The sequence below is a fragment of the Prosthecobacter sp. genome, assembly GCF_044378005.1.
Taxonomy (GTDB): domain Bacteria; phylum Verrucomicrobiota; class Verrucomicrobiia; order Verrucomicrobiales; family Verrucomicrobiaceae; genus Prosthecobacter.
This window is the reverse complement of the sequence record NZ_JBILYB010000027.1, coordinates 1-51,781: the sequence shown is the minus strand read 5'-3', so window position 1 is coordinate 51,781 and position 51,781 is coordinate 1. Positions and strand designations below refer to the sequence as shown.

36 protein-coding genes and 2 tRNA genes are annotated in these 51,781 nt (G+C 60.6%); 25 read left to right on the top strand and 13 right to left on the bottom strand.

Translation table 11 applies throughout. The annotated features are described in order from the left end of the window. A partial coding sequence (locus AC6FTP_RS08075; RefSeq protein ID WP_497206396.1) for a DUF6538 domain-containing protein occupies positions 1 to 193 on the bottom strand: 193 nt, incomplete at its 3' end. A 99-nt stretch (positions 194 to 292) separates the two neighbouring features. Then, positions 293 to 382: transfer RNA gene (locus AC6FTP_RS08070), tRNA-Ser, on the bottom strand. A gap of 165 nt (positions 383 to 547) precedes the next feature. Here AC6FTP_RS08070 and AC6FTP_RS08065 point away from each other — a divergent pair. From AC6FTP_RS08065 to AC6FTP_RS08055, 3 genes are read left to right on the top strand one after another with little or no spacing between them, the layout of a single operon-like run. After that, entirely contained in the window at positions 548 to 1,141 is a 594-nt protein-coding gene (locus tag AC6FTP_RS08065; protein ID WP_497206395.1) for a lysophospholipid acyltransferase family protein, read from the top strand. Between the two features lie 6 nt (positions 1,142 to 1,147). Then, positions 1,148 to 2,134: a phosphatidate cytidylyltransferase gene (locus tag AC6FTP_RS08060; RefSeq protein ID WP_497206394.1), complete on the top strand. Its 987-nt coding sequence runs from the start codon at positions 1,148 to 1,150 to the stop codon at positions 2,132 to 2,134. A 51-nt stretch (positions 2,135 to 2,185) separates the two neighbouring features. Then, positions 2,186 to 2,662, top strand: a complete 477-nt coding sequence (locus AC6FTP_RS08055; RefSeq protein ID WP_497206393.1) for an ACT domain-containing protein — start codon at positions 2,186 to 2,188, stop codon at positions 2,660 to 2,662. Between the two features lie 7 nt (positions 2,663 to 2,669). On the opposite strand, the gene AC6FTP_RS08050 is transcribed toward AC6FTP_RS08055, so the two are convergent. Beyond that, a complete protein-coding gene (locus AC6FTP_RS08050; RefSeq protein WP_497206392.1) occupies positions 2,670 to 3,626 on the bottom strand; it encodes a class I SAM-dependent methyltransferase in 957 nt (318 codons plus the stop codon). A gap of 208 nt (positions 3,627 to 3,834) precedes the next feature. Further along, on the bottom strand, positions 3,835 to 4,233 hold the full coding sequence (locus tag AC6FTP_RS08045; protein ID WP_497201829.1) for a peptide chain release factor-like protein: 399 nt from the start codon (positions 4,231 to 4,233) through the stop codon (positions 3,835 to 3,837). A 95-nt stretch (positions 4,234 to 4,328) separates the two neighbouring features. On the opposite strand from AC6FTP_RS08045, the gene AC6FTP_RS08040 reads away from it, so the two are divergent. After that, positions 4,329 to 5,198 carry an RluA family pseudouridine synthase gene (locus tag AC6FTP_RS08040; protein WP_497206391.1) on the top strand — a complete coding sequence of 290 codons (870 nt, stop codon included), beginning with the start codon at positions 4,329 to 4,331 and terminating at the stop codon, positions 5,196 to 5,198. 6 nt (positions 5,199 to 5,204) lie between these two features. On the opposite strand, the gene ruvB is transcribed toward AC6FTP_RS08040, so the two are convergent. Further along, positions 5,205 to 6,209, bottom strand: coding sequence for a Holliday junction branch migration DNA helicase RuvB (gene ruvB / locus AC6FTP_RS08035; protein ID WP_497206390.1), 1,005 nt, complete (start codon positions 6,207 to 6,209; stop codon positions 5,205 to 5,207). 203 nt (positions 6,210 to 6,412) lie between these two features. Between ruvB and AC6FTP_RS08030 the strand changes: the two genes are divergently transcribed. After that, positions 6,413 to 6,943, top strand: coding sequence for a DUF5069 domain-containing protein (locus AC6FTP_RS08030; RefSeq protein ID WP_497206389.1), 531 nt, complete (start codon positions 6,413 to 6,415; stop codon positions 6,941 to 6,943). Positions 6,944 to 6,966: 23 nt separating this feature from the next. Here AC6FTP_RS08030 and AC6FTP_RS08025 read toward each other — a convergent pair. Next, positions 6,967 to 7,042, bottom strand: a tRNA-Ala gene (locus AC6FTP_RS08025). Positions 7,043 to 7,159: 117 nt separating this feature from the next. On the opposite strand from AC6FTP_RS08025, the gene AC6FTP_RS08020 reads away from it, so the two are divergent. Beyond that, the gene (locus tag AC6FTP_RS08020) at positions 7,160 to 8,761 is read left to right on the top strand and encodes a lipase maturation factor family protein (protein ID WP_497206388.1); all 1,602 of its coding nucleotides are present in this window, start codon (positions 7,160 to 7,162) and stop codon (positions 8,759 to 8,761) included. 6 nt (positions 8,762 to 8,767) lie between these two features. Here the strand turns inward: AC6FTP_RS08020 and AC6FTP_RS08015 are convergent, their stop codons facing one another. Then, positions 8,768 to 9,808: a 3-deoxy-7-phosphoheptulonate synthase gene (locus tag AC6FTP_RS08015; RefSeq protein ID WP_497206387.1), complete on the bottom strand. Its 1,041-nt coding sequence runs from the start codon at positions 9,806 to 9,808 to the stop codon at positions 8,768 to 8,770. A gap of 123 nt (positions 9,809 to 9,931) precedes the next feature. Between AC6FTP_RS08015 and AC6FTP_RS08010 the strand changes: the two genes are divergently transcribed. Further along, positions 9,932 to 11,377 (top strand): protein kinase domain-containing protein, encoded by a 1,446-nt coding sequence (locus AC6FTP_RS08010; protein WP_497206386.1) that lies wholly within the window; start codon positions 9,932 to 9,934, stop codon positions 11,375 to 11,377. A gap of 6 nt (positions 11,378 to 11,383) precedes the next feature. Then, positions 11,384 to 12,679, top strand: coding sequence for a PQQ-like beta-propeller repeat protein (locus tag AC6FTP_RS08005; protein WP_497206385.1), 1,296 nt, complete (start codon positions 11,384 to 11,386; stop codon positions 12,677 to 12,679). Between the two features lie 195 nt (positions 12,680 to 12,874). On the opposite strand, the gene AC6FTP_RS08000 is transcribed toward AC6FTP_RS08005, so the two are convergent. Further along, on the bottom strand, positions 12,875 to 13,570 hold the full coding sequence (locus AC6FTP_RS08000; RefSeq protein WP_497206384.1) for a hypothetical protein: 696 nt from the start codon (positions 13,568 to 13,570) through the stop codon (positions 12,875 to 12,877). A 91-nt stretch (positions 13,571 to 13,661) separates the two neighbouring features. Then, positions 13,662 to 16,487, bottom strand: a complete 2,826-nt coding sequence (locus tag AC6FTP_RS07995; protein WP_497206383.1) for an FtsK/SpoIIIE family DNA translocase — start codon at positions 16,485 to 16,487, stop codon at positions 13,662 to 13,664. A 206-nt stretch (positions 16,488 to 16,693) separates the two neighbouring features. Between AC6FTP_RS07995 and AC6FTP_RS07990 the strand changes: the two genes are divergently transcribed. From AC6FTP_RS07990 to AC6FTP_RS07940, 11 genes are all read left to right on the top strand, one after another. After that, the gene (locus AC6FTP_RS07990; RefSeq protein ID WP_497206382.1) at positions 16,694 to 16,960 is read left to right on the top strand and encodes a hypothetical protein; all 267 of its coding nucleotides are present in this window, start codon (positions 16,694 to 16,696) and stop codon (positions 16,958 to 16,960) included. Positions 16,961 to 17,026: 66 nt separating this feature from the next. Further along, entirely contained in the window at positions 17,027 to 22,891 is a 5,865-nt protein-coding gene (locus AC6FTP_RS07985; protein ID WP_497206381.1) for a hypothetical protein, read from the top strand. 336 nt (positions 22,892 to 23,227) lie between these two features. Then, complete coding sequence (locus AC6FTP_RS07980) at positions 23,228 to 23,725, top strand: low molecular weight protein arginine phosphatase (RefSeq protein ID WP_497206380.1); 498 nt, start codon at positions 23,228 to 23,230, stop codon at positions 23,723 to 23,725. Between the two features lie 87 nt (positions 23,726 to 23,812). Further along, entirely contained in the window at positions 23,813 to 25,498 is a 1,686-nt protein-coding gene (rpiB, locus tag AC6FTP_RS07975) for a ribose 5-phosphate isomerase B (RefSeq protein WP_497206379.1), read from the top strand. A 135-nt stretch (positions 25,499 to 25,633) separates the two neighbouring features. Further along, complete coding sequence (locus AC6FTP_RS07970) at positions 25,634 to 26,611, top strand: Gfo/Idh/MocA family protein (RefSeq protein WP_497206378.1); 978 nt, start codon at positions 25,634 to 25,636, stop codon at positions 26,609 to 26,611. 148 nt (positions 26,612 to 26,759) lie between these two features. Further along, complete coding sequence (locus AC6FTP_RS07965; RefSeq protein ID WP_497206377.1) at positions 26,760 to 28,397, top strand: Do family serine endopeptidase; 1,638 nt, start codon at positions 26,760 to 26,762, stop codon at positions 28,395 to 28,397. A 134-nt stretch (positions 28,398 to 28,531) separates the two neighbouring features. After that, positions 28,532 to 29,284, top strand: a complete 753-nt coding sequence (locus AC6FTP_RS07960) for a hypothetical protein (protein ID WP_497206376.1) — start codon at positions 28,532 to 28,534, stop codon at positions 29,282 to 29,284. Between the two features lie 70 nt (positions 29,285 to 29,354). Next, complete coding sequence (locus tag AC6FTP_RS07955) at positions 29,355 to 32,465, top strand: c-type cytochrome (protein WP_497206375.1); 3,111 nt, start codon at positions 29,355 to 29,357, stop codon at positions 32,463 to 32,465. 200 nt (positions 32,466 to 32,665) lie between these two features. Then, positions 32,666 to 32,830, top strand: a complete 165-nt coding sequence (locus tag AC6FTP_RS07950; protein ID WP_497206374.1) for a hypothetical protein — start codon at positions 32,666 to 32,668, stop codon at positions 32,828 to 32,830. A 30-nt stretch (positions 32,831 to 32,860) separates the two neighbouring features. After that, the gene (locus AC6FTP_RS07945; RefSeq protein WP_497206373.1) at positions 32,861 to 34,219 is read left to right on the top strand and encodes a tetratricopeptide repeat protein; all 1,359 of its coding nucleotides are present in this window, start codon (positions 32,861 to 32,863) and stop codon (positions 34,217 to 34,219) included. A 156-nt stretch (positions 34,220 to 34,375) separates the two neighbouring features. Continuing rightward, the gene (locus tag AC6FTP_RS07940) at positions 34,376 to 34,753 is read left to right on the top strand and encodes a group I truncated hemoglobin (protein ID WP_497206372.1); all 378 of its coding nucleotides are present in this window, start codon (positions 34,376 to 34,378) and stop codon (positions 34,751 to 34,753) included. A gap of 785 nt (positions 34,754 to 35,538) precedes the next feature. On the opposite strand, the gene AC6FTP_RS07935 is transcribed toward AC6FTP_RS07940, so the two are convergent. Continuing rightward, the gene (locus tag AC6FTP_RS07935) at positions 35,539 to 36,666 is read right to left on the bottom strand and encodes a sugar ABC transporter permease (protein ID WP_497206371.1); all 1,128 of its coding nucleotides are present in this window, start codon (positions 36,664 to 36,666) and stop codon (positions 35,539 to 35,541) included. A 525-nt stretch (positions 36,667 to 37,191) separates the two neighbouring features. On the opposite strand from AC6FTP_RS07935, the gene AC6FTP_RS07930 reads away from it, so the two are divergent. The 6 genes from AC6FTP_RS07930 to AC6FTP_RS07905 all read left to right on the top strand — a co-directional run bounded on the left by AC6FTP_RS07930 (position 37,192) and on the right by AC6FTP_RS07905 (position 45,407). Next, positions 37,192 to 37,770, top strand: coding sequence for an RNA-binding protein (locus AC6FTP_RS07930; protein WP_497206370.1), 579 nt, complete (start codon positions 37,192 to 37,194; stop codon positions 37,768 to 37,770). Next, positions 37,767 to 39,917: a glucans biosynthesis glucosyltransferase MdoH gene (mdoH, locus tag AC6FTP_RS07925; RefSeq protein ID WP_497206369.1), complete on the top strand. Its 2,151-nt coding sequence runs from the start codon at positions 37,767 to 37,769 to the stop codon at positions 39,915 to 39,917. Before AC6FTP_RS07930 ends, mdoH begins: the two co-directional genes overlap by 4 nt. 159 nt (positions 39,918 to 40,076) lie before the next feature. After that, positions 40,077 to 40,985, top strand: coding sequence for an AAA family ATPase (locus AC6FTP_RS07920; RefSeq protein WP_497206397.1), 909 nt, complete (start codon positions 40,077 to 40,079; stop codon positions 40,983 to 40,985). Positions 40,986 to 41,000: 15 nt separating this feature from the next. Further along, the gene (locus AC6FTP_RS07915) at positions 41,001 to 43,967 is read left to right on the top strand and encodes a transglutaminaseTgpA domain-containing protein (protein ID WP_497206368.1); all 2,967 of its coding nucleotides are present in this window, start codon (positions 41,001 to 41,003) and stop codon (positions 43,965 to 43,967) included. Between the two features lie 217 nt (positions 43,968 to 44,184). Further along, a complete protein-coding gene (locus AC6FTP_RS07910) occupies positions 44,185 to 44,613 on the top strand; it encodes a YlbF/YmcA family competence regulator (RefSeq protein WP_497201997.1) in 429 nt (142 codons plus the stop codon). A gap of 14 nt (positions 44,614 to 44,627) precedes the next feature. After that, positions 44,628 to 45,407: an ABC transporter ATP-binding protein gene (locus AC6FTP_RS07905; protein ID WP_497206367.1), complete on the top strand. Its 780-nt coding sequence runs from the start codon at positions 44,628 to 44,630 to the stop codon at positions 45,405 to 45,407. A gap of 3 nt (positions 45,408 to 45,410) precedes the next feature. Here AC6FTP_RS07905 and AC6FTP_RS07900 read toward each other — a convergent pair whose 3' ends face one another. The 3 genes from AC6FTP_RS07900 to AC6FTP_RS07890 form a co-directional block, all read right to left on the bottom strand. Then, positions 45,411 to 48,395 carry a PSD1 and planctomycete cytochrome C domain-containing protein gene (locus AC6FTP_RS07900; RefSeq protein WP_497206366.1) on the bottom strand — a complete coding sequence of 995 codons (2,985 nt, stop codon included), beginning with the start codon at positions 48,393 to 48,395 and terminating at the stop codon, positions 45,411 to 45,413. A 78-nt stretch (positions 48,396 to 48,473) separates the two neighbouring features. Then, entirely contained in the window at positions 48,474 to 51,077 is a 2,604-nt protein-coding gene (locus AC6FTP_RS07895) for a serine/threonine protein kinase (RefSeq protein ID WP_497206365.1), read from the bottom strand. Positions 51,078 to 51,079: 2 nt separating this feature from the next. Next, positions 51,080 to 51,697 carry an RNA polymerase sigma factor gene (locus AC6FTP_RS07890; protein WP_497206364.1) on the bottom strand — a complete coding sequence of 206 codons (618 nt, stop codon included), beginning with the start codon at positions 51,695 to 51,697 and terminating at the stop codon, positions 51,080 to 51,082. Between the last annotated feature and the right edge of the window lie 84 nt (positions 51,698 to 51,781).

Below are 51,781 nucleotides of genomic sequence, written 5' to 3'. Positions count from 1 at the left end.
AGATGGCTGTGTGAGTTGCAACCAAGCCGCACGCGGCTCGATAGTCGCTGGTGTCGAGGCTGAACTTGACCGCGTGCTTTTGAGGCTTGCCATTGACCATTACCACCGCGCCCGCTCGACGCAGTTCGCGGGGGAAGGTCATCCTGAAATAATAAACGCTTCCGCGTTTCAACAGGTGTTCCTTGGCAGGCATGGATTCTAGAAGTGCTGTATCAGTTTGCTGTAGCACTCGGCCCATAAGTCCTCCAATCTTGCCCGGGTAACGTTGATTTTCAAGCCTTAACGTGAAGGCTGGCGGACAGAGAGGGATTCGAACCCTCGGAACGTATTACCGTTCATACGCTTTCCAGGCGTACCCGATCGACCACTCTGGCATCTGTCCTCACTGATAGCTGCTGCCGGTCGGGGCAGCGGGGCGCGATAGTGCTGTCTCCCCCACATCCTCGCAAGCTGATTTTCAGAAGACTTCGCAGGCATTCACGAAGCCCGCCGCCCATGCATAGATTGTGCTTGCCGCTAAGTGGAGCGACACACCAACATGCCCGCCATGATCACAAGCCGCGCCATCGCTGCTGCCACACGCCTTTTCACAGGCGTCAGGCGACTCACCGCTGCACCCCATGGCAATGGACCAGCGATCTACTACGCGAACCATACGAGTCATCTCGACACCCTCGTCATCTGGTCTGCCCTGCCCTGTGAGATGCGTGTGCAGACCTCACCCGCTGCCGCAGAGGATTACTGGAACGCCTCCACCATGCGCCGATGGGTGGCGAAGGAAGTGTTTCAGGCGGTGCTCATCCCGCGCGAAGGCATCACACGGGATAACAATCCGCTCGACCGTCTCGCCACCTGTCTGGAAAGCGGACGTTCCATCCTCATCTTTCCCGAAGGCACGCGCCGCAGCGATGGGCAGGTCGGTGTTTTTAAATCCGGCCTCTACCATCTCGCGCGACGTTTCCCGCAGCTTCCTCTCGTGCCGGTGTATCTGGACAACCTCGCCCGCGTGCTGCCGAAGGGCACGCTTCTGCCCGTGCCGATCATTGCCCAGGCGCACTTCCGCGAGCCGATCCGCTTTGATGAAAGCGAAGCCAAGCAGGCCTTCCTCGAACGCGCTCGTGAAGCGATGCTCCACCATTGATTTCCCATGGACTCCGAAACCAAACTCCTGTTCGCCATCGTCGGCGGCATTCTCGTCGTGGCATCCATCCTCGGGGCCATTCTGGCAAAGACAGCCAGGAGCGAGGGAGCGAAGAAGACCATCGCGAATATGAACGCCCGCACGCGTTCGTGGTGGGTGATGGTGGCTGTTTTTTCCGCGACCCTTCTGATGGGGCCGAACTTCACCACCGTGCTCTTTGCCAGCATCTCCTTCCTGGCAATGCGAGAGTTCATCACGCTGAACAAAACAGACCGCGCCGACCATGCGGTGCTGTTCTGGGCCTTCTTCATCATCCTACCGCTGCACTACTTCCTCGTCGGCATCCGCTGGTATGGGCTCTTCACCATTTTCATTCCTGTTTATGCCTTCGTCTTCATTCCTTTCCGCCGCGTGCTGACGGGCGAGACCCGTGACTTCTTGATCAGCACCTCGAAGATTCAATGGGCGCTGCTGGTCTGCGTTTATGCCGTGAGTCACATGCCCATGCTGCTTTCGCTCCCGCTCAAAGACTATGCCGATGAGAATGCGAAGCTGCTCTTCTTCTTCGTGCTTACCGTGCAGCTCAGTGATGTGATGCAGTATGTGTGGGGGAAGACCTGCGGGAAGCGCCCCGTGGCTCCGCATGTGAGCCCAAACAAGACGCTCGAAGGTACGCTCGGCGGCATTGGCACCACGGTGGCAGTCAGCACCTGCCTATGGTGGGCCACGCCCTTCGCTCCCTGGCAGGCGGCATTGATGGCGCTGCTGATCTGCCTCGCGGGTTTCTTTGGAGGACTCGTCATGTCCGCCATCAAACGCGACCTCGGCGCAAAGGACTGGGGGGCCTCCATCGCCGGTCATGGTGGGTTCATGGACCGCATCGACTCCCTCTGCTTCGCCGCGCCTCTGTTCTTCCACCTGTGCCGCTTCTTCTTCGGGACGGGCACGGATGCGCCGCCGCCTGAGTGGGTACTGCGCTGGCTTGGACGCTGAGACTCTGCCCCCAGCTTGCGGAATCAGCTCCCATGAGGCAAAGTAGCCGCCATGGAGAACTCAGCACTTCAAGAAGCACCTGTCCGCGCCCCTGAAGGCACGGCGATCCGGCAACTTTCGGTCTTCCTTCAGAACCGCGTCGGCTCCCTTATGGCGCTGACGAAGCTGCTTCAGGACAACAGCATCGAGATCCTCGGCATCTCCATGCAAGACACCACGGAGATGACGCTCGTCCGCCTCATCCTGAGTGACCCCGAAGGCGCCGGGATGCTTTTCATCGAGCGCGGCATTCCCTTTGCCGAGTGCAAAATCGTCGTCGTGGAGATGAATGAAGCCCGTCAGCGTCTCACCGATTGTCTTTCCACCCTGCTGGCGGCTGAGCTAAACATCGAGTTCTGTTATTCGCTCATCGTACGCCCAAAGACCTTCCCGCTCCTCGCCATCCACTGCGATGATACCGACATCGCCTCCGACGTGCTGAATCGCGCGGGCTTCCGCGTGCTTTGCCAGGGCGATCTGAGCCGCTGATGGCTGCTTACCTGCGGATGTGCAGAAAGTAGTTCACCCCTTCCGGTTCCCATAAAATTTGCACCTGATCCTGCGTGGCTCCTGCCTCGACAGCCAGCGCCAGCAGCGTCTCTCGGCTGCGATGACGCAGGCTCCAGTGGCCAAAGTATTCCATGTAATCGCGGCTTGGATTGAAGTCCGAGAAGTTCCCCACCACCACCTCGCCACCGGGGCGCGTCACCTTCATCAACGAGCGCAGCAGATGCACAAAGAGACGGTCCGTCAGATAATCAAACAACCCAGCCGACCACACGAGATCATAAGGCCTCGCAGGCACATGCTTCAGGACGTTCCGATGATGATAGGTGATCCGGTCCAACCACGGCGCGCATAGACCTTTGCCGTAGTCGATCGCCCGTGCGTCCATGTCCACACAGTCCACCGTCACAGGCGCGTCGGGTTGATCGAGGAAAAACTCCCGCAGATCCCGGCACGGACCGCAGGCCACGTTCAGCACATCCATCGCAGCGCCAGAGCGAGAAGTGAGATGATCGCGCATGAGTTGCTGAAAGTAAGCCTTCCGATTCCGCACCGCCACGGGTGCAGCCTGTGAGTGGAAGTAGAGATCCCACAGCCGCTTCTGCGGATCAGCACTGGTGTGCCGGGTGTAGATATGATCGATGATCTCGAAGTCGCCGCTGTAGCCATATTTCCGCTCCAGCGCCTCCGACTGCATCGTCCCGGAGAGATAGCGCCGCGTCACGTCCTGCACATAAGCCAGCACTTCCCCTGAGGAGATCGCACCTCCACGCACAGCATCCGCCAAATGCCGAATCGCTCGGTTCAAAACCACATACTCGGGAGGCAGCGGGCCACCTTTCACGATGAAGTCCTGGAGCAGGTCATCGAACTGGCTGAGCAGATGAGACTCCCGCCGGAAGAGAACCGGTGCATCGGCCAGAGTCATGGAAGCGAGGGCGGACACGAAGTGGAAAGCTTTTAAAATATCACCACCCACGAACAGTTAGTGCAGGTGATTTATTAAAATAAGCAAACCTTCAAGGAAGAACAACCCCCGAAGCGACTCACAACGAAGAGTTTATTTATAGAAATTCGACTCCCTCCGGTCATTCCCATTTTCGCCGATCCATCCAAGCCTGCTTCCCCTCCAGATTCGGACTCGCCTACCCTTTTCAGTCCTCCTTCACCTTGCCGCGGCCCCGTTTGACCTCTCCTCGCTCCCGCTTTGTCTTCAAAATCTTGCGCTTCAGCCCACGAGGTTTGGGGCGGTTTTGGCGGCGAACCTTCTCCTTTTCATTCTGCACCGCCAGCCGGGCATCACTCAGTGCCTTCTCCAGACGTTCGCACAACTCCACGCGTGCCCAGTGGCGATTCATCACCTGCGAGCGCTCCTTCTGGCAGCGCACCTCCAGCCCAGTCGGGATGTGCCGAAGCACCACCGTCGATGACGTTTTGTTCACCTTTTGCCCGCCCGGACCACTGCCACGGATGAAGTCTTCCTCCAGGTCATCCTCTCGGATGCCGAGTTTCTTCAGGCGTCGGGTGAGCGCATCTTCGTCTGGCAAGGGCATGGCTGCGAGTCTAGCACGACTCTTCGCGACTGGCACGAACGGTTTGACGAGCCCGAAGCAGCGCACTACGAGCGGGAATGATTCCCGCCCAAACCGTGTCCGAGCCCCAGGCTCTCCAGCCGTTCCTTTTCACGGCCTGGCCTGAAGTGAAGCGCACGAAGGTCAAGCAATGGCTCAAATACGGTGCCGTGCATGTGAACGACAAAGTCGTCACCAAGCACGACCACGCCCTCGCCGCCGGAGACCGCGTCTCCATCCTCCCCACCAAAGCCCCGCCTCCGCCTACCGATGACCTCCCCGAGGGCGTCGCCGTGCTTTACGAGGACGACGCCATCATCGTCATCCACAAGCCGCCCCACCTTCTCACCATGGCCACGGACAGTGAGAAGGAGCGCACCGCCTACTCCTTCCTGAACACCTACCTCCGAGACAGCGCTCACAGCGGTCGCGCCCGCGTCTGGATCGTCCATCGTCTCGACCGCGAGACCTCCGGCGTCCTCCTCTTCGCCAAGACCGAGGAGGCCAAAGAATTCCTCCAGACCCACTGGCAGGACTTTGAGAAACGCTACCTCGCCCTCGTCGAAGGAGCCCCACCGGCCAACTCCGGCACCCTCCGCAGCCACATTGATGAAAGCCAGCCCCACCGCGTCTTCGTGCGCAATGGGCCCGGCCCCGGCGCACGTGAAGCCATCACCCATTACCGAGTCCTGCGTCATGGCATGGGCCGCACCCTCGTCGAACTCACTTTGGAAACTGGCCGCCGTCATCAGATCCGGCTCCAGCTTGCCGAGATCGGCTGCCCCGTCGTTGGCGACACCAAATATGAGGCCAAATCCAACCCCGTCCGTCGGCTCGCCCTTCATTCCGCCCACCTCCGCATTGATCACCCCGAGACGGGCAAGTCCATGACCTTCGAGTCACCGCTCCCGCCCGAGCTGGCAAAGCTGTTGCCAAGCGAGGTCTAACCTTCCTCAAAACAACTCCGACTGCCCGCTCAGTGGCGTCACCAGACCGAGCTTCCGGTAGGCCGAAGGCATGGCCACACGACCGCGCGACGTCCGCTTCACAAAGCCCTGCATCACCAGATAAGGCTCATGCACATCCTCCAAAGTCGAAGCATCCTCCCCCACCGCCACCGCGATGCTCCCCAGCCCCACCGGGCCGCCGTCAAACTTATGGATCAGCGCCTCCAGGAAGCGCTTGTCCATCTCGTCCAGACCCGTCTCATCGATGTCGCGCATCGTCAGCGCCAGGACGGCCACCTCCCGAGTGATCTCACTCTGCGCCTTCACCTGCGCATAGTCGCGCACCCAGCGCAGCAGATGGTTCGCGATGCGCGGCGTCCCGCGTGACCGCTGCGCGATCTCCCGCGCGCCACTTTCCTCGATGGGCACCGTCATCAGCCGCCCCGAGCGCATGATGATGTGCTGCAGCTCATCCACCGTGTAGTAGTCCAGCCGATTCGGAATGCCAAAGCGGCTCCGCATCGGTGCCGTCAGCATCCCCGCTCGCGTCGTCGCCCCCACCAAAGTGAAGGCTGGCAGATCGATGCGGATCGTCCGCGCCTTCGGCCCCTGGTCGATGATGATGTCCAGGCGGAAGTCCTCGATCGCCGGATACAGATACTCCTCGATGCTCGGGTGCAGGCGATGGATCTCATCGATGAAAAGAATGTCCCGCTCCTGCAAATTGGTCAGGATTCCCGCCAGGTCCCCTGCCCTCTCAATCTGCGGCCCGCTCGTCGTGTGCAGTCGCGAACCCACCGCACTCGCGATCAAATTCGCCAGCGTCGTCTTCCCCAGGCCCGGAGGCCCGCAGAGCAGCGCATGATCCAGCGGCTCACCGCGCATCTTCGCCGCCTCCACCATCACGAGCAGTTGCTCCTTCACCTTCGTCTGCCCATGGAAGTCCTCAAAATTCGCCGGGCGCAGGGCGAGATCAAAGGGCGAGTCGGCTTCGTTCAGGGTAGGAGTCACAAGTGCGCAGTCTTTAAACCGTGTTCGCCTGACCGCAACCCATCAGCGCAGCACGTTTGGCGCTGACAAGCCGATGTATGGTTGCATGGCCTGCCTTCGTGATTGAACTAGCCCCAAACAGGCAAGTGCATGGCCCGGCGGGTTTTGTTTGGACAGCCCACGAACCGGGTTTACTGAGCCAGCGAATCATTTTTCCACACCTCATGACCAAGCACTACATCTGGGACGCCTACTTCGCTGAACTCTTCGACTCCTGCGTGCAGGAGTATGACGAAGGTAACAAGGACTACACAGGCTGGTTCACGGAAGAGGATGAGGAGTTCCTCAGCGCCATCGGCTGCCGCGACCGCGAGATCTTCGACTTCATCGAGGACCACTGCGTCTCCGATGGCCAGGACCCGACGGCCACCACGGCCCTGCTCGTCTCGGCGGTGCGGCGTGACTACTTCCTGACCATTCAGAAAGGCATCCCGAGCACGAACATCGTGGGCCCTTCCGAGCTGCCAGCGAAGACGGCGGAAGTCGAAGGCATCGTCTGGCTGCCGCGCATCATCGTGAAAGCCCGTGCCAAGCTGCGCGGCGAGATGGACCCGGACACCATGTATTGCTGCGGCGGCGACCGCGCCTTCCTGGCAAAGCACGACATCCATCCCGCCGACTTCCTCCGCGTGGTCTGGGCCGCCGGTGACGATGACTCAAAGATCATCGCTTATGTGAAATCACGCGCTGCGTGATTCATCACCGCTTTCATGAGCAGTGGTGGAGCTAAGGGGATTCGAACCCCTGACCTTCTCATTGCGAACGAGACGCTCTACCAACTGAGCTATAGCCCCAAAAACTCTGCGCCGAACCTACTAGGCGGAGTTTGGGGATTGTCCAATGTGGATTTGGTGCCGGGTCTTTCACCCTGGGATGCTCCTGTCTTGACGCGGGCGGCGTGAGTTCTCACCATGGGCGACATGTCATCCGAGAGTGTCCTGCCCGCCGCTGAAATCCCCATGCCCGTTGAGTCGCGTCTGCGGCGCACGCTTCGGTGGCTGGAGAATGCGGGGGAGAACTACCGGCTGACGCGCTTCGTTCTTCTTCGCTTTCTAGGGCTGGTCTGGTTCGTGGCGTTTCTTTCGGCGGCACAGCAATTCATCCCGCTGGTGGGGCATGACGGACTGCTGCCGGCGGACCTCTTTGTTGAGCGGGTGGTATCGCGCTTTGGGTCACCGTGGGCGGTGTTCTGGGAGGCTCCCTCACTCTTCTGGTTCCGCTGCGATGACGCCATGATCCTGGCGGTGACGTGGACGGGCGTGATGATCTCGGCGCTGGTGATGTGCGGCTTTGCCAACAGCCTCATGCTGCTCGTGCTCTGGGCACTCTACTTCTCGCTGCTGCCCATCGGCCAGGAGTGGTTTCAGTATGGCTGGGACATTCAGATTCTGGAAACCGGCTTCCTCGGGGTGATGCTCTGCCCGCTGCTCGATCCACGCCCCTTTCCCCGCCGGGCTCCACCGATCCTGATCGTGTGGCTTTATCGTTGGTTGATCTGGCGCATCATGATGGGCGCGGGCTTGATCAAGCTGCGCAGTGACTCCTGCTGGACGGATCTGACCGCGCTCTACTACCACTACGAGACACAGCCGATCCCGAATCCTCTGGCCCGCTGGCTGCACTTCGCGCCAAAGTGGTTTCATCAGGCGGGCGTGCTGACAAATCACTTCGTGGAGCTGGTGGTGCCCTGGTTCGGCTTTTACGGGCGCTGGGCGCGGCACATCTCCGGCGTGCTGATGGTGGGTTTCATGGGCGTGCTGATCATCACGGGAAATCTCTCCTTCCTAAACTGGCTCACCATCATCCCGGCCCTGGCCTGCTTTGACGACAGCTTCTGGCGCAAGGTGCTGCCACGCAAGTGGTTGGGCTGCGCCGATGCCTCCGCCGCGGAGCACGTCGGCTGTTCGCGGGTGCACTTGATCGTGACGCTGCTCTTCTCAGGCATTGTGCTCTGGCTGAGCATCGCGCCGGTGAAGAACCTCTTCTTCACCGATCAGCAGGCGATGAACGGCTCCTTTGACAAACTTCATCTCGTGAACACCTACGGGGCCTTTGGCAGCATCGACCGCGAGCGCTTCGAGCTCGTCTTCGAAGGCACGCAGGACAGCATTCCCGAGATGCTCGCCGACTGGCGCGAGTATGAGTTCAAAGCCAAGCCCACTGACCCGATGCGGCGTCCCGTGGTTATCACGCCCTATCATTACCGGCTCGACTGGGCGGCGTGGTTCCCATGGTCAAAGGTGCCTGGGCGCAATGACTGGCTGCCACACTTTCTCTGGAAACTGCTGCACAATGATCCCGGTACGCTGAGCCTGCTCGCGGGCAATCCCTTCCCCGACGCACCACCGAAATGGCTGCGCGTGAGCGTGTATCGCTACAAGTTCGCGCCCCCCGGCCAGGCTGATGGAGCGTGGTGGACTCGCGAGCATGTCGGCACGCATGTGCGTCCGGTTTCGCTGGAGTCGGCGAATCTGCGCCAGCTTATCGAAAACGCTGGCTGGCTGCGTGAGTGAGCTTGATCACAAAGCCGCATGTGCCTCGCGCAGCACGGCCTCAGTCGTCTCCCAGTCCATGCAGGCATCAGTGATGGACTGCCCCCGCGTGAGCCTTTCCTTCGGCTGCGGGAACTTCTGACTGCCGCCGACGAGGTAGCTCTCCAGCATCGCACCGATGATCGCCTTTTGTCCGGCGCTACGCTGGCGGACGATCTCGCGGAAGACCTCGGGCATTCGGCAGTGATCTTTCGCGCAGTTGCCATGGCTCGCATCGATCATGATCGCGGGCTGAAGTTTCGCAGCTTCGAGAGCAGCGATGGTCTCCTGCACGTTGTCCGCCCCATAGTTAGGCCCGCCTTCACCGCCGCGCAGGATGAGGTGGCAGTCGGGATTGCCATTCGTCCGCACGGCGGAGGCCACGCCATCCTCGCTCACGCCGAGGAAGGTCTGCGGCTGCATGGCGGCTTTGATGGCATTGATGGCAGGGGAGACGTGCCCAAAGGTGCCGTTCTTGAATCCGAGCGGCATGGAAAGGCCCGAGGCCATCTGGCGATGCGTTTGCGACTCCGTCGTCCGCGCTCCGATGGCGCTCCAACTGATCAGGTCGGCGATGTATTGCGGCGTGATGGGATCCAGCAGCTCCGTCGCGGTCGGCATCCCCAGATCCAGCACCTCCAGCAGCGTCTTGCGCGCCAGCCTCAGCCCGGCAGGGATGTCGCAGGTCCCGTCGAGATGCGGGTCCATGATCAGCCCCTTCCAGCCCACCGTCGTGCGCGGCTTCTCAAAATACACGCGCATCACCAGATACAGCTTGTCCTGGAGCTCCTGCGCCAGCGCCGTCAGCCGCCGCGCGTAGTCCAGTCCAGCTTCCGGATCATGGATCGAGCACGGCCCGACCACCACGAGGAAGCGCTCATCTTTGCCGCGCAAAATGTCCCGGATCACCGCACGCGACGAGGCGATGAGTTCCGTGTGCTTGGGCAAAGGCGCGATCTCCGCGACCAGGCTGCGCGGAGGCGGCAGCGGCAGGTTGGAGGCGATGTGGAGGTTGGCGGTCTGACTCATGAGATGATCCCTTGGCACTTTCACTGCTGGCTTTCACCTGCCAATCCCATGAAAAAAGCCCCACGCCCTTAGAGCTTGCCAAGCGCCGCCTTTCCCGCGAAAAAAGGTCGCCCCTCTCCCACCATGTCCGACGACCTCCCGCCAGATGCCTTCCCCTCCGCCGCTGAACTCGGCTCGGCTCTGCCGCAGTATGACATCGAGGAGCGCATCAGCGTGGCGCAGGAGAGCGCCATCTACCGCGCACGCCAGCCCGCGCTGGATCGCAACGTCATGATCCGCCTCATCGCCGAGCCCACGCCCCAGGCCGCCGCGCGGCTCATGGATCGCCTCCGCGCCCGTGCCCGTCTCGTCCATCCGCGCATCGTCGCCGTCTATGACTTCGGCCGCACCCAGGCCGGCCTCCTCTACCTCGTCACCGAGCATGTCGATGGCCGCTTGCTCTCGGACCTCATCGTCGAGCGCCAGGTCCCGCCAAAGCTCGCCTACAGCCTCGCCCTCCAGCTTTGTGACACCCTCGCCCTGCTCCATGGCCAGGGTTCAAAACATGGCGCGCTGAACACCCGCACCCTGCTCGTGGACAGCGAAGGCCAGATCAAAGTCACCGGCATCGGCATGACCCTCATGCCCAGCGGCGAGATCTCCTGGCTGCATGAGAAAGAGGGCACGCTGGCCGATGACCTGTATGCCGTCGGTGCCGTGCTGCATGAGATGTTTGGCAAAGAGCCCCTCCCTGAGGATGGCCGCGTCTCCCGCAATCTCCCGCCCGCCTTCGGCGCGGTCATCCGCCGCTGCGTCCACACCGATCCCGCACGCCGCTTCACCAGCGCCACCGAGATCAAAGACGCCCTCGTCCTTGCCCTGCGCACCCAGCAGCAGAGCGCCGCCGCCAAAGGTGCCGCCGCAGCCCCCGCCGTCCCCACACCCACGCCCGTCACTTCCAGACCCGCCGCAGCCCCGGCGGCTTCTCCCGCCCCCGCACCGGCTCAGGCACCGGCGGCAGCGGCACACCATCCCACCGCACCGCCGCCGCCCATGTATGGTCGGGGCCGCCCGCCGCCGCCCATGGTCCGCGCGCAGCCCAGCTTCATGAAGAAGCTCGACGACTTCCTCTGGTCCTGCCTCAGCGCCGGCCTCCACTTCGGCGTCTTCTTCGTCACCGCCTCCATCCTTCTCGTCTTCTACATCATGAAGGACAAAATCGTCATCAACCCCGACGACGACCCCAAGTCCCACCGCGAAGAAGCCGCCATCCCCGGCGAAATGCTCGGCAAACTCCCCGCCGCCCCGCTTCTCCCCGAAGCTCCCACCGCTCCGATCTCCAAGCCCATCACCCTGCCCGCCCCCGATCCCTACGCCGGCATCAATGCCGAGTACCGCACCGCCGTACAAAACGAGGCCACCGCCGCGCTCGATAAAGTCCGCCTCGACGAGCTCACCTACATCCGCAAAGAGCTCGACCGCATCCAGACCGGCCAGCCCGTCCCCGACACCGACGAGCCCGATCTCCCCGCCTCCCTCAAGCGCCTCCGCGACGATTACCGACAGAAGCGCGCCGCCCTCGCGAAATAGATCTTCATGAAGTCCCACCTCCTCTCCGCCCTCCTCCTCACCAGCTTCGCCAACGCCGCCGACTGGCCCGAATGGAGAGGCGACGGCGGCCAGGGCCAGAGCAGCGCCACCGGCCTCCCCGCCACCTGGAGCGAGACCAGCAGCATCGTCTGGAAGGCTCCCCTCCCAGGCCGCGGCCACTCCACCCCCGTGCTTGTTGGCGGCCAGATCTGGCTCACCACCGCCATCGAAAAGCCTGCCACCGAGGCCGAAGCCAAGGCACGCCTAACCACCAACACCGGAGACCAGCCCCTCACCGTCCTCGCCTCCGTCAGCATCCGCGCCCTCTGCCTGGACCCCGCCTCCGGCAAAGTCCTCCACGACATCGAGCTGCTGAACGTCAAAGACCCCCAGTGGGCCCATCAATTAAACAGCTACGCCTCCCCCTCCCCCATCCTCCGTGACGGCAGACTCTACGCCAGCCACGGCAGCTTCGGCACTGTCTGCCTCGACACCGCCACCCAGAAGATCCTCTGGAAGAACGAAGACCTCCACGTCATGCACGAAAACGGCCCAGGCTCCTCCCCCGTCCTGCATGGCGACCGCCTCATCGCCCACTTCGATGGCAGCGACGCCCAGTTCATCGCCGCCTTCGACACCGCCACCGGCAAAGTCGCCTGGAAGACCGACCGCAGCGGCCAGATGGACCCCCGCCCCCCGCAAAAGAAAGCCTACGGCACCCCGCTCATCGTCACCATCGGCGGCCAGCCCACCGTCGTCAGCCCCGCCGCCGACTGGGTTTATGGTTACGCACCCGCCACCGGCAAAGAACTCTGGAAGCTCCCCTATGAAGGCCTCGGCTTCTCCATGAGCGTCCGCCCCGTCGCCGACTCCGAGCGCATTTACTTCAGCACCAGCTTCGGCAAGTCCCAGGTCATCGCCCTGAACTACGCCGGAAAGACCACCCCCGACATCGCCTGGCGTAACAACAAAAACGCCCCCAAAATGTGCTCCCCCGTCCTCGCCGGAGGCTTCCTCTTTTACGTCGATGACGGCGGCATCGTCAGTTGTGTCGATCCCAAGACCGGCGAGTCACTCTACAAAGAGCGCATCGGCGGCAAATACAGCGCCTCCCCCATCGTCGCGGATAACCAGATCTACTTCGCCAGCCGCGAAGGCGTCGTCACCGTCATCCCCGCCAGCAAGGATTTCAAAATCCTCGCCCAAAACACCCTCGAAGGCACCCTCATGGCCAGCCCCATCGCCATCGATGGCACCCTCTACCTCCGCACCGACAAGGCGCTGTACCGCATCGGGAAGTGAGAGATTAAATCGCCAGGCCAACACGCCGTCATCACTCGGAGCACCGCCTTCAGGCGGAACGGAGTCTCCTGATCCTATTTGATCCTATTCCCGCAAAGGCCCTCCTGCCTGCGTCCCACCTAAAGCCGGTGCTCCGAGCCCAGAGTTTGGAGCCGCAAATATGCGAGGGGGCGGCTCACAGAGCCCTGGATCTATTCAACGACGCTCCAGATTGATGTCATCTGACCAGCGGAAGAGGGAAGAGAGCCGCAATTTGGCGACGGGTTCAGTCGATCTCCAACTGCAAAGGTTGTCGTGCCAGGTCTTTGGGTCTCGATCAGGACCAGCTGAGTAGATGATCGCGGGGAGCCGCAGGGTTGCCGGTGCTACAAGCTTGGTAAGCCAACCTGTTTGTCTGCCCGCTTCGGGATTGGCGATTTCACCGTCGTTGTTAGTGTCGAGGATGATGAAATAAGGCTCTCCCCAAAGATCGATGACCTTGGCGGGTTCAGGATTGGTGCCGTTTCCCACATAGGCTTCCACGAGGCCGTTGCTGATGCCATTTCTCGCTAAAGCGATGTCGAGGAAACGAATCTTCCTCGGGTTGTGGGTTTCCTCCTCGCCGAGTAGGCACTCAATAAAGTCTCCTCTGGATCGACATGCAGCGTCTTCCTTGGAGGTTATAGCCGGCACACTCGGCCAATGACCGTAAACGGCCTTGTAGGCTTCCATCGACTTGGTGACTGTCGCCATATACCACCTCAATCGATTCAGAATGACATCTGAAAGGACTCTTCTGCAGCCATAGTCAGCCAGAATGATCAAGGCGGCGAGCGCTATGAACCCAGCCAAATAGCCTAACGACTTACGTTTAGGCTTTAAAGGCGGTGGCTGAGCTGATTCGGCGTTCACGAAAGCAGCCTACTTTGAGCCGTCAGGCGGAGTCGAGATCAAAGAAGCCGATACTGCCACGGCATGAGTTCCTCATTGCTGCGCAGCAGCCTCAGATCATGTCCATGGAGACGAGGATCTCGCGGGGCTTGGCTCCGTCGCCGGGACCGATGATGCCGCGCATCTCGAGGATGTCCATCATGCGGGCGGCGCGGCCGTAGCCTAACCGCAAGCGGCGCTGGAAGAGGCTGGTGGAGGCTTTCTTTTCCTGGCGCATGACTTCGAGGCACTTTTCCAAGGTCTCTTCTTCTTCGCTGCTGACGCCGCTGGATTCGCCGTCTTCGCCGTCGCTCATGAATTCGCCGCTGTTGGCATCGACTTTGACGTCGTAGATGGGTTTCCCCTGGGCAACGCAGTGGTTGACGATGGCGAGGATTTCGTCATCGGTGACGAGGGCACCCTGGCTGCGAATGGGCTGCGCGCCGCCCGGGGGGACGTAGAGCATGTCGCCTTTGCCGACGAGATTTTCGGCTCCTTTGCGATCCAAGATGACGCGGCTATCGAGCGCGGAGGCGACCTGGAAGGCGATGCGGGTGGGGATGTTGGCCTTGATGACGCCGGTGATGACGTCGGCACGGGGGGTCTGGGTGGCGACGATGAGGTGGATGCCGGCGGCGCGGGCCATCTGGGTGATGCGGGCGATGGCGCCTTCGATGTCGGCGGGGGCGGTCTGCATGAGGTCGGCGAGCTCATCAATGATGACGACGACGTAGGGCAGGGTGTCCGGGATAATGAGCTCCTGGCTGCGGGGCGGCGGGGCCTCGCTGTCGCCGGTCCAGATGCCGCTGTCCTCGATGGGAAGGATGTCGTCGTCCTCGTCTTCATCGGGGATGCGGACGTTGTGGGTGTCTTCGTCGTCGGCGTCCCAGGGCGGGGTGGAGTCGGCGATGTAATCGAGGCGAACCTGCTCGGGGTGGGTGCCGTCCTGGGCGGCATCGGCCATGGCGGCGGCTTTGGCAAAGGCGCTGGAGGTGCGGACGGGGGCGGCGACTTCGGCGGCGTATTCCTGCAAGGCGGCGATGCTGCTGCCGAAGGGGACGTCGGGGACGGGGCTGGCTTTGGCGGCGGCTTTGGAGACAGCGGCGGGCTTTGCCAAAGAAGCCTGGCGGGCGGCGGGGACAGCGCCTCCACGAGCGGGAGAAGCCGGTGCAGTGATGCCGGCAGCCGCGTTTGCAGCGGCGGTGGCGGCGCGTTTGCGGTTGCGGTTGTTGAAGGTCTCGAAGTTGCGGCAGGCTTCGCTGGCGAACATCTGGTAGCGGTTTTCCATCTCCTTGACGACCCAGCGGAGGGCCATGAGGGCCTTTTTCGGGTCGGTGACGACGGGCAGGGCGAGGTGGGGGAGGTCGGCGTAGTTCTGCATTTCGACGACCTTGGGGTCGATCATGATGAAGCGGAGTTCATCGGGGGCGAAACGGCAGAGGAGGGAGGTGATGATGCCGTTGATGCAGACGGATTTGCCGGAACCGGTGGAGCCTGCGACGAGGAGATGCGGCATGGCGGCGAGGTCGCCGATGATGGTTTTGCCATAGACGTCCTTGCCGAGGGCGATGGGGATCTTGGCTTTGCCGTTGAGGAAGATGTCGTCCTCCAGGAGCTCGCGAATGGGGACGATGACTTTGTCGCGGTTGGCGAGCTCGATGCCGACGGTGTCCTTGCCGGGGATGGGGGCGAGGATGTTGATGCGCTCGGCGCAGGTGGCGCGGGCGATGTCGTCATCCAGGGCGGCGATGCGGGCGACGCGGAGTCCATCGACGGGGCGGACTTCGTAACGGGTGATGGCGGGGCCGCGGGTGATGTCGCCGGCTTCGACCTTGACGCCAAAGGAGGCCAGAGAGCGAATGATGGTCTCTTGGACGGCGCGCATTTCGCCTTTGTCGGCAGGTTTGGCGGCCTCCTCGGGCCAGGAGAGGAGGTCGAGCTCGGGGAGGACGTAGTCTTTGAAGCGGACGGTCAGGCTGCCAAGGGTGCCATGGGGGGCCTGCTCCATCTTCTGGGCGCGCTTTTTCTGCCAGACCTCGGAAAGCTTGGGTTTGTTCGCGTCATCGTGATGGGCGCGGGAGGCGGAGGAATCGAAGATCTTCGGCTCAAAGGTGAGGCCGAGTTCCGGGGTGACCATCTTCCCAACAGGCGCGGGGGCTGCATCAGCAGCGATCTCGGTGCGCGGGGCTTTTTTGCGGCGGATGGTGACAGGCTGTCCATTGGCTGCTGCGGCAGCAGCTTCCTGGAGGTCAAGCTCCTGAGCTGCCAGCTCGCGACGGATGCGTATTTGCTCCATCCAACGCTCGATCTCGCTGCGGATCTCGTCCATGACGAGGATGGGATGCAGGCCGCTGGCGAGGAAGAAGCCGACGCCGTAGATGCCGCCGAGGAGGACGGTGGAGCCGAGGGTGCCGAGGAGATTGGCGAAAATGCTGCCGCCAATGAGATAACCGAGACCGCCACCGCCGCCGAGCGGGGTGATGTCGTCCCGGGAGTTCAGGATGCCCTGGACCTCGAGGATGGCAGCGGCACTGATGATCATGAGCGCGACGCCGAGCCAGGAGCGGCTGGAGACCTTGATGTTTGAGGCCAGCTTGCAAACGCCAAACCAGGTCATGCTCACGGGCACGAGGTAGATGGCCCAGCCAGCCAGCCAGAGACCGCCCCAGCTCAAGATGGCCCCAACCACACCGACGAAGTTATGAGTCACCTTCGAGTTCTCATCGACAAGGCTGCCGGGAATCCAGCTCGGCAGATCGCGCGGATCATACGAGATCAAGGCCAGCAGGAGCATGGCGGCGAGGATGAGCAGGCCGATACCGATGGGATCATTCCAGGCACTGGCCTGTTTTTGATCACGGGCACGCTGAGGACGGGCGGCGGAGACGGCCGGAGGCATGGGAAAAGGGAGGGAGAGGGTTCGAAAAGGCGCTGATTACTACAATAAGCCAAAATATCGGCAAAACTCAATAACGAAGTATCTCGGTGTCACGCGTTCATGCCGGGACTAGTGGGGTGGTTCAAAACCTTCTCAATTAGCGAAGTTTATGGCGGTGGTCACGGATTAGGCTTTACGAAAAAGCGGTCTTAAGCCAGCGTCGGATAATGAACTGGAAGTCTCCTTTGCTATACCTTGTTTTTTCCATCGGCTCCCTAATGCGCTCAGAGGCGTCAGTTTTTGACCTCGGGGCTTCTTCATTGCCCGTGGTTTTGGTGCCTGGATTTAATCATGCAGATGTGTTTTTGCCGATCACGGGCACAGCAGGCGGGTTTGATTTCAGCACGCTGCAAGTGACCTCTGACTCCGCTTGGGTGACACCTCAGGTGGAGGTGGCAAACCAGCGGGTGGTGCTGCGCTTCACAACTTCTTAGCTGACGAACTCGAGCTACACGGCGACAATCTCAGCAACCCATGGTGCGAACACGGACACAGTGTTTGTGAATGCCACTCTCGGTGTGCGGAACATCTTCAAGCTGCTGGATGATCCTGTGCGCTCACGCATGTATGGTATCCAGCTCAATGGTGTGAACCGTGGGGCTATCGCAGTCATCGATCCGCTTACGGGTGCAAGCATCTCCAGTGTGACCGTGGGGAACAGGCCGACGGGCATGGCTGTCTCGAATGATGGCAACGAGCTTTTCGTCATCAACGCCGTGGATGAAACCATCTCCGTGGTGAATCTGGGCACTCTGACCGTGACGCAGACGTTGCTGTTGCCGACTTTTGATAACTGGGGGACCGCCGATACGACGGCTAACCTTGGAGTAGGGCCAGGAAACATCCTTTATTATACGGACGGAGCCTGGGCACCAATGCTGCGGGTGTATGACCGAGCCACGGGACTGGTCGTGCAGACGGTGGCTGCAGATGGGCCATCAGGCACTTATGGATTTGGAGATTTTTCACTTAACCCGGCTAAATCCCAGCTTTTCGGCTGGATGCAGTATGGTTGGTCCGCAGGCTTAGCGAACTCATTCATAAGCAAATACAGCGTTGCGACCAACGGGACATTAACATTCGCCGAGAAATCGGGATCGAGTATCATCCTAAGCCGCGACCCTCTGGAAACGCCAGCTTTAATCAGCGGTGATGGCAGCAAGCTCTTCATCAAGCAGCTCATGGTGAGCCCGACCACGATCAACACAGTGGACCGGAGCTTCTCCGGCCCAGTTTACTCGATCACCCCTGGTGGCGAGATCGCGGTGACGACCAATGCCATTTTCCAGACTTCCACAGGTAACAAACTCTATGATCTGCCGATCACAACGAGCGTCCATGCCATCACATCGGACTACTCACGACTAGTGTATTACAACACAGCCACGCGAACGATCACGAGTCTGGATCTGATCGCTGCCATCGGTTCCGAGGTCATGGGGCGCACGCTTTCACCCGCTGATGGCTCGATCGTCCTGCCGCCGAGCATGCTGAGCTGGGCTCCGCTGCCGGGAGCGGGAAGTTATCGGGTCTATCTCGGCACCTCCAGCGCGGCTGTGTCGGCGGCGACCACGGCTTCACTCGAGTATTTAGGAAGCACTACGCTGCCTGATATTGCGCTGACCGGGACATTGGCAACTTCAGTGACTTACTATTGGCGAGTAGATGCTCAGGTGGGCGGCACCTTTAACCCAGGCACCGTCTATTCCTTCACGGTGTCTCCCATTTCTTCCAGTCTGCAAAAGGTGGAGACAGCGACCGTGCAGGGACATGCCGACCATCGTGTCTCAGTCTCTCTGGCCTCGGCCAGCCCCGGCGTCTCTTGGACGGCGTCAGCCAATCAGAATTGGGTGAGCTTTGCCAACACTTCCGGAGCGACACCCAGTAACCTGGAGATCATCCTGAATGCCTCCACCTTGCCGGCCGGAGTGCATCTGGCGACGGTGACGCTTTCGGGCACGGGTGGCACTTTGTTCACACTTCCGGTGAAGCTAACTGTGGAGCCGCTGGCGGTGACGATCCTGAAGTCCGATCCCGCTTCATCCAAGATCTATGCCATCAGCGAAAACACTGCCGTCACGGGAGCCAAAGCCTACCTGCTGGAGATCGACAGCACGATGGAGGCCATCTTGAGAGTGCGTCAGGTCGGCAGCTCCGCCACGGATCTGGCGATCCACAATGGAGACAACAGGATTTACATTCCGAACTGGATGCCAGGCTCATTGCTGGCACTGAATAAGACGACGCTGGCCCTGGAGCGCACTTATGCCTTCACGCCCTTTGGCGGGACTGGTTATGGGGCCAATGATGCTTACCGAGTATCAGCTGGAGCAGCGGGGCGCATCGTGGTGGAGGAGGAGGATCAGTGGGTGGACCTGAGCATCTTTAACACCAGCACCGGAGCCGAGCTTGGCACGATAGGTCTGCGTGAGGGCGGAGGCGGCTTTGACCCGACAGGCCGCTACTACTTCCATGGAGAAAACAACAGCTCCGGTGCCGAGATCTATAAACTGGATGTGACAGGAGATGTCTTCACCTCGCTGGCCCACACGCGGGTGCAAAGCTACTCTTACTATGGGTCGAGAGTCGTTGTGGTGTCTGAAAGCGGCAACGGAGTCTTCTGGAACGGCTCCTATTTCAACTCCAGTCTCGTGGAGCAGTGGTCGATGAGCGCGGAGACCTACAGCACCACACCCGATGCCCGATTTGCCTTCGGTGACACCAAGATTTTCGACACGGTGAGCAAGCAGCAGGTTCTGGCCATGCCACTGACAACCCAAGTCAGTACCTACAATTCCACGAGTAAAAAGCTCGCCGTTCAGAATGGAAGCCGGCTGCGCTTTTACAGCGTCCAACTCCCTCTGAGCCTACCAGATTCTGTGCTCAGCGCGGGTACGATCACCCAGACATCCATCGCACTTTCTTGGACGGATGATTCCCTGGAAACAGGTTTCACGCTGCAACAACGTGCCGCTGGTGCCACCGCCTGGACCAATCTGACGCCTGCCATCAATGCCAACCAGACTACATTTGCAGTCAGCGGCCTGACCTCGGACACTGCCTATGAATTCCGCATCAAAGCAGATGCACCAACGGCGAGTTCGGGCTGGAGCCCGGTGCTCTCGGTAAGGACTCTGGCACCACCACCGCCGACTGCCACGCTGACCTCTGCCGCCATGTCAGGCATTTCTGTCGCTCTGAGTTTCTCATCGACGGGGAGCCCGACAGCCATCGTTGTCGAGAAGGCGCTTGCAGTCAGCGGCCCCTGGACCGTGCTCACGAGTCTGGCTGGAACGGCGACATCACACACGGACAGTGCAGTGGATGCTGGCATCGCTTATTACTACCGGATCAAAGCCACACGCGGTGTGGTGGAGTCGGCTTATTCGAGCACATTGAGCGTCACGGTTCCTCTGCCTTCAGTGACTCTGACAAGCCTGACGAACTCGGCTGGAAGTGTTCAGATCCTCATGTCGCCAGCCAACAGCCCTGCCACCATCGTCATCGAGAAAGCGATTGCTTCCTCCGGTCCATGGAGCGTCTTGAGTTCTGTCTCAGGGGGGACCACAAGCTATCTCGACAGTTCAGTCATTCCACTCACGACTTATTATTACCGACTGAAAGCCGTCCGTGGCAGCTACGAGTCTGCCTATACCAACGTCAGCAGCATCACCACCCCGGCACCAGCCGTGCCTGCCTCTCCGACAGGCTTTGCACTTTCGACCGTTTCAGCCACCCAGATCGGACTGCGCTGGAATGACGTCGCCTCGGAAACCGGCTATCAACTTGACCGCCGTCTGGTGAGTGACATCACCTGGACTCCGCTCGCCACGCTTCCTGCGAATGACGTGATTTACAATGATGCAACCGTACTGGCGGGCAGCACCTACCTGTATCGGCTAAGCGCTTTCAATGTCGCAGGCAGCAGTCCCGCCGTTCAAAGCAGCGCGGTGACTGCCGCCACGCTGACGACAGTGATGGAGGATGACTTTGAGCCCAATCTCGACTCAATGGTCTGGCAGCAGACGAGTGTGGCGTCATCCCTCAATGGCGGACAGGGATTCAATGGCACCAAGGCCTTATGGTTCGGACGTACCGGCACTCGTAGTGCTACGACAAACACCGTCTCCATCGTCTCGGGAGCGCGCCTGACATTTGATCTGAGGGCTGGCAATTCTGCTATAGACGGCACCACATATTGGGACAACTCCGAGTCTGGAGAAGGCATCGTCCTCGAATACAGCCTGGATGGCGCTGCTTGGACCACTATCCAGTCGATTTCCACGGTGTATCCAGCCTATAGCACCTGGCAAACTGTGACCGTGACCGCGCCAGACGGAGCCATCTCTTCAGCCACCCAGTTTCGCTGGAGGCAGTTGGCCCATAGCGGAACGGGGTATGATGCCTGGGCGCTGGACAATCTTCAAATTCAGAGTTCTGGGCAAACGATCGCGATCTTCACAGAGCAGCCTGAGCCTGAACTCGTGATGGAAGGGTCTTCTGCCACGCTCAGAGTTAGGATTAACAGGGGCGGGTTCAGCTTCCAGTGGTTCAAGGACAATGTACTCATCCCAGGTGCCATCCAAAGTGCCTACACACTCGCCTCCACTCGCGCCTCTCATGCAGGCCAGTACCATTGCCGGGCCTCATCGGCATCTGCCATCTTGGAGAGCGACAAGGCAGTGCTCGGCGTGGTGCAGCCCGTAGGTTACACCTCGCTGCTTCGTGTGCGGCAGGGCGGTAACTTTGCGCTTTCCATGCGTGTCTTCCCCACCACGCTCGCCAGCCAGATGAGCTTTGACTGGTATCGGCTCGTCGAAGGAGATCTCGTCGGCATCGGTGCTGTGACTGGGGCAAACACAGCCAGCCTGCGCGTTGCCGGCACCACTTCGGATGCAGTTGGCAGTTACTACTGCTTCCTGAGTTACCAGGGAGTTTACACTCTGGATGTGGGACCTTACCGCGTTTCCATTTTAAGCGCCCCTGAGATTGATCCCATTGCTGACGAGACCTTTGTCGTCGGTCATGCTGTCAGTATTCCGGTGTTTGTGAATGATCTCAATTCCACGATCAGTGTCACGGGTCTGCCTGCCGGCCTTCGTTTCGATCCAGCGACGAACAGCATCATTGGAATCCCGACCGTGGCTCGGACCAGTACCGTAACGGTAAACGCAAAAAATGCTTATGGCAGCGCAGTCCCCATGCTCTTTGAGCTGGTGACTACACCGTTCCCCCTCGGTCTAAGCGGAAGTTACCAGGGTATTATCCAGACCTCCTCAGATGGTTCGCTGCCAAATGGAGGACAACTCACTTTCCAAGTGGGGCAGACTGGAGCGACCAGCATGGTCGTGACGCTCGTTGGAGAGACTTTTCGAATCAGCGGCAGTGTTCAAGTGCAAGTCGGCGGCACGGACGGGCTTTTGAGAGCCGCCATCGTCAGGAAATCCGCACCCGCACTCAGTTTTGAAATCCTCCTGAACAGCTCAGACATTCAGACTGGCGGCTTGCTGAACGGGGATGAGCAGCAAATCGCTGACATTCAGATCGTGAAAAACATTTGGACAAAGGCCAACCCGACCACGGAAACCGGCCTCTACAATCTAGCTCTCGTTCCAAGCACGGAAGCCATCCACCCTGATCACCCCATGGGACGAGGCTTTGTCAGCCTCTCTAACGCAGCTGTGGGTACGGTGAGCTGGGCTGGACGCATTGCCGATGGGGAACCCGTTACAGGCTCCAGCCTCTTAGGCGCTGCAGGAGACATCCCGCTTTATCAGTCATTATACACCGCTAAAGGCTCGGTTTTTGGTTGGGTGCGCTGTGAATCTGGAGAAGCACTCGGCAGTCTGCGTTGGACCAAAGAGGATCACTCCACCAAGACGGGCATTCGACTCTACAAGTCGGGCATACCAGCCCATTTGCTTGATATCAGTGGCGGGCGCTATGTGCGTCCCGCCGCCGGAACACCGCTCATTGCCGGGCTCATGGACACCTCCAATAACGCTCTCATTCGCTTCACAGAAGGTGCGCTGCCCGTCACCATCGATCAACTGCTCACACTGACTAAGACGCAGACCGTCGAGCGCCCTCCGGTTGGGGTGGCCAATCCGCAGGATGTACGCCTGACTCTCACCGCCAAGACGGGCATGTTCAGCGGCAGCTTCGCAATCAAAGATGTCAATCCCGCCAATGTAAGCCAGATGCTGACACGCACGGTTTCATTCTCAGGCTGCCTGATTCCCGGACAAGATCTCGGTGTCGGATACTTCCTTCTACCCGAGCTACCCACTGCAGGCCTAAAAGGCAGCGCGCTCACCAACACACCCATGTGGTCGGGTGCTGTCGAACTTATTCCTGCTAACTAACTCAGCAGACTTTTTTTGCGAGGTTGCGTGCAAAGTCATCGGCCGTGTAGCGGGCGAAAATGCTGCGCAGTTCGGCCTTACCGTATCCGCCTCACACATACCCCTTTCGGCAGCATCTCTTCGCGAGCTTTTTACTTATAGGCATCGACTTGTCTTGCCGGTGTTATTCTTGGTGAGTCAGCTTTCTTTTCAACATCGCCCAGCGTTTAGCCCCAAGGTGTCAAAAAAATTGAGGCAATGGGCCTCTTCGAAATCAAATCTCCCCCAGCGCCCTGAGGATTGGGCCACTCAACGCCCTTTTGACAAAGCCCCCCAGCGCGGCACTCTGGGCGTCCTTTGAAAAACGTCCTCTTTGTCTGCACCGGAAACACCTGCCGCAGCCCCCTGGCTGAGGCGCTTTTCCGTGGCTTGGTGAAGGGACGCGAGGACATCACCGTCGGAAGTGCCGGGGTCGGAGCTTTCTCAGGCCAGCAGGCGAGCAAGCACAGCGTCACTTTGGCAAAGGAGCATGGCCAGGACCTCTCCAGCCATCGCAGCAAAGCGGTGACGATCGACCTCGTGGAGAAGGCTAGCCACATCTTTGCCCTCGGTCGTGGGCACTTGGCGGCCATCCTGGATGACTTTCCCGAGGCCGAGGACAAGGTCTATCTCGTCACCGAATTCGCCCCCGATGACAGCCTGCGCGGCAAAGACATCGCCGACCCCTTCGGTGGCGACTTGGAGGACTATCGCGAGGTCAAGGAACTGCTCGAAAAGTGCCTCCCCAGCCTCCTCGCCTACATTGACCAGACCTGGAAAGATGAGGCCGGCCGAGGTAGCACGCAGGGTGATTGAGCTTCCTTTTCGTAAGGACAGTCGTTCCCCTGCTTCCCCGCCTTCGTTTCTGTTATCCATTTCCATTTTCCATCTTCTCTTTTTCCAATGTCAGACCTTCCTAAAACCATCGCCATCGCCTCCGACCATGGCGGACTCGATCTCAAGAACGCCGTCTTCCACCACCTGCTGGACACCGGCTACACCGTCGAAGACCTCGGCGTGTATGACACGACCTCGGTCGATTACCCCGACTACGCCGAACTCGTCACCGCTCGTGTGCTCGATGGCCGCGCGGATGCAGGCATCCTCGTCTGCACCACCGGCATCGGCATGTGCATTACCGCGAACCGCCACGCGGGCATCCAGGCCAGCCTCGTGCATGACGCAGCGACTGCTGCCATCACCCGCGAGCACAATGCCAGCAACGTCCTCTGCCTCGCTGGCAAGACACCCATCGACACCACCAAGGACATCGTCGATGCTTGGTTGAAAACCCCTTTCGCCGGTGGTCGCCATGCCCGCCGCGTCTCCAAAATGAACAAACAAGCCCACCCCCTCAGCATCCTCGCCGCCTCAGATCCCGCCGTCGCTGCCATCATCGACGCCGAACAGCACCGCCAGCAGAACAACATCGAGCTCATCGCGAGCGAGAACTTCACCTCCCGCGCCGTCATGGCCGCCCAGGGAAGCTGCCTGACGAACAAATACGCGGAAGGTTATCCCGCGAAGCGCTGGTATGGCGGCTGTGAAGAGGTGGACAAGGTGGAGCAACTCGCCATCGACCGCGCCTGCCAGCTCTTCGGTGCCAAATACGCGAACGTGCAGCCGCACTCCGGCTCCCAGGCCAATGCCGCCGTCTATTTCAGCGTGCTCCAGCCCGGTGACAAAGTGCTCGGCATGAACCTCGCCCACGGCGGTCATTTGACCCATGGCAATCCCGCGAACTTCAGCGGCCGCTTCTACAACTTCTGCCAATACGGCGTGCGACAGAGCGACGAACTCATCGACTACGACGAACTCGCCGAAGTCGCCAAGCGCGAGCAGCCGAAGATGATCACCGCCGGTGCCAGCGCCTATCCCCGCATCATCGACTTCAAGAAGATGAGCGAGATCGCGAAGAGCGTCGGCGCTTACCTCTTCGTCGATATGGCCCACATCGCCGGACTCGTCGCCGGTGGAGCCCATCCATCGCCGATGGAGTACGCCGACTTCGTCACCACCACCACGCACAAATCCCTGCGCGGACCCCGCGGCGGCATGATCCTCACGAACAGCGACGAGCTGATCAAGAAGATCAACAGCCAGGTCTTCCCCGGTGTGCAAGGCGGCCCGCTCATGCACGTCATCGCTGCCAAAGCCGTCTGCTTCGGCGAATGCCTCAAGCCTGACTTTAAAGACTACACCGCGCAGATCGTGAAGAACGCCCAGGCGCTCGCCGCACGTCTCAGCGAACTCGGCTACCGCATCGTCAGCGGCGGCACGGACAACCACCTCATGCTCGTCGATCTCCGTCCGAAAGGCCTCAACGGCAAAGTCGCCAGCGAGACCCTCGATCACGCCGGCATCACCGTGAACAAGAACGGCATCCCCTTCGACACCGAGAAGATCACCCTCGGCGGCGGCATCCGCGTCGGCACCCCAGCCGTCACGACTCGTGGCATGAAGGAAGCCGAGATGGTCCTCATCGCCAACTGGATTGACCGCGCCCTCACCGGCAAAGACGACCCCGCCGTGCTCTCCCAGATCAAAGCAGAAGTCGCCCAGATCAACGAGCGCTACCCGGTGCCGTAAATCGTCAACGATACGTGAAGGGTTTTGCCCTCGTCCACCTCTGGTGGGCGAGGGCTTATTTTTTCGCACAAACCGCCCACATCCAGTCATGCCGGAACGCAAGGGGTATGAAACGCAGGGCGTTTAGTCTGGCGCATGACTCGTTCTCTCTTCCTCGCTCTCACAGCTTTTCTCACCCTCGCTGGCGCTGCTTCGGCGCAAAACATCCGCGCCGGCATCATCGGTCTCGATACCTCCCACGTTCTGGCTTTCACGAAGACGCTGAACGCCAACCCGCAGAAGCCTGAGGTCATGGGCGCACGTGTGGTGGCGGCTTATCCGCAGGGATCGAAGGACATCGAAGGCAGTGTGAAGCGCGTGCCGGAATACACGGCGAAGGTGAAGGAACTCGGCGTGGAGATCGTGACCAGCATCGACGCCCTGCTCGACAAAGTGGACGTGGTCTTCCTGGAAACGAACGATGGCCGCCCGCACCTGGAGCAACTCCGCCCCTGCCTCGCTGCCCACAAGCCCGTTTTCATCGACAAACCCATCGCTGGCACTCTCGTGGATGCGATCAAGATCTTCAAAGAAGCCAAGGCTGCGGGTGTCCCCATCTTCTCGTCCTCTTCGCTGCGTTTCGGCAAGAACACCCAAGCGGTTCGCGGTGGCAGCATCGGCACGGTGAAGCAAGCTTCCACCTTCAGCCCAGCCTCACTTGAAGTTACGCACCCAGATCTCTTCTGGTATGGCATCCACGGCGTGGAGAGTCTTTTCACTGTGATGGGCACCGGTTGCCAGAGCGTGAAGCGTGACACGAATGCCGATGGCAAGATCCGCGTCACCGGCACCTGGGCGGGCGGGCGCACTGGCGTGTTTGAGGAAAACAAAGGTTACGGCGGCAAGGCCGTCGGCGACAAAGGTGAGTCTCCTGTCGGCGCTTACGATGGCTATGATCCCCTGCTCTTCGCTGCCGTGCAGTTTTTCCGTAATGGAATAGCTCCGGTGAGCCCCGAAGAGACTCTGGAGATCTACGCCTTCATGGAAGCTGCTGATGAGAGCAAGCGCCGCAATGGAGCTGAAGTCACGCTGAAGGAAGTCATGGATAAAGCCACGGCTGAAGCGGCGAAATAAGTCCCGCGTTCAGAACATCCGCCTCTTTCAAAAGCGCCGCTAACGTTACAGCGGCGCTTTTTTGTGTGTGGAATAGTTTTCAACAATGCCTCAACGTTTTCGTCAGATGGCGTGCGTATCATACCGCACCCAAACACTACCCCCTACCATGAACCCCATCACTCGCATCACCCTAGCCTGTGCCTCCGTCAGTCTGATCGGCAGCGGCCTGCTCCGTGCGGACATCAAAGCCCCGGAAATCAAACTCACCTCGGAAGAGTTTCACACCCGACTCCAAAGGGACGACACCCCGCTCCCTGCAGGCGGCCAGCTCCAGATGAGCTACGCGGGTGTCGTGGACAAGATCCTGCCCAGCGTCGTCACCGTCTTTTCGTATGGTGAGAAAGCAGGACGCGCGATGATGGGCCACGGTGAGATGCCCGACCTCGAACAGGTTCCGCCGATGTTCCGCGAATACTTCGAAGAATGGTTCCGCCAGCAGCAGGAGGAAGGCGGTGGAGCAACGCCCCAACGCCCCAATCCCCGTGGACGTCGCGGCCAGCCGCGCGAAACGCCCGAGGAAGACAAGAAGCTCGAACCCAACGGCGTCGGCTCCGGCTTCATCGTCTCCCCTGATGGCTACATCCTGACCAACAACCACGTCGTCGGAGAGGCTGATAAGATCGAGGCGGTCGTCACCATCAATGGCAGCACCAAGCGCTACGATGCCAAGGTCATCGGTGCCGATCCACAGACTGACGTGGCTTTGATCAAGATCTCAGCTAGCGGCCTCCCCGCTGCCACCCTCGCAGACAGCTCAAAGCTCCGTGTCGGTGATGTCGTGCTCGCCCTCGGTGCTCCGATGGAGCTCAGCCGCTCTGTCACTCAGGGCATCGTCAGCGCGCTGGGCCGCAGCGGCATGGGCATCATTGGCCGTCGTGACATGCAGGGCTATGAGGACTTCATTCAGACGGATGCTTCCATCAATCCTGGCAATTCTGGCGGACCTCTCGTCGATGCCATGGGCCGCGTGATCGGCATCAATACCGCCATCTATTCACGCTCCGGCATGAATGCAGGCATCGGCTTCTCCATCCCGATCAATCTCGCCCTGCGCATCGCCGAAGACCTCACCGATGACGGCGAAGTGACCCGCGGTTACCTCGGCATCCTGCCTGCGGACATCGACACTGAGACCGCCAAGCTTTGGAATCTCAGCGATGAAAATGGCGCACTCGTCCGCACCGTGAAGAAGAACTCTCCTGCGGCCAAAGCTGGCCTTCAGGTCGGTGATGTCATCCTCTCGGTTTCAGGCCAAAAAGTGGAGAGCGCCTCGAAGCTGCCCGTCATCGTCAGCAGCTACAAACCCGACTCCGAGATCACTCTCGAAATTCTCCGCGATGGCAAGCCTCTGTCCATCACGGCCAAGCTCGCCAAACTCACCCCAGAAATTATCGCTGGAGCTGAGGCTACTGAAGATAGCAACGCGCCATCCGGCCCTGATAAAGGCAGTGCCAGCGTCGGCGAGATCATGCCAGGTGTGACCATTCAAAACCTCACCCCCGGCACTCGCGAGCGCTATGAAGTGCCGGAGGACATCACAGGTGTCGTCATCACTCAGATCGATCCCGAGAGCCGTGCTGCTGCCATGGGTGTCGAAGAAGGCGACGTTATCACCCAGGTGAATCGCAAGCCCGTGCGCGCCGTCGGCGAGGCCCGCCAGATGTCCAAGGACAGCGGCAAAACCGTGCTTCTCAAAGTCTGGCGCAAGGGTGACACCATGCTCTTCATGGTCGGCAGCAATTAAACCTTGATGCAGTGACTCACCGCCCGCGCTTCGGAAACGGAGCGCGGGCTTTTTTACATCGGGACGATGCCGCCCTTGCCATCAGGCCAGCCACGCCTCACACTTCATGCATGTTCTGGCGTTTGATCACCGCGATGGTTGTTCTGTTTTGGGCGGTGATGACGGGCCTCGTCATCCGGGACACCTATTTTCCCGACCACTCCCGCTTTGCCGTGGTGCCGGTGCGCTTTGTCTTTGACCTCTTCCTCTCCGAAGCGGCGGCTTTTAACAACACCCTGCATCTCTATCAGGGGCAGGAAAAGATCGGTCACACCACCTTCGCCCTGCGGCGCATGGATGAAAAAGCCGAGCTGGAGCCCGTCTATGCCATCGTCGCCAATGGCTCAGTCACCGTGCCTGGAGCAACGGAGAAAACAGAGTTTGGCTTCCGCCTGAACGGCGAACTCATGGGTGCTGAGAGGTGGCAAAGATTTGAGATTCAGATCCATGCCCCTCAAAGTGAGACAGAAGCCGTCATCGCTTGGAAAGAGAGCGACAAACTGCCCCAGATGGAGGTCAAGAAAGGCGGGAAAGTCATCATGAACACCGCCATGGCCCAGACGATGATGGACAGCCCCGCTGCCTCCGGCCTGATCACCCAATTGCTGCCCGCCGGAGCCCTGCCCCAGGCCGCCGCCATGCGTCTCCATGCCCGCGAGGGACGTCTCGACCTCGCCGCCAAGCAGCGCCGTTGCTACGTCGTCACCGCCACCTTGATGCAGGGCTACGAGGCCCAGCTCTACTTCACCGAGATCGGCGAACTCGCACGAGTGGACCTGCCCGGCGGCTATCGACTGCTGGAGCCCATGCTCCACGGGTTGGAGAAGGGGCTGACCACGGAGTTGTGAAATCTCAACGGCTTAGTTTGATGCTAAGAAGGAGGTGCTCGGACGTATTGTAGGGCTCCATTTCCCAACCATGCGCCTGCTCCCGCTCTTCACCTCGTTCCTCCTCGTCTCCAGCCTGCACGCTGCCCCGCAGTGGATCTGGCTCTCTAAAGATGGCAACAAAGACAAGGCGGTCACCTTCCGCCACAAGTTCGAAATCCCCGGCAATGCGCACAGCGCCACGCTGGAACTGACTTGCGACAACGGCGCGGATGCGATCCTCAACGGCAAGAAGGTGCTCACCAATCCTGACTGGCAGGAAGCCAGCAAGGTGGACATCAGCAAGGACATGAAGCCCGGCGAAGCCAATGAACTCATCGTCAACGCACGCAATCAGGGCGGCGTCGCGGCACTGGTGGCACGACTGAAGATCAAGCTGGCCAATGGCACGGAGAAGGTACTCGTGGAGACGAATGACAAGTGGGAAGCCGCGAAGACCGGAACGCAGGAGTGGAAACCCGCTCTCGTGATCGAAAGCTATGGCAAAGGCCCCTGGGGGCTCGCGCTCGACGGCAAACCCGGCGGTGGTGGCGGTCGCAACAGCGGCCCTGCGGAAACCATCCCCGCGAACGAAGTCGGCGTCGCCAAAGGCTTCAAGGTGGAGAAGCTCTACAACGTGCCGAAGGATCAGGAAGGCTCCTGGGTGGCACTCACCGTGGATCACAAAGGCCGCCTCATCGCCTGTGACCAATACGGCAGCATCTACCGCATGACCGTGCCCGCTTTGGGCAAGACGGAGCAGCTCAAGCCCGAGAAGCTCGCCATCGAGATGGGCAAGGCCCACGGCCTGCTTTATGCCTTCGACAGCCTCTACGTCATGGTGAATGAGAACGGCAAGGACAACGGCCTCTTCCGCCTCCAGGACACCAATGGCGACGACCAATACGACAAGACCACCAAACTCCACACCATGGCAGGCGGTGGCGAGCACGGCCTGCACAGCATGATCGTCAGCCCGAACGGCAAGCGCATTTATTTCAACTGCGGCAATCACACCAAACTGCCCGAAGGCCTGGAGAAAAGCCGCGCCGCCAAGATCTGGAGCGAGGACCACATCGTGCCTCGTCTCTGGGATGCGAACGGCCACGCTCGCGGCATCCTGGCCCCCGGCGGTTACATTTGCAGCATGAACCCGGACGGCAGCGACGTGGAGCTTTTCTGCTACGGCTTCCGCAATGAGTTCGACATCTGCTTCGACCTCGGCGGCGAGCTCTTCACCTATGACGCCGACATGGAGTGGGACATCGGCAGCCCCTGGTATCGCCCCACGCGTGTGAACCATTGCGTCAGCGGCGCCGACTACGGCTGGCGCAGCGGCAGCGGCAAGTGGCCGAACTATTACCCTGACAGCCTGCCCACCACGCTCGACATCGGCCCCGGCAGCCCCACGGGCGTCGTCAGTGGCAAAGGCGCGAAATTCCCCGCCAAGTATCAGCGCGCCATCTTCATCAATGACTGGACCTACGGCACCATGTGGGCCATCCACCTTCAGCCGAAGGGCGCGAGCTACATCGCGGAGAAGGAAGAGTTCGTCTTCGGCAAACCGCTGCCGCTGACCGATGTCGTCATCCATCCGCAGGACGGCGCGATGTACTTCGCCGTTGGTGGTCGCAAGACCCAGTCGGGCGTCTATCGCGTGACCTCTGCAGGCGACGAATCCACCGCCCCTGCAGAGGCTGTGCCGCTGGATGAAGAATTCCGCATGAGAGCCGCCATCGAGCAGCTTCATCAGGACGGAGCCGATGCCCAGAAAGCCCTCGCCACCGCCTGGCCTTACCTCAGCCATAGCGACCGCAATGTCCGTTATGCCGCCCGCGTCGCCATCGAGCGCCTGCCCGTCGATGTCTGGAAAGACAAGGCGTTGAGCGAAACCCATCCCGTCGCCTTGATCGAAGGCATCATCGCCCTCGCCCGCGTCAGCGGAGCCAAAGGTACCTACGAAGGTGGTAAGCCTGCCGCCAAGCCCACCGGCACCTCTTCCGAGCCGATCGGCAAAGTCGCTCCAGAGAATGCCGAACTTCAAATCGAGATGCTCAAAGCCCTGGCCCGCCTCGAAGGTCAGCAGCTCTCCATTGACCAAACCCTCGCCTCCCTGCGTGCCCTTCAGCTCGTGCTCATCCGCCTGGGCAAACCTGATGCCGAAGTCTGCGCCAAGATCGCCGAAAAGCTCGATGCCGTGTATCCCACCCAGGACGCCATGATCAACCGCGAGCTTTGCCAGATCCTCGTCGCCATTGATTCCACCCAGGTCGTTTCCCAGACCCTCGGCCTCATGGCCACGGCCAAAGATGACTTCCAGGAAGTCGCCACCGACGCCGTTCTGAGCCGTAACGATGGCTACGCCAACGCCGCCCGCGCCGCCGCTGGCAGCCGACCGAATGCCCAGCAGATCAGCTACATGTTTGCCCTGCGCAACGCCACCGCAGGCTGGACGCCCGACAGCCGCAAGACCTACTTCTCCTGGTTCACCCGCGCCCGCACCTGGAAGGGTGGCAACAGCTTCAAAGGCTTCATCGAGAACATCCGCAAAGACGCCATGGCCACCTTTGTGCCGCAGGCGGAACTCGCCGAACTCGAAGCGCTCGGCACCAAGACCGAGAGCGTGAACATCCCCAACTACGTCGCCCCGAAAGGCCCTGGCAAAAACTGGAGTGTTGATGAAGTCGTGGCCCTCACTAGCGGCGGGCTCAAAGGTCGCGACTTCGCCAATGGCGAGGCCATGTATCGCAGCACCATGTGCGCCACCTGCCACCGCTTCAATGGCGACGGCGGCAGCATCGGCCCTGACCTCACCGGTGCAGGCAACCGCTACACCCTGCGCGACCTCATGGAGAACATCGTCGATCCGAGCAAGGTCATCTCCGACCAATACGACAGCCACCAGATCACCAAAAAAGACGGCAGCACCATCCTGGGCCGCATCGTCGTCGAGGAGAACGGCAAGGTCTTCGTCATGACCAACCCCTTCGCCCCGAACGACCAGATGGCCATCAATGAGGGCGACATCGCCAAGAAGGAGACCCGCAAGATCTCCATGATGCCCCCTGGCATGATCAACGCCCTGAATCAGGACGAACTCCTCGACCTCGTGGCCTACCTCGTCAGCGGTGGGAACGCCAAGGACAAGGCTTTCGCGAAGTAGCCCGCCCGCATTGATCCCGCTCACGGCATGGTGTGTCACGCCGCTTTCGTGACCACCTCGCCGAGGATTCGCCCTTTCCAGAGGGGCGAAGCAGCGGTTCCCCCTGCCCCCGGTCCGGGAAAATGTTCGCAGTTTAAAAAACTCCGTGCTGGACGCTGCGGCCCTTTTGTTTGTAGTAACAATCTTTCCCGGCCACAAAAATGCGCCTTCTCTCCAAAATCCTCTGGTTCCTCGCCTTCCTCACCGCCACTTTCGTCTGGATGGTGCTCTTTGAGCATGGTTTCAGCCTGGAAGGTTTTACCAAGGGGGTGAGGGAAGAATGGCACGCGCTAACCTCCCTGGTGACCGGCTCCCCTCCAAAGTAAGCACCCTCTTCTCCATCCCCCCATCCGACCATGATCGTTACCGAAGCCGAACTCGACGCCAAGCAGCAAAACCTCTGGAAAAGAGGCCTCATCGCCATCGAACAGAAAAACTGGGAGTATGCCGTGAACATGCTCCTCCCCATCGTGAAGGAGGTGCCAGGATTTTTGGACGGTCGGAAAATTCTCCGCCGTGCCGAAGGTGAAATCTGCGGCAGCGCGAAGAAGTTCAGCCTCGGATTCGGCGGCGCCGGTGGCAAAAAAGATCCCTGGGAAGCCATCGCCGACCTCGAAGAGAAGGTCTTCCAAAAAGACCCCTTCAGCGAGAGCGGCAACAAGCAGCTCTATGAACTGGCGCTGAAAGTTCAGTTCCCTGATCTGGCCTCCTTTGCCCTGGAGACCATCCGCATGGGACAGCCGAACAACACGAAGCTGATGCATCAGCTCGCGCTGCACTACATCACCTATGAACAGCCGGAGAAGGCCGCCGAAGTCTATACGGCCATCGTAAAGGTGGACCCGCGCGACATGCTGGCCATCAAAGGTGCCAAGGACTCCGCCGCACGCTCCTCCATCCTCCGTCAGGGCTGGGGTGGCGACTTCAAAAGCGCGGTCAAAAACTCTGACGAGCAGAACGAGATCGAACTCCTGAACCGTCAGGGCCGTACCAAGGAACAGACCGAGGAGCTGCTCGCCCGCTTCTCCGCGAAGTACAACGAGGACCAGAGCAACATCAACCACGTCAAGGCCATCGCCCAGCTTTATGAAGAGCTTGAAGACCTGCCAAACGCCCTCTCCTTCTACGAATACGCCCTCACCCTGAACCCCGGAGATGTCTCCCTCCAGCGCCGTACGGAGATCATGCGTGACAAGCACCAGGACGCCCAGATCGCCGCCATTGAGGCCTGGGTCGCCGCCTATCCCGATGCTCCCGAAGCCGAAGAGCAGCGCCAGAACTTGATCGCCATCAAGCAGCAGCGCGCCGCCTCCCTCATCTCCGACGCTAAGGCACGTGTGGACCGCAACCCGACCGACAAAGGCATCCGCTTCGACCTCGGCCAGGCCTACTTCAACGCCGGCATGTACACCGAGGCCATCCCCGAGCTTCAGCAGGCCAAGGGCAACCCGCACATCCGCATCAAGGCCATGCTGCTTCTCGGACGCTGCTTCGAGCGCAAGAACATGAACGACCTTTCCAAGAGCGCCTTCATGGAAGCCAACAAAGAGCTCACCATCATGGACAACACCAAGAAGGAAGTGCTCTACGAACTGGCACAGGTCTGTGAGAAGATGGGCGACAAGGCGAACAGCCTCGAAGCTCTCAAGGAGATCTACAACGCAGACTACGGCTACAAAGACGTCGCCGCCCGCGTGGAGTCCTCCTACTCCTGATGAGTGTGGGGAAATCCAGGTAAAAGCCTGCGGTTTCCCAGTCAGATCAAGACGCGCTGATTCCGGCACAAACCTGCTTCAGCGCTGCACAATCCGCGCGCAGGGATTGGCGCTGCTGAGCGCGACGATGGCACGAGAGCCGCTACTCTAGGCGGCATGAGCGCCATTGACTCCCCTTCTTTGTATGAACGTATCGGCGGTGCAGCCGCTGTGGATGAATTGATCGAAGCCTTCTACGTCCGCGTGCTCGCCGCCCCCCTGCTGGCTCCGTTTTTCCATGACGCCCCGCTGGATCGACTGCGCAAGATGCAGAAGGAATTCTTCGCCATGGCGCTCGGCGGTCCCATCGCCTACTCCGGCAAATCCCTGGCCCATGCGCATCATGGACGCGGCGTAAAGCGGGAGCACTTCGCCCACTTCGTCGGGCACTTGGTGGAGACCCTGAAGGACATCGGCATCAGCCAGGAAGACGCCGACCACGTCATCGAGCACATCAACACCTTCTCCAACGAGATCACCGGCACGTCTTATTGAGGCCCTCCAACCTAGGGTTGTCGTCTGTCAATTCTCTGTTGCCAAAGGCTCCTCATCCAATCCGCCTTCACCACTCGCCGTGTCCAGAGCTTGACCTCTGGCAGCGTTGTTGCTGAATGGGTGCTCATCAGCGAACCCATGAATCCCTTGGTCACCCTCAAAAAAACACAAGCAGTCCGACCCACGGCACACGAAACTGTGGACGAATCTGATTCGCCCACAATTTAGTGTGCTAAACAACGTTTTGCCAAAAATGAATCCTCGTTCAGCAGCCATTGCTGCCTCCATTGCGGTGGCACTAAACGTCATCTACAATCTCACCCTGTATGCAGCGGGCTTGGTGACCGAACCCTGGTTCAAGTGCCTCCCTTATGTAATAGGCGGATCCGTATTTGCCCTGATTTCTCTGCCGTGCGGTCTTTACGCTCGCTTGAAGGGGGGAGAAGGACTTAGTCGCCCTCTCCAGACTGGAGCACTATTTGGAATTATGGTCGGCGGTTGTTTCATCCTTTAATATGGCATGGCTCTGATGGGCATCGACATCTTCACGACTAAATCATGAGAACAGAACAAAAGGTGCAGAACGCTCCATCCAACAGCGCGTAACGCTCCTGTTTGAATTCGGGTTTCCCTCCCCGCCGTGGATGCTAAAGACTCAGTACATCACCACTGCTGGTCCCGGCTAAAACCAGTCAGCCTTCATGCCCTTTCCCGAGCTGTTGATCTTGAGCCCTCGCACACGCCAATACCTCGCTGGCGTGGCTGACATGCTCGAATCTCTTTTTTTACTGACGCCCGAGGCGCATGTCCATCCACACAGCGGCCAGGAGCACGCTGCCGCGAACCATGAGTTTGTATTCCGGGGAGACGGCCATGAGCGTCATGCCATTGAGCAGCGTGGCCATGATCAGGGCACCCGCCAGCACGCCGAGCACGGTGCCGCGTCCGCCGCGCAGGCTCACGCCGCCGATGACGCAGGCGGCCACGGCATCCAGCTCCATCCACTCGCCGAGGTCGGTGGTGGAGTTCCCGGTGTAGGAGGTGAGCATGAAGCCGGTCACGGCCACGATGGCTCCCATCATGGCAAAGGCCGTGATCACCACGCGCTGCACCGGCACGCCGGAGACGAGCGCCGCTTCGGCATTGCCGCCGATGGCATAGAGGTAGCGGCCAAAGGCGGTGTGCTGCGTGAGCACGAAAACCACCAGCGCCACGGCGGCGAAGATCATCGCCGGAAGCGGGATACCGCGGAACTGGTTCGTGACGATGACGAAGAGCAGCACGGCCTGCGCGGCGATGAACACGCGCATGAAGGACGACTCCCCATCCGCCACCTCAAAGCCATTCGCCCGGCGCTCGGTGCGGCCTTTCAGCGTCGCCCAGATCATCACCGCGATGACCACCGCCGCCACGGCGTAGCCCGCCAGCGGCGGTAGATAAAAGGTGCTGATGAGCGAGTAGAGATTCGTCTGTCCACCGGCGACGACGGGCACCGTCTGGTTCTGGATCACCAGCCAGAACAGCCCGCGAAACACCAGCAAACCCGCGAGCGTGACGATGAAGGCGGGGATGCGCTCCTTCACAATGAGCAGCCCTTTCCCCCACCAGATCACGAGCCCCGCCAGCAATCCCACGCTGAGCGAAACCGGAGCCGGCCAGCCCGCCTTCGTCGTCAGCACCGTGGCGATGCCGCTGAGCAGTGCCAGCCCGCTGCCGACAGATAAATCAATGTGCCCCGGCAGGATGATGATGAGCATCCCCATGGCCAGCGTGGCCGTGATGGAGAGCTCCGTCATCAGCAGGGAAAGGTTCCGCGAATCGAGGAACTTCGGCTCCACGATGCCAAAGAACACGCAGATACCCAACAGGGCAAAGGCGATGGAGTAGTCGCGGAGGGAGAAGGAGCGGGTCATGGCGTCAGCGCCGCATGGTTTAGCAAAGAGGGCACTGACTTGTCACGGAGAAAGCAGGAGCGGGGCGACAAAGCGGCAGACAAAGCGACGGGGTTGTGAATGGTCTGGGATGTTCAGCCTTGTGAAGTCAGATCCTGTCGCTGCTGCGTAGGCAGTGCTGAATCTCTGAACCGCACGCGGGTACCGGCTCCACGTATTTCACCGCCCCGCCGAGGATGCCGCTCTGACGGAGCGCGGATTTCCAAGCCCACAGCGGGCCGATGGCACCCCAAGACGCCCCTTTCCCCAGCCGCGCCTTCATGCCGAAGACCTGGGGGCCGAAGGAAGAGCCAGGGCATCCAGCCTGCGCCTGAGATGCTTCCGAGTCGGAACTTCGCGCGCCCAGAGACCCTTCTGAGTGGGTATCTGAACTGAAAAACCTATCCTGCCCGGACTTAGTTTGTAATTAGAGCAACGGTCCCGCACTTTCCGCTTCCCCTGACACGCCTCCCGCGCATCCTCCGCGCGCTCGTCGTTCGAGCAAACATGGAAGCCGTCAATATTCAGTTCGCCCCCAAGACTGGCACCGAGGAAGAGTGGAACGAGGCGTATGCACGCCTCGCGGACTACTTTCGCTCCTACCAGCTCCACAATCGTATCCGCCGCACCCAGCTCATCCTGGAGACGCTGCGGCGGGCTGCGGAGGCGCATAAAAAAGATCCCTCACGCACGCCCACGGCCCACAGCATCGATCAGGCACGGCGGATGCTGCGGGAATGGCTGGCGGCGATCTACAGCGACATGAACTTGAACGAGTCCCAGCTCGAAGCCGCTGGTCGGCTCGGCTTTCACCTCAGCGGCGGCCCGGCCCGCTGGCCGAACTTCTTTTTGGACAAGGACAATCTGCCTGCGGACATGAAGGAGGCCATGCTCTCCGCCGTGCGTAATTCCGGCCCCGGTATGCAGGTCAGCAAGATGACCCCGCGTGACATGGACCTCGGCATCGTCTCAGGAGTGGCGGAGGATACCTTCGACCGCCTGGGCCGTCATCCCTTCCTGCGTTACTCCGTCCTCATTGGCATCGTCGGCTCTGTGCTGGGCTACCTCTACTTCCTCCTCACATGAGTGTCATCGGCTCGCACACCGCGAACATCAACGCCACCGCAGGGATGCCGCCGAAGCGCATCGCCCGGATGAGGCGTGCGACGTTCTTTTCCTTCGTCGGCCTGGGCACCATCGTGGGTGCCTGGCTCATGTACACCTACCTTGCGGAGCAGGGCATGAGAAAGGCGGAGTGGCTGTTGCTGGCCACCTTCATCCCGCTCTACTACCAACTTAACGTCGGCTTCTGGACAGCCATCTTTGGCATGTGGCTGATGAACCGGCCCAAGCCTGATCCGCTGAACCTTTGGCGCACCCTGAAGCCGGAGGATCACGAGGCCGACATCACCGCCAGTACGGCCATCATCATGCCGGTCTTCAATGAAGACGTGACCCGCGTCTTCGAGGGCCTGCGCGCCATCTACCTCTCCCTGGAGCAGACGGGCCACTCGAAGAACTTCGACATCTTCATCCTCAGCGACTCGAATCAAACGAGCCAGTGGATCGAGGAGGAGACGGCGTGGCTGGAGCTCTGCCGCCAGCTCAATGCCTTTGGCCGAATCTTTTACCGCAAGCGCCGCAAGCCCATCAATCGCAAGAGCGGCAACGTCTCCGACTTCTGCCGCCGCTGGGGCAAGCGCTACCGCTACATGATCGTGCTGGATGCAGACAGCCTCATGTCCGGCGGTCTGCTCACCAGCATGACGCGCATCATGGAGAAGAACCCCGGCATCGGCATCCTCCAGACCTTCCCGAAACAGATTGGTGCCGAGACATTGCTGGGCCGTGTGATGCAGTTTGCCCAGACGCTCTACGGCGCTCCCTTCATGGACGGCCTGGACTACTGGCAGTGCGGCGAGGCGAACTTCTGGGGCCACAACGCCATCATCCGACTGGAGCCCTTCATCAAATACTGCGCCCTGCCTCCCCTGCCCGGCAAGGAACCCTTCGGCGGGCACATTTTGAGCCACGACTTCGTGGAAGCAGCACTCATGCGCAAAGCCGGTTACGCCGTGCGACTCCTGCCGACGAATCGCGGCAGCTACGAGGAAGGCCCGCCCACGCTGGTCGATATGCTGAAGCGCGACCGCCGCTGGTGTCAGGGGAACATGCAGCACTTCTGGCTGCTCTTTGCCAAAGGCTGGCACCCGATGAGCCGGATCAATTTCCTCCACGGCATCCTCAGTTATGTCAGCAGCCTGCTCTGGCTGCTCTTACTCGTCTTCTCCACCTTCCTCGCCGCCACGCCCGTGGCGCACACGGAGCCGCAGGCCGTGCTGGCCATGCAGATCCTGCTGGGCATCACCGTCATGCTTATCTTCATGCCGAAGGTGGCCATCCTGCTGGATGAGATGATCACGGGCCGACTGCACAAGCCCTTCAAAGGCCGCCTGTGTACCTTCATGAGCTGCATGACGGACACGGTCGTCTTCACCATGATGGCCCCCGTGCTCATGATCTTCCATTCCCAGTTCGTGGTGTACACGGTCCTCGGGAAAGGAGTCCGCTGGGTGACCCAACGCCGCAAGCTCGACGGCCGCGTCGATTGGGCGGAGGTCTTCTTCAATCTCTGGCCCGTCACCGTGGTCGGCATCGTCTGGACGGTCATCTCCTGGCTCGTTTCCCACAGCTTCCTGCTCTGGATCAGCCCCATCCTTGCCGCGCTGCTGCTGGCCATTCCGATGGGCATCGTCGTTTCCGGCAAACGCTCCGGCTATCGCTTCGGGCTCTTTTTGACCCCGGAGGAAACCGAGCCTCCCACCGTGCTGGCGACGATGAACAACAACCTTGCTGAGATCAAAGGCCGCATCCATCTGCCGCCTGAACTCGAGAAGCATCATGGTCTGCTCCAGGTCTGTCTCGACCCGTATGTGAACGGTCTCCACGTCTCACTCCTGCGCCGCCGCAAGAGCATCGACGTGTCACGCTCCTACCTCGATCAGATCGCCGACCGCCTCATCAAACAAGGCCCGCAGTCGCTCAGTCCTCAGGAGATGAAGGCCATGATCCACGACACCGAGACCATGACCGATGTGCATTACCGTCTCTGGTCAGCGCGTGACTCCGATCTCGCCGCCTTCTGGGCCACGGCCATCCGCCAGTACAACCTCGCTGCCAGCAATCCCTTCACACACACGCTGGCGCAGGAAGCTGGGCTGGGGGAGGTTTAGGGCGTTCTCAGTTCTCGGTTCGATGTTCCCAGGCTGTTGCCTCTTCACACTCGTGAATCCTAAATCCCATCGCGCGCAGTGTATTTGCTTGCCCTGACCTCGCGGAATCGGTGAAAGTGCGGCGTGTCTTCACGTCCCGCTTCCCCCCACGACCTCGTCCTGACCGCTGCTGAGGCTGCCGCTTCTGCGGAGAGTCTGCGCCTTCTCAATGAGGCGCTGTCCCAGATCATCCTCGGCAAAGAACAGATCGTCCGCCTCGCCGTCACCTGCCTGCTGGCTCGCGGGCATCTGCTGTTTGAAGATCAGCCCGGTGTCGGCAAGACGCTGCTCTCCCAAGCGCTCGCGCAATCCCTCGGGCTTCAATTCCGCCGCGTGCAGTTCACCAGCGATCTCCTGCCCGCCGATATCCTCGGCGCCTCCATCTATGATCGCGAGGCTGGCAGCTTCACCTTCCATCAGGGGCCGGTTTTCACCCAGGTGCTGCTGGCGGATGAGATCAACCGCGCCACGCCGAAGACCCAGTCCGCGCTGCTGGAGGCCATGGAGGAGGGCAAAGTCACCTGCGATGGAACCCCGCACACACTGCCGGTGCCCTTCTTCGTCATCGCCACGCAGAATCCCTCCACCCAGATCGGCACCTTCATGCTGCCCGAGTCCCAGCTCGACCGCTTCCTCATGCGTCTGGCGCTGGGCGCACCAGAGCGCGGTGCCGAACGTGTGATGCTGCAAGGCCAGGACCGCCGCGAGATGCTGCGTGCCATGCCTCCCGTGATGACCTGGAGCGAACTCGGCCACATGCAGCAACTCGCAAGGCTCGTGCATGTGTCCGAGCCGCTGCTCGACTACCTCCAGGATCTCCTCGCCGCCAGCCGCTCCGGCGGGCACGGCATGTCACCACGTGCCGGGCTTGCCCTACTAGCCGCCGCACGTGCCTGGGCGCTGATGGAAGGCCGCGTCATGGTGCTGCCCGAGGACGTGCAAGCCGTGGCCAGCAGCGTGATGTCGCATCGCCTCGCCGGTGGTCTCGATGAAGTGGAGCGCCTGCTCGATGAAGTCGCTGTGCCGTAAACCCACTCAACGACCATGAAATCTGGCAGGACGAGCTCGATCCGCGTGCGGTGGAATCTGCACACCGTCTCGCTGCTCGGCATCGTGCTCTCCATGGGTTATGCCGGAGCCGTGCAGAACAACGGCGCGGCCTACCTGCTCTGCTTCGTCACCGCCGTGCTCGCCGCGATGACCTGGCTGCGCGCGCGGGAAAACCTGCGCGGTGTGCAGATCAGCATGGGCCGCCTGGCCGGAGGCAAAGCGGGCGAAGCTACGAAGCTTCCCCTCGAACTCCGCGCCGCCACCGGCCAAGGCGTGTGGGGCGTGGAAGTGATGGCTGCGCAGAGCGATGCGAAGTGGTGCTTCATCGAGGAGATCGACACCGGCGGCTCCGCGCATGTCTCCGTGCCCGTGAAGGTGGCCGAGGCAGGCGTGCAGGAGTCCGTGCGCATCATCCTGCGCAGCTCTTACCCGATGGGTTTCTTCAGCGCCGAGCGCGTGATCGAGATCGCCGCCGCGCGCCGCATTCACCCGAAGGCCGAGGGTTCCCTGCCCCTGCCCGCAGCCGATGCGCAGATCAAAGGCGAGGCGCTGAGCTTCACTCCCGCCGGTGGAAGGCCGGGCCGAGAGGGCGATGACTTCGCTGGTCTGCGCGAGTGGCAGCCGGGCGACTCCCTGCGACATGTCGATTGGCGTGCCGTGGCCCGTGGCAGGCCGCTGCTTGTGAAGCAATGGACCAGCGGCTCCAGCCGCGCCCTGACGCTGGACTGGGAAAAGATCGACCTGCCCGAGTCGGCACGAGCGGGGCAGATCGCCCGCTGGATCGAGGAAGCTGAACTCAGCGGCACGCCCTATGCCCTGCGGCTCCCTGGCGTGGAGATCGACGCCGGGCTCGGCCCAGCGCAGGCCCAGCGCTGTCTGGATGCACTGTCGGAGGCCAGTCCACAAACCCAGGAGACGACGGACAAGACACCACGCCTGCCGCCAGGGCATGAGCGCAGCGCCCACCTGCCGCCGTGGCCGCTGCTCGTGCTTTGTATCACGCTCGGACTGACCGCCATGATGCTGATGGACATTGTGCCGGTGGCGGCGGTGATTCTGTTCATCGGCTGCGTGGTCTGGCGGCTCAGGTTTGCCGAGCAGGGCTGGAAAAAGCAGCCCGCGAAGGCCAGCCAGGCCCGAACCAAAACCACGACTTCCTATTCCTACATCAGCATCGGCGTGCTCCTGGTCGGCGTGCTGGCCGTGCAGATCAGCACGGGCAATGTGATGAGCATGGAGGGCGGCATCGCCGTGCTGCTGGTGCTGCTCGGAGGCAAGCTGCTGGAATCGCGAACACCGCATGACTTCCAGGTGCTGAGCCTCGTCGGCTGGTTCCTCTGCCTGTGCAGTCTGCTCACCGATCAATCCCTGAGCCGCTCGCTGTGGACCTTTGCCCTCTTCGCCACCATCGGCGTGTGCATGGTGCGCTTCCGTCGTGGGGCTGATGGCTGGTTGCCACCCTTGAAGTTCACCGGCATCATGCTGGCGCAGGCCTTGCCGGTGGCGGCAGTCCTCTTCGTGGCCTTTCCGCGCAGCAGCATGAGTTTCCTGGAGAGGCTGGGCACCCAGCGCTCGCACGTCACCGGCATCTCCAGCTCGCTGGAGCCGGGCCGCATCTCCGAGATCGCGAAGAGTGATGATGTCTCCTTCCGTGCCGAATTCCCGAACTCGGCACCGCCGGAGAACTTCAGCCGCTACTGGCGCTGTCTGGTGCTCTGGCAGTGCGATGACGGGCTCACCTGGCAGAAGGGTTCCTGGTCCTTTCAGGCACCGCTGGGCGGGATCAAACGCGCCGGAGATGTGCAGCAGATCATCACTTTGGAACCCCATGGTCAAAGATGGCTGCCCGCGCTGGATGTGCCCATCGAGGCCTTCGATGAAGGCCGCCAGACGTTGCCCGACATCCAGGACGACACGCTCACCGCCTATGAACGCGTGGACAGCCTGCACCGCTTCGAGGTCCATTCGCGACTCACCCAAAAGACCGGCAGCAAACTCACCAGTAATCAGCGGGCTGCGGCCTTGCGCCTGCCCGAGGATTTGTCTCCGCGTGTGAGAGAGCTTGGGCAGCAGTTTAAAGGCAAGGGCTTCACCGATGTGCAGATCGCCCAGCGTGCCGTGGAGCACCTGCGCGCGCAGGGTTTCCAGTACACTCTGGAGCCCGGCGTTTATGAAGGTCCGCGGGCGCTAGAGCAGTTCATCTTTGATCGACGCGTCGGCTTCTGTGAGCACTTCAGCGCCGCCTTTGCCACGCTCATGCGGGCGGCAGGAGTGCCCGCGCGCATCGTCATCGGCTACATGGGCGGTGAATGGTCGCAGCGCGGCGGCTACATGATCGTGCGGCAGTCGGATGCTCATGCCTGGACGGAACTCTGGATCGAAGGCCAGGGCTGGACGCGTGTGGATCCCACCGCCGCGCTCGTGCCTGCGCGCATGACGCTGGACCTGCGCACGCTGCTCGCCGGAGGTGAGGAGGAGCTGGAAAGACAGCGCAGCAGTCTGCTCTGGCGCAGCTTCACCGGACTGCGCCTGTGGTGGGACAGCATCGAGTATGACTGGTTTAACACGGTCATCAGCTTCGATGAAGAAGCCCAGATCGCCTGGCTGAACTGGCTCGGTCTCGGCCAACTGCGCGGGCACTGGCTCCTGCTCATCAGCGGTGGATTCCTGCTGGTCACCCTCATCGGCTTCATGCTCTGGCTCCGCCGTCCCGCCCGCGTGCGTGATCCCTGGCTACGCTCCTGGCTCCAGCTTTGCACACGACTGGAAAAGCTCGGAGCTCCTGTCCGGCGAGCCTCCGAAGGGCCGCTGAGCTACGCCGAGCGAGTCGCTCTGGCAAAACCCGCCCTCGGCCCGCAAGTCCGCCACCTCGCCAGCGAATACGCCGAGGTCCGCTACGGCCCGAAATCCGATTCGCGGGACTGGCAGACCTTTCAGCAGGCCGTGCGGACACTGGCGTGACATGGCTTAAGCATCAAATCGGCACCTGATTGTAAATCATGGTCAAAGTGACAGGATTTACCTGATTCACAGGATGAGCAGGATTTTTTTCAGACCTGTTAATCCTGCCAATCTTGTGAATCCTGTAGCAATCAACCCCTTATCTTTTGGATGCGTAAGCCCTGCTGGCGTGAGGCCAGCCTTGCCAGTTCGGAAACACGGCCTACTCTCGCCAGCCATGTCCACGCTCATCGCCCCCGCCATTTCCGCCCAGATCGAAGCCCTCTGCGCCGCCATCGCCTCCGATCCTGAAATCCAGTCCGCCCGCAACGCTGCGGAAACCTTCCTCGCTGACGAGCAGGCCGTGTCCCTCTACCGCGAAGTCATGACCCTGGGCCGCACGCTAGAGCAGCGTCACCGCAGTGGCGCCGAGCTTGAGCCCACCGAAATCAGCCGCTTCCAGAGCCTCCAAGATCAGGCTGATCAGCACGAACTCATCCAGAGCTTCATGTCCGCCCAGGACGCCCTGCAAAGCGTGGCGAGCACGGTGAATGGCTTTATCAGCAAGACTCTCGAAAAAGGCCGCGTGCCCGCCCTCGAAGAAGTCATGGGCTCCGGTGGTGGCTGCTGCGGCGGTGGTGGTGGCGGCGGTTGCGGCTGTAACTGAATGATGAAGCCCGAATGACGAATGCCGAAACCCATGTGACTGGACCTTCTGAAAGGTCCGTCATCCGTGATTCAAATTCCGTCATTCCTTCAGCGCCCATCTTCGAGGCCCGTGGCTTGAGAAAGGTGTATCACACCGGAGAACTCGATGTCGTTGCTCTCCAGGGCGTGAATCTCGACTTCGTCGCGGGTGAACTCGTCGTGCTGCTCGGAGCCTCCGGCAGTGGCAAATCGACCTTGCTGAACATCCTCGGCGGACTCGATGTGCCCACCGAAGGTCACCTGCGCTACAAAGGCTGGGATCTCGGCGAGGGTGATGAACGCACGCTCACGCTCTTCCGCCGGAACTGCGTGGGCTTCGTCTTCCAGTTCTACAATCTCATCCCCAGCCTCACGGCACGGGAGAATGTGGCGCTCATCACCGAGATCGCGCGTGATCCCATGTCACCCGAGGAAGCGCTGGCCATGGTGAATCTGGAACACCGCATGGATCACTTCCCCAGCCAGCTCAGTGGTGGCGAACAACAACGAGTGGCCATCGCTCGCGCCATCGCCAAACGCCCCGAAGTGCTGCTCTGCGACGAACCCACAGGTGCGCTCGACATCAACACCGGCATCACCGTGCTCGAAGCCGTGGAGCGCATCAATCGCGAGCTAGGCACGCTGGTGGTCGTCATCACCCACAATGCCGATATGGCCGGCATGGCCGACCGAGTGCTCTATCTCAAAGACGGGCAGATCATCAAAGAACACCACAATGAACAGCGGCTGCCAGTGACGAGCCTGAAGTGGTGAACCTCACTCGTGAGTGATCGCTTCGTCGAGGTTCATCACCATCGTCGCCACCAGCGTGCCTGCGGCGAGCTCCGCGAGCTTCGCCTCCTTGACGAAAGGCACTTCCAGATACTTCGCCGCCTCCTGCGGTGATTTTTGATAATGATCACGGGCACGCTGCCACTCACGCGACAGCACTGCCTGTTCATCGCCAGTGGGATGGCGTGAAAGCACGTGCTGGTAGAGCGCGCCGAGGCGTTGCTCATCCGGCAGCACCAGCATCTTCTTCGAGAGTGCTTGTGCCGCCATGAACACGGTCCGGTCATTGAGCAAGGTCAGCGCTTGCAGTGGTGTGTTCGTGCGTGACATGCCGACTTCACAGACGCGGCGCTGGGCACTGTCAAAAAGGAAGGTTGGCGCGATGCTGCGCCGCCAGAAAGCATACAACGTTCGGCGATGCTGCGCCGCACCTTCACTGGGCTCATAGGTGTATCGGCCCATGAAGATCTCCTCCCAGACTCCACCCGGCTGATACGGACGAACCGGTGGGCCACCGAGCGCGGGATTCAGCAGACCTGAAGAAGCCAGCGCCGCATCCCGGATCATCCATGCAGGCAGACGAAAACGCGGCCCACGTGCGAGCAGCAAATTCTGCGGGTCTGTTTGTAGTTCGGGCTTCAGCCCGTCAGCAGCGCTTCCAGAACGGGCTGACGCCCGAACTACGAACTCAGAACTCTGCTGATACGTCTCACTCGTCACGATGGTCTTGATGAGATGCTTCACATCCCAGCCATGCTCCATGAAGTCCACCGCCAGCCAGTCGAGCAGCTCGGGATGTGTCGGGCGCTGGCCTTGGAGACCGAAATCATCCGGCGTGCGCACGATGCCAGCGCCGAAGAGCATCTGCCAGACATGATTCACGAAGACACGGGCCGTGAGCGGGTTGTCCTTCGAGGTGATCCACTTCGCGAGTCCGAGGCGATCTTTGGCGAGACCTTCCGGCCATGGTGCAATGGCTGCCGGCACACCTTGCGTGACCTTGTCCCCCTTCTTGTCCCACACGCCGCGCACGAGGACATGGGTTTCACGCGCTTCTTTGCGCTCAGCCAGGACCATGACGTTCAGTTTCCCCGCCGCCGCGGTGACTTCCTTGAGCTGCGCATTAGCTCGATCCAGCGAGGCTTTGGCGATCTGATAAGGCTCATGATCTTCGAGGAACTGCGCCATCAGCCGCTCACGCTCGACTTTGCCCTGAGCGAGCTGCTCCAGCGGCGTGGAGCCAAGCTCACGCACGGCAGGTCCGGGCTGATCCGTGGCGGATAAACGGAAGCTCGCGATGTTCGCATCGCCATTCGTCGATCGATGCCGGAGTTCAAAGATGAGCTCTTCATCGCTTTCGAGCACTAGGGGTTCGGCAAGACCATAGAGCGCGGTGTGAGGCTGGTCTTTCGGGAAGCCCTTCGTGGTCCAGCCATTACGTGGATCATCATCGAGCGTGCCTTTGACATCGCCATACTCACGGGCCTTGCCTTCGACTTTCGTGTCTGAGACAGCGCTCTTCACCAGGATGTCACGAATCTGCGAACTGCCACGGCGACGCACTTGCACCTTGATGTCCGTGAGGATGAACTCGCCCGACTTTCCCCGCGATAACACGCCGCCTTGCGGAAGCACTTCCAGCTTCAAGCCAGTGAGGCGTGGCAGTTTGATGGAGGTGATGAGGCGGTAATCATCCTGCTTCGGATTCGGGCCGCTGGCGATCACGCTGCCGCCCTTGTTCTGAGCGAGCTTTGTGCCCTCCTGAGATTCCAAAGCACCTCGCAGGACATGCCATGCCTGGAATCCACCACGCACCTCCGCCTGACGTACTTTGAGCCATTCAGCGAAAGGTTTCTCTGCATCCTCGCGAGCCTTGGCTTCGATGGGTTTGCGTTGATCAACGAGCTGCTGGGCTTCGGCGACAGCGCGCTTGGCATGAGGTGACTGGTAGCTGAGGTAAGGCTTGGCCCCAGTGCCAGCGGCTCCGTCTTCGTCGATGCTGTTGAAGAAGGCGCTGAGGCTGTAGTAGTCGGCATGGGTGATGGGATCAAACTTGTGCGTGTGGCACTGCGTGCAGCCAAGCGTGAGGCCGAGCCAGGCGCTGCCCATCGTGTTCACACGGTCGATGACGTAGTCGATACGAGACTCTTCTTTGTCTCGTCCGCCTTCACCATTCGTCATGTGATTGCGGTGGAAGCAGGTGGCTAGTTTTTGCTCGGGTGTGGCATTCGGCAGGAGATCTCCGGCGAATTGTTCCAGCGTGAATTGATCGAAGGGTTTGTCCGCGTTGAACGACTCGACGACGTAGTCACGCCAGGGCCAGTTCGTGCGCGTGGCGTCGGATTGAAAGCCATCCGTGTCCGAGTAGCGCGCCACGTCCAGCCACCAAATGGCCATGCGCTCGCCGAAGTGGGGGGATTTGAGAAGCTTGTCGGTGTAGTCGGACATGTCCGACACGTCTGACGAGTCCGATGGCGGCAAGCCTGTGAGATCAAAAGACAACCGCCGGGCAAGTGTGTGGGCTGATGCTGGTTTGGAGAGTGTCAGGCCTTCTTTGGCGAGCCGCGCTTTGACGAAATGATCCACGGGATGCCCATGCACAGGCAGTTTCACAGGCTTCTCAAAGGACCAGTGTTTGCCCCAGGCGGCACCTTCACTGACCCAACGCTTCAGCAAACCAATCTGCTCGCCGTTGAGCTTGGGTTTGTGAGACTTCGGCGGCGGCATGATCTCTTCAGGATCGTCGGTGATAATGCGGGCGATGAGGTCGCCAGACTTGATGACGCCCTGAGCGCCTTCGCGAGTGTCGAGCCGCAGATCTGCTTTGCGATGCCCTTCATCCTGGCCATGGCAGGAGAGGCAGTTGTCAGACAAGATCGGCAGGACATCGCGGCTGAAGGAAACAGGCTCGGCAGCGTGCAGCACAGCAGATTGGATGATGGCTCCGAGGGTGAGAACACGAAACAGCATGAGAGAAGGGATGAAATAACCAACGTCCGCAGTCATGTCTCGTGCCTGCTTTGGCTTTGGACTATTCGCTCAGGCCTGTCATCGGGCAGGGGTCGCGGCAGCCTTCCACGCCGGGTATTCCGCAGGTTCAGCCGTGTCTGGGCGGCATTTCTTCAGCGCGTCGTGACAGCGCAGGGCGAGCCTGGCAATGTCAGCGAGATGCGCTTTATCCTGGCGCGCCTCCTTGCTGGAGTTTTCCTTCTTCCATAATTCGTGAGCCAGTGTCATGGCATCATCGGCGCGGTTTTGTTTCAGCCTGGTCACACACATGAATTGGAGATCCTCATGCCAGCGGAGGTAGTTGGCTCCACGCTGTCCCACGCGCTCATACCGCAGACGGTAGCTTTCAAAGGCTGAATCAAGATCTCCAGCGCGTTCATGGGCTTGAGCAAGGACCAGCAGGGAGTCTTCCAGACGGTTGATATGCCCCTGCTCATCCGCGACCTGAAATGCCTCACACGCATGGCGAATGGCATCTTCATGCCTGCCGTCGCGACTTTCGTACTCCGCGAGATCACAGAGTGTGTCCACCAGATGCTCCCGGGCGGTCTGCAAGCCTTGCGTCGGAGTCTCCACAGGAGAGATTTCCCGGGCGATGGAGCAGGCTTCGCCCGCATGTTGAATGGATTCAGTTCGAAGTCCGGCATCAAATTCAAAGCGCGCCTGCTCCATGAGCAGCTTGATGATCGTTGTGGGTTCCACGTCACCTGATTTTTTGAGTCCGGCTATTTTTTCAGCCAGCCAGTCCACCCCGCGACGATGGTCGCCTTTGGCGCGAATGAGCCAGATATAGCGGTCTTCGACCCACTCCCGCTGCGTGCCGACGCGGGGTTCATGCTGACAGAGCTGCATACACTCCTGAATCAAGGCTTCAGCCATGGCATAATCACCCGCCTCCTTGAAGGCATCGAGGCAGGCGGACTTCACGGTGATGGTCGTGGCTGCGGGTATGCCCTGCTGCTTCAACTCCTGCAGTGTCTCCCTCGCCGCATCTGTGGCATTCTTGGGCAACCGCAATTTTGTCCAGGCACGCACGAGCTGACGCTTCACCTGGAACCACAGGGTGGAGTAGCGCTGCCCCTTTTGATCCAGGCGATGGAGCATATCCTCGATCAGCAACGGGGCCGTACTGCGCGCTCCATGGTCCACGACTTTGACCAAATAGGCCAGTTCTGCTTTCCAGGCGATCTGACTGTCGTGACCATGGATTTGACCGAGAACTTCGACCTGGGCCTTCAAGAGCGGCAGCGTGTGTTTGCGTTCCCCAATTGTGTCATAAAGCCCCCCGACACGCTTGAAGAGCTCCGCCTGAAGCGGTGGATCGTGGCTTAGCTTTTGGATTTCTTCGTGGCTGTTCTCCAAGGCCAGTTGGAGAGCTTCAGGGTTCCTGCCATTGGCGATCTCCACCGCCACGCGATCGAGCATCGTGGTGAGGAAGCCCACTGCTTGCTGCGCTCGTGCCGCCTCACTTTCAGCCATGCCTTGGGCCACACGTGCCTCATGAGCCTGCCAGAGGGCGACGCCGGCTCCACCGATGATGGCCGTGAGGCTCACACAGGCCGCGGCAAAGATGATGCGATGCCGCCGCACCCAGCGCCCTGTGAGATAGCCAATACTGGGAGGGTGAGCGAGTACGGGCTCATTTTGCTGAAACCTCTCCACATCGGCGATCAGCGCACCCACACTGTCGTAGCGGCGATCACGATCCTGTTCCAGGGCCTTCAGGATGATCCAGTCCAGATCCGCCGGGATACCAGACATGGAAAGCCGGGGCTTTGCCCCTTTCTCATGCCTCGTCGTCAGCTTCACCGTCTCCGTCATCTGCACCGAGGGGCGCACGGGCCGCTTCTCGTGCATGACGCGCAGCATCTCGGCGTGAGTCGTGTTCTCCCGGACGAGAGACTGGTAGGGCAGCGAGCCCGTGAGCATTTGATAAAATAGGACCCCGAGCGCATACACATCACTGCGGACATCGACATCTCTGCTGCCGCTGAGCTGCTCGGGAGACATGTATTGCGGCGTGCCCATCACATGCCCGGCACGGGTAAAGAATGCCTCCTGCGCAAAGCCCTCTGTCATGGCCTTGGCGATACCGAAGTCGATGATCTTCGGCACGGGCTTCCCATCCACTTCCGCGATGAGAATGTTCGAGGGCTTCAGATCGCGATGGATCATGCCCTTCTGATGCGCGTGCAGCACGCCGCCACAGGCATCTTTGAAAAGCGCCACTCTCTCCTGACACGCCAGATTCTTTTCCTGGCAGAAGTTGGTGATCGATGGACCGCGCACCAGTTCCATGACGAAATACGGCCTCCCATCCGACGTGGCTCCGGCATCCAAAAGCGCGGCAATGTGTGGATGCTCCATGCTGGCGAGCGCCTGCTGCTCCAGGCTGAAACGCGCAAGCACCTGGGAGGAATCCATGCCGCGCTTGAGCACCTTCAGCGCGACTTCACGCCTGACAGGCTCTATCTGCTCGGCAAGCCAAACGTGACCAAAGCCCCCCTCGCCCAGGCATTCATTCAGCCGGTAAGGCCCGAGGGTTTCGTCCATCGCTGCATCGGGCGGGGAATCATCCAGCATCTGAGCCAGGATGAACCGCTCATTGCCCAGGATGAAACTGGAGACGGGTTTGGGCATCATGTTCAGGGTGATTCGAAGGCTTTGAAGAGATCCTGCATTTCCTGCCTGATAAGATCAGGATCATCCGAGCCCAAAGTCAGTGCCAGCTCGCCTTCGATCCGTTCCCGAAATTGCACGCGCACGCGGCAGAGCGCCGTGCGAAAAGCCATGGAACTCATGCCTGCATCCGCAGCAGCCTCGTTGACGCTCATCTCGGGCATGGCTTGGGTAAGGTAGGGCATCAAGCTCTCAAACCGTTCACCCCGTCCCGAATCCTGATAGGACTGACCGAGCGATTCCAGGCTTCGCTGCAATAGATTGCGAGCCCATTCCCGGTTGTAGAGCGTCTCCAGATCCGCCTCCATGGTCGCACACTGAAGATAATGCTCTTCTGCATGACTGGTCGGGATGAAATGAACATGCTCGACTCCTCCGCCCCGTTTCAAAGTATTCTGCCTCTGCCAGTCCTTGCAGATGAAGTTCTCAAACGAAGTCAGCAGGAAGGCCCGCAGCCTGCCCCGTGCCTGATCCGCTTCTTCGAGCATCTCCCGCCGCAGCAGCCACAGAAAGAACCCCTGCACAACATCCTCAGCATCGTGCTCATTCATGCCACGTCGACGAGCCACAAAGTAGAGAGGCATCCAGTATGCCTTGCAGAGAGTTTCGAGCGCCACTTTTGACTCCGCCTCATTGCCATCACGCAACACCTGGAGCAGTGTCCAACG

What these genes read in the sequence shown, in the direction of transcription:
- AC6FTP_RS07930 (WP_497206370.1), top strand. Translation starts at nt 37,192, where the DNA reads ATGGAAGCCGTCAATATTCAGTTCGCCCCCAAGACTGGCACCGAGGAA.
- AC6FTP_RS07935 (WP_497206371.1), bottom strand. Translation starts at nt 36,666, where the DNA reads ATGACCCGCTCCTTCTCCCTCCGCGACTACTCCATCGCCTTTGCCCTG.
- AC6FTP_RS08020 (WP_497206388.1), top strand. Translation starts at nt 7,160, where the DNA reads ATGGGCGACATGTCATCCGAGAGTGTCCTGCCCGCCGCTGAAATCCCC.
- AC6FTP_RS07905 (WP_497206367.1), top strand. Translation starts at nt 44,628, where the DNA reads ATGACGAATGCCGAAACCCATGTGACTGGACCTTCTGAAAGGTCCGTC.
- AC6FTP_RS07955 (WP_497206375.1), top strand. Translation starts at nt 29,355, where the DNA reads ATGCGCCTGCTCCCGCTCTTCACCTCGTTCCTCCTCGTCTCCAGCCTG.
- mdoH (WP_497206369.1), top strand. Translation starts at nt 37,767, where the DNA reads ATGAGTGTCATCGGCTCGCACACCGCGAACATCAACGCCACCGCAGGG.
- AC6FTP_RS07890 (WP_497206364.1), bottom strand. Translation starts at nt 51,697, where the DNA reads ATGCCTCTCTACTTTGTGGCTCGTCGACGTGGCATGAATGAGCACGAT.
- AC6FTP_RS07900 (WP_497206366.1), bottom strand. Translation starts at nt 48,395, where the DNA reads ATGCTGTTTCGTGTTCTCACCCTCGGAGCCATCATCCAATCTGCTGTG.
- AC6FTP_RS07945 (WP_497206373.1), top strand. Translation starts at nt 32,861, where the DNA reads ATGATCGTTACCGAAGCCGAACTCGACGCCAAGCAGCAAAACCTCTGG.
- AC6FTP_RS07995 (WP_497206383.1), bottom strand. Translation starts at nt 16,487, where the DNA reads ATGCCTCCGGCCGTCTCCGCCGCCCGTCCTCAGCGTGCCCGTGATCAA.
- AC6FTP_RS08055 (WP_497206393.1), top strand. Translation starts at nt 2,186, where the DNA reads ATGGAGAACTCAGCACTTCAAGAAGCACCTGTCCGCGCCCCTGAAGGC.
- AC6FTP_RS08010 (WP_497206386.1), top strand. Translation starts at nt 9,932, where the DNA reads ATGTCCGACGACCTCCCGCCAGATGCCTTCCCCTCCGCCGCTGAACTC.
- AC6FTP_RS08045 (WP_497201829.1), bottom strand. Translation starts at nt 4,233, where the DNA reads ATGCCCTTGCCAGACGAAGATGCGCTCACCCGACGCCTGAAGAAACTC.
- AC6FTP_RS08060 (WP_497206394.1), top strand. Translation starts at nt 1,148, where the DNA reads ATGGACTCCGAAACCAAACTCCTGTTCGCCATCGTCGGCGGCATTCTC.
- AC6FTP_RS07965 (WP_497206377.1), top strand. Translation starts at nt 26,760, where the DNA reads ATGAACCCCATCACTCGCATCACCCTAGCCTGTGCCTCCGTCAGTCTG.
- AC6FTP_RS07940 (WP_497206372.1), top strand. Translation starts at nt 34,376, where the DNA reads ATGAGCGCCATTGACTCCCCTTCTTTGTATGAACGTATCGGCGGTGCA.
- AC6FTP_RS08015 (WP_497206387.1), bottom strand. Translation starts at nt 9,808, where the DNA reads ATGAGTCAGACCGCCAACCTCCACATCGCCTCCAACCTGCCGCTGCCG.
- AC6FTP_RS07970 (WP_497206378.1), top strand. Translation starts at nt 25,634, where the DNA reads ATGACTCGTTCTCTCTTCCTCGCTCTCACAGCTTTTCTCACCCTCGCT.
- AC6FTP_RS07960 (WP_497206376.1), top strand. Translation starts at nt 28,532, where the DNA reads ATGGTTGTTCTGTTTTGGGCGGTGATGACGGGCCTCGTCATCCGGGAC.
- AC6FTP_RS07910 (WP_497201997.1), top strand. Translation starts at nt 44,185, where the DNA reads ATGTCCACGCTCATCGCCCCCGCCATTTCCGCCCAGATCGAAGCCCTC.
- AC6FTP_RS08005 (WP_497206385.1), top strand. Translation starts at nt 11,384, where the DNA reads ATGAAGTCCCACCTCCTCTCCGCCCTCCTCCTCACCAGCTTCGCCAAC.
- rpiB (WP_497206379.1), top strand. Translation starts at nt 23,813, where the DNA reads ATGTCAGACCTTCCTAAAACCATCGCCATCGCCTCCGACCATGGCGGA.
- AC6FTP_RS08065 (WP_497206395.1), top strand. Translation starts at nt 548, where the DNA reads ATGATCACAAGCCGCGCCATCGCTGCTGCCACACGCCTTTTCACAGGC.
- AC6FTP_RS08030 (WP_497206389.1), top strand. Translation starts at nt 6,413, where the DNA reads ATGACCAAGCACTACATCTGGGACGCCTACTTCGCTGAACTCTTCGAC.
- AC6FTP_RS07990 (WP_497206382.1), top strand. Translation starts at nt 16,694, where the DNA reads ATGAACTGGAAGTCTCCTTTGCTATACCTTGTTTTTTCCATCGGCTCC.
- AC6FTP_RS07950 (WP_497206374.1), top strand. Translation starts at nt 32,666, where the DNA reads ATGCGCCTTCTCTCCAAAATCCTCTGGTTCCTCGCCTTCCTCACCGCC.
- AC6FTP_RS07895 (WP_497206365.1), bottom strand. Translation starts at nt 51,077, where the DNA reads ATGATGCCCAAACCCGTCTCCAGTTTCATCCTGGGCAATGAGCGGTTC.
- AC6FTP_RS07915 (WP_497206368.1), top strand. Translation starts at nt 41,001, where the DNA reads ATGAAATCTGGCAGGACGAGCTCGATCCGCGTGCGGTGGAATCTGCAC.